At 73.4% G+C, this 55,941-nt stretch carries 54 protein-coding genes (2 of these 54 cut by a window edge); 21 read left to right on the forward strand and 33 right to left on the reverse strand.

Annotated features, from left to right (window positions below; all coding sequences use genetic code 11):
* Both MQP27_RS44765 and MQP27_RS44770 read left to right on the forward strand, forming a co-directional pair.
* Positions 1–154, forward strand: partial view of an MBL fold metallo-hydrolase RNA specificity domain-containing protein gene (locus MQP27_RS44765; RefSeq protein ID WP_242776610.1) — the end only. Its footprint begins 1,283 nt before the window's first position; 154 of the gene's 1,437 nt are visible here — the last part of the coding sequence; the start codon falls outside the window, past its left edge; it ends in the stop codon at positions 152–154.
* Positions 155–273: 119 nt separating this feature from the next.
* Positions 274–1,344: a zinc-dependent alcohol dehydrogenase family protein gene (locus MQP27_RS44770; protein WP_242776612.1), complete on the forward strand. Its 1,071-nt coding sequence runs from the start codon at positions 274–276 to the stop codon at positions 1,342–1,344.
* 54 nt (positions 1,345–1,398) lie between these two features.
* On the opposite strand, the gene MQP27_RS44775 is transcribed toward MQP27_RS44770, so the two are convergent.
* Positions 1,399–1,623, reverse strand: coding sequence for a hypothetical protein (locus MQP27_RS44775; RefSeq protein ID WP_242776614.1), 225 nt, complete (start codon positions 1,621–1,623; stop codon positions 1,399–1,401).
* 236 nt (positions 1,624–1,859) lie between these two features.
* Here MQP27_RS44775 and MQP27_RS44780 point away from each other — a divergent pair, with 236 nt between their 5' ends.
* The 4 genes from MQP27_RS44780 (at position 1,860) to MQP27_RS44795 (ending at position 6,572) form a co-directional block, all read left to right on the forward strand.
* Positions 1,860–2,735 (forward strand): universal stress protein, encoded by an 876-nt coding sequence (locus MQP27_RS44780; RefSeq protein ID WP_242776616.1) that lies wholly within the window; start codon positions 1,860–1,862, stop codon positions 2,733–2,735.
* Between the two features lie 49 nt (positions 2,736–2,784).
* Positions 2,785–5,154 (forward strand): glycoside hydrolase family 65 protein, encoded by a 2,370-nt coding sequence (locus MQP27_RS44785; protein WP_242776618.1) that lies wholly within the window; start codon positions 2,785–2,787, stop codon positions 5,152–5,154.
* 150 nt (positions 5,155–5,304) lie between these two features.
* Positions 5,305–5,577 (forward strand): SHOCT domain-containing protein, encoded by a 273-nt coding sequence (locus MQP27_RS44790; RefSeq protein ID WP_242776620.1) that lies wholly within the window; start codon positions 5,305–5,307, stop codon positions 5,575–5,577.
* A 17-nt stretch (positions 5,578–5,594) separates the two neighbouring features.
* On the forward strand, positions 5,595–6,572 hold the full coding sequence (locus MQP27_RS44795; RefSeq protein WP_242776622.1) for an Acg family FMN-binding oxidoreductase: 978 nt from the start codon (positions 5,595–5,597) through the stop codon (positions 6,570–6,572).
* A gap of 22 nt (positions 6,573–6,594) precedes the next feature.
* On the opposite strand, the gene MQP27_RS44800 is transcribed toward MQP27_RS44795, so the two are convergent.
* The 3 genes from MQP27_RS44800 to MQP27_RS44810 all read right to left on the reverse strand — a co-directional run bounded on the left by MQP27_RS44800 (position 6,595) and on the right by MQP27_RS44810 (position 8,579).
* Positions 6,595–7,296, reverse strand: coding sequence for a response regulator (locus MQP27_RS44800; RefSeq protein WP_242776624.1), 702 nt, complete (start codon positions 7,294–7,296; stop codon positions 6,595–6,597).
* Between the two features lie 135 nt (positions 7,297–7,431).
* Positions 7,432–8,091, reverse strand: coding sequence for a CBS domain-containing protein (locus MQP27_RS44805; protein WP_242776910.1), 660 nt, complete (start codon positions 8,089–8,091; stop codon positions 7,432–7,434).
* Positions 8,092–8,114: 23 nt separating this feature from the next.
* Positions 8,115–8,579, reverse strand: a complete 465-nt coding sequence (locus MQP27_RS44810) for a cyclic nucleotide-binding domain-containing protein (protein ID WP_242776626.1) — start codon at positions 8,577–8,579, stop codon at positions 8,115–8,117.
* A 199-nt stretch (positions 8,580–8,778) separates the two neighbouring features.
* Here MQP27_RS44810 and MQP27_RS44815 point away from each other — a divergent pair, with 199 nt between their 5' ends.
* Positions 8,779–8,994, forward strand: coding sequence for a hypothetical protein (locus MQP27_RS44815; protein ID WP_242776628.1), 216 nt, complete (start codon positions 8,779–8,781; stop codon positions 8,992–8,994).
* 5 nt (positions 8,995–8,999) lie between these two features.
* On the opposite strand, the gene MQP27_RS44820 is transcribed toward MQP27_RS44815, so the two are convergent.
* Complete coding sequence (locus tag MQP27_RS44820) at positions 9,000–10,694, reverse strand: SulP family inorganic anion transporter (protein WP_242776630.1); 1,695 nt, start codon at positions 10,692–10,694, stop codon at positions 9,000–9,002.
* A 332-nt stretch (positions 10,695–11,026) separates the two neighbouring features.
* Between MQP27_RS44820 and MQP27_RS44825 the strand changes: the two genes are divergently transcribed.
* Genes MQP27_RS44825 through MQP27_RS44835 form a run of 3 tightly spaced genes read left to right on the forward strand, consistent with a single transcriptional unit; the run spans position 11,027 to position 13,866 of the window.
* Positions 11,027–11,932: a universal stress protein gene (locus tag MQP27_RS44825; protein WP_242776632.1), complete on the forward strand. Its 906-nt coding sequence runs from the start codon at positions 11,027–11,029 to the stop codon at positions 11,930–11,932.
* 24 nt (positions 11,933–11,956) lie between these two features.
* Positions 11,957–12,979, forward strand: a complete 1,023-nt coding sequence (adhP, locus tag MQP27_RS44830; RefSeq protein WP_242776634.1) for an alcohol dehydrogenase AdhP — start codon at positions 11,957–11,959, stop codon at positions 12,977–12,979.
* A 5-nt stretch (positions 12,980–12,984) separates the two neighbouring features.
* Positions 12,985–13,866: a universal stress protein gene (locus tag MQP27_RS44835; protein ID WP_242776636.1), complete on the forward strand. Its 882-nt coding sequence runs from the start codon at positions 12,985–12,987 to the stop codon at positions 13,864–13,866.
* 5 nt (positions 13,867–13,871) lie between these two features.
* Here MQP27_RS44835 and ppk2 read toward each other — a convergent pair whose 3' ends face one another.
* Positions 13,872–14,675 carry a polyphosphate kinase 2 gene (gene ppk2, locus MQP27_RS44840; RefSeq protein ID WP_242776638.1) on the reverse strand — a complete coding sequence of 268 codons (804 nt, stop codon included), beginning with the start codon at positions 14,673–14,675 and terminating at the stop codon, positions 13,872–13,874.
* A gap of 51 nt (positions 14,676–14,726) precedes the next feature.
* Between ppk2 and MQP27_RS44845 the strand changes: the two genes are divergently transcribed.
* The 3 genes from MQP27_RS44845 (at position 14,727) to MQP27_RS44855 (ending at position 18,449) form a co-directional block, all read left to right on the forward strand.
* Positions 14,727–17,108: a phosphoketolase family protein gene (locus MQP27_RS44845; RefSeq protein WP_242776640.1), complete on the forward strand. Its 2,382-nt coding sequence runs from the start codon at positions 14,727–14,729 to the stop codon at positions 17,106–17,108.
* 168 nt (positions 17,109–17,276) lie between these two features.
* Positions 17,277–17,741, forward strand: coding sequence for a Crp/Fnr family transcriptional regulator (locus tag MQP27_RS44850; RefSeq protein ID WP_242776642.1), 465 nt, complete (start codon positions 17,277–17,279; stop codon positions 17,739–17,741).
* Positions 17,742–17,849: 108 nt separating this feature from the next.
* On the forward strand, positions 17,850–18,449 hold the full coding sequence (locus tag MQP27_RS44855; protein ID WP_242776644.1) for an Rv1733c family protein: 600 nt from the start codon (positions 17,850–17,852) through the stop codon (positions 18,447–18,449).
* Positions 18,450–18,468: 19 nt separating this feature from the next.
* Here MQP27_RS44855 and MQP27_RS44860 read toward each other — a convergent pair whose 3' ends face one another.
* The 14 genes from MQP27_RS44860 to MQP27_RS44925 form a co-directional block, all read right to left on the reverse strand.
* Complete coding sequence (locus MQP27_RS44860) at positions 18,469–19,125, reverse strand: potassium channel family protein (protein ID WP_242776645.1); 657 nt, start codon at positions 19,123–19,125, stop codon at positions 18,469–18,471.
* A complete protein-coding gene (locus MQP27_RS44865) occupies positions 19,122–19,781 on the reverse strand; it encodes a potassium channel family protein (protein ID WP_242776647.1) in 660 nt (219 codons plus the stop codon). The genes MQP27_RS44860 and MQP27_RS44865 overlap by 4 nt, the downstream gene beginning before the upstream one ends.
* Positions 19,778–22,639, reverse strand: a complete 2,862-nt coding sequence (locus MQP27_RS44870) for a cation-translocating P-type ATPase (RefSeq protein ID WP_242776649.1) — start codon at positions 22,637–22,639, stop codon at positions 19,778–19,780. Before MQP27_RS44870 ends, MQP27_RS44865 begins: the two co-directional genes overlap by 4 nt.
* Positions 22,636–23,097 carry an OsmC family protein gene (locus tag MQP27_RS44875; RefSeq protein WP_242776651.1) on the reverse strand — a complete coding sequence of 154 codons (462 nt, stop codon included), beginning with the start codon at positions 23,095–23,097 and terminating at the stop codon, positions 22,636–22,638. The genes MQP27_RS44870 and MQP27_RS44875 overlap by 4 nt, the downstream gene beginning before the upstream one ends.
* 83 nt (positions 23,098–23,180) lie before the next feature.
* Positions 23,181–24,050, reverse strand: coding sequence for a CBS domain-containing protein (locus MQP27_RS44880; protein ID WP_242776653.1), 870 nt, complete (start codon positions 24,048–24,050; stop codon positions 23,181–23,183).
* Positions 24,051–24,471: 421 nt separating this feature from the next.
* Positions 24,472–24,981, reverse strand: a complete 510-nt coding sequence (locus tag MQP27_RS44885) for a universal stress protein (protein WP_242776655.1) — start codon at positions 24,979–24,981, stop codon at positions 24,472–24,474.
* Between the two features lie 143 nt (positions 24,982–25,124).
* Positions 25,125–25,853 (reverse strand): CBS domain-containing protein, encoded by a 729-nt coding sequence (locus tag MQP27_RS44890; RefSeq protein WP_242776657.1) that lies wholly within the window; start codon positions 25,851–25,853, stop codon positions 25,125–25,127.
* Positions 25,854–26,050: 197 nt separating this feature from the next.
* Entirely contained in the window at positions 26,051–27,031 is a 981-nt protein-coding gene (locus MQP27_RS44895; protein ID WP_308290087.1) for a site-2 protease family protein, read from the reverse strand.
* 83 nt (positions 27,032–27,114) lie between these two features.
* Entirely contained in the window at positions 27,115–27,405 is a 291-nt protein-coding gene (locus tag MQP27_RS44900; protein WP_242776661.1) for a hypothetical protein, read from the reverse strand.
* A 254-nt stretch (positions 27,406–27,659) separates the two neighbouring features.
* Positions 27,660–28,835 carry an ABC transporter permease gene (locus MQP27_RS44905; RefSeq protein WP_242776663.1) on the reverse strand — a complete coding sequence of 392 codons (1,176 nt, stop codon included), beginning with the start codon at positions 28,833–28,835 and terminating at the stop codon, positions 27,660–27,662.
* Entirely contained in the window at positions 28,832–30,001 is a 1,170-nt protein-coding gene (locus MQP27_RS44910; protein ID WP_242776665.1) for an ABC transporter permease, read from the reverse strand. The genes MQP27_RS44905 and MQP27_RS44910 overlap by 4 nt, the downstream gene beginning before the upstream one ends.
* A gap of 6 nt (positions 30,002–30,007) precedes the next feature.
* Positions 30,008–30,985, reverse strand: coding sequence for an ABC transporter ATP-binding protein (locus MQP27_RS44915; protein ID WP_242776667.1), 978 nt, complete (start codon positions 30,983–30,985; stop codon positions 30,008–30,010).
* A 26-nt stretch (positions 30,986–31,011) separates the two neighbouring features.
* Positions 31,012–33,345 (reverse strand): heavy metal translocating P-type ATPase, encoded by a 2,334-nt coding sequence (locus MQP27_RS44920; protein ID WP_242776669.1) that lies wholly within the window; start codon positions 33,343–33,345, stop codon positions 31,012–31,014.
* A gap of 30 nt (positions 33,346–33,375) precedes the next feature.
* Complete coding sequence (locus MQP27_RS44925; protein WP_242776671.1) at positions 33,376–34,257, reverse strand: universal stress protein; 882 nt, start codon at positions 34,255–34,257, stop codon at positions 33,376–33,378.
* A 278-nt stretch (positions 34,258–34,535) separates the two neighbouring features.
* On the opposite strand from MQP27_RS44925, the gene MQP27_RS44930 reads away from it, so the two are divergent.
* Genes MQP27_RS44930 through MQP27_RS44955 form a run of 6 tightly spaced genes read left to right on the forward strand, consistent with a single transcriptional unit; the run spans position 34,536 to position 42,278 of the window.
* Complete coding sequence (locus MQP27_RS44930) at positions 34,536–35,285, forward strand: universal stress protein (protein WP_242776673.1); 750 nt, start codon at positions 34,536–34,538, stop codon at positions 35,283–35,285.
* A 2-nt stretch (positions 35,286–35,287) separates the two neighbouring features.
* On the forward strand, positions 35,288–38,083 hold the full coding sequence (locus MQP27_RS44935) for a cation-translocating P-type ATPase (protein WP_242776675.1): 2,796 nt from the start codon (positions 35,288–35,290) through the stop codon (positions 38,081–38,083).
* A complete protein-coding gene (locus tag MQP27_RS44940; RefSeq protein ID WP_242776677.1) occupies positions 38,080–40,770 on the forward strand; it encodes a bifunctional acetate--CoA ligase family protein/GNAT family N-acetyltransferase in 2,691 nt (896 codons plus the stop codon). The genes MQP27_RS44935 and MQP27_RS44940 overlap by 4 nt, the downstream gene beginning before the upstream one ends.
* Before the next feature lie 12 nt (positions 40,771–40,782).
* The gene (locus MQP27_RS44945; protein ID WP_242776679.1) at positions 40,783–41,514 is read left to right on the forward strand and encodes a CBS domain-containing protein; all 732 of its coding nucleotides are present in this window, start codon (positions 40,783–40,785) and stop codon (positions 41,512–41,514) included.
* A 16-nt stretch (positions 41,515–41,530) separates the two neighbouring features.
* Positions 41,531–42,040, forward strand: coding sequence for a flavodoxin domain-containing protein (locus tag MQP27_RS44950; RefSeq protein ID WP_242776681.1), 510 nt, complete (start codon positions 41,531–41,533; stop codon positions 42,038–42,040).
* Positions 42,041–42,074: 34 nt separating this feature from the next.
* On the forward strand, positions 42,075–42,278 hold the full coding sequence (locus MQP27_RS44955; RefSeq protein WP_242776683.1) for a hypothetical protein: 204 nt from the start codon (positions 42,075–42,077) through the stop codon (positions 42,276–42,278).
* 97 nt (positions 42,279–42,375) lie between these two features.
* Here MQP27_RS44955 and MQP27_RS44960 read toward each other — a convergent pair whose 3' ends face one another.
* Positions 42,376–43,140, reverse strand: coding sequence for a Gmad2 immunoglobulin-like domain-containing protein (locus MQP27_RS44960; protein ID WP_242776685.1), 765 nt, complete (start codon positions 43,138–43,140; stop codon positions 42,376–42,378).
* Positions 43,141–43,395: 255 nt separating this feature from the next.
* Here MQP27_RS44960 and MQP27_RS44965 point away from each other — a divergent pair, with 255 nt between their 5' ends.
* On the forward strand, positions 43,396–44,391 hold the full coding sequence (locus MQP27_RS44965; RefSeq protein ID WP_242776687.1) for an Acg family FMN-binding oxidoreductase: 996 nt from the start codon (positions 43,396–43,398) through the stop codon (positions 44,389–44,391).
* Positions 44,392–44,393: 2 nt separating this feature from the next.
* On the forward strand, positions 44,394–44,987 hold the full coding sequence (locus MQP27_RS44970) for an Rv1733c family protein (protein ID WP_242776688.1): 594 nt from the start codon (positions 44,394–44,396) through the stop codon (positions 44,985–44,987).
* Between the two features lie 3 nt (positions 44,988–44,990).
* Here the strand turns inward: MQP27_RS44970 and hypE are convergent, their stop codons facing one another.
* The 12 genes from hypE to MQP27_RS45030 all read right to left on the reverse strand — a co-directional run.
* On the reverse strand, positions 44,991–46,025 hold the full coding sequence (gene hypE / locus MQP27_RS44975; protein WP_242776690.1) for a hydrogenase expression/formation protein HypE: 1,035 nt from the start codon (positions 46,023–46,025) through the stop codon (positions 44,991–44,993).
* A complete protein-coding gene (gene hypD, locus MQP27_RS44980; protein ID WP_242776692.1) occupies positions 46,022–47,125 on the reverse strand; it encodes a hydrogenase formation protein HypD in 1,104 nt (367 codons plus the stop codon). The genes hypE and hypD overlap by 4 nt, the downstream gene beginning before the upstream one ends.
* On the reverse strand, positions 47,122–47,742 hold the full coding sequence (locus MQP27_RS44985; RefSeq protein ID WP_242776695.1) for a CBS domain-containing protein: 621 nt from the start codon (positions 47,740–47,742) through the stop codon (positions 47,122–47,124). The genes hypD and MQP27_RS44985 overlap by 4 nt, the downstream gene beginning before the upstream one ends.
* The gene (locus tag MQP27_RS44990) at positions 47,735–49,096 is read right to left on the reverse strand and encodes a Ni/Fe hydrogenase subunit alpha (RefSeq protein ID WP_242776697.1); all 1,362 of its coding nucleotides are present in this window, start codon (positions 49,094–49,096) and stop codon (positions 47,735–47,737) included. Before MQP27_RS44990 ends, MQP27_RS44985 begins: the two co-directional genes overlap by 8 nt.
* Positions 49,093–49,860 (reverse strand): NADH-quinone oxidoreductase subunit B family protein, encoded by a 768-nt coding sequence (locus MQP27_RS44995; protein WP_242776699.1) that lies wholly within the window; start codon positions 49,858–49,860, stop codon positions 49,093–49,095. Before MQP27_RS44995 ends, MQP27_RS44990 begins: the two co-directional genes overlap by 4 nt.
* A 1-nt stretch (position 49,861) precedes the next feature.
* Positions 49,862–50,668, reverse strand: a complete 807-nt coding sequence (locus tag MQP27_RS45000) for an FAD/NAD(P)-binding protein (protein WP_242776701.1) — start codon at positions 50,666–50,668, stop codon at positions 49,862–49,864.
* On the reverse strand, positions 50,665–51,129 hold the full coding sequence (locus MQP27_RS45005) for a Crp/Fnr family transcriptional regulator (RefSeq protein ID WP_242776703.1): 465 nt from the start codon (positions 51,127–51,129) through the stop codon (positions 50,665–50,667). Before MQP27_RS45005 ends, MQP27_RS45000 begins: the two co-directional genes overlap by 4 nt.
* Positions 51,129–52,259 carry a 4Fe-4S dicluster domain-containing protein gene (locus MQP27_RS45010; protein WP_242776704.1) on the reverse strand — a complete coding sequence of 377 codons (1,131 nt, stop codon included), beginning with the start codon at positions 52,257–52,259 and terminating at the stop codon, positions 51,129–51,131. Before MQP27_RS45010 ends, MQP27_RS45005 begins: the two co-directional genes overlap by 1 nt.
* A gap of 195 nt (positions 52,260–52,454) precedes the next feature.
* A complete protein-coding gene (locus MQP27_RS45015) occupies positions 52,455–52,712 on the reverse strand; it encodes a HypC/HybG/HupF family hydrogenase formation chaperone (protein ID WP_242776706.1) in 258 nt (85 codons plus the stop codon).
* 4 nt (positions 52,713–52,716) lie between these two features.
* The gene (gene hypF, locus MQP27_RS45020; RefSeq protein ID WP_242776708.1) at positions 52,717–55,005 is read right to left on the reverse strand and encodes a carbamoyltransferase HypF; all 2,289 of its coding nucleotides are present in this window, start codon (positions 55,003–55,005) and stop codon (positions 52,717–52,719) included.
* Positions 55,002–55,508: a hydrogenase maturation protease gene (locus tag MQP27_RS45025; RefSeq protein ID WP_242776710.1), complete on the reverse strand. Its 507-nt coding sequence runs from the start codon at positions 55,506–55,508 to the stop codon at positions 55,002–55,004. The genes hypF and MQP27_RS45025 overlap by 4 nt, the downstream gene beginning before the upstream one ends.
* 76 nt (positions 55,509–55,584) lie before the next feature.
* Positions 55,585–55,941: the end of a universal stress protein gene (locus tag MQP27_RS45030; RefSeq protein ID WP_242776712.1), read on the reverse strand. The gene runs 474 nt beyond the window's last position; 357 of the gene's 831 nt are visible here — the last part of the coding sequence; its start codon lies off the right edge, out of view; it ends in the stop codon at positions 55,585–55,587.

Genomic DNA, 55,941 nt, shown 5'->3' on the forward strand with positions numbered 1-55,941 from the left:
CATCGACTGGCTGCGCGGCGCCCCCGCGCCCCACGCCACCTACCTGGTGCACGGCGAGCCCGACGCGGCCGAGGCGCTGCGCGACCGCATCGACCGGACCCTCGGCTGGACCGCCGTGGTGCCGCGGTCCGGGGAGCGTGTGCTCGTGCGGTGACCGGTGCGCCCGACGTGCACACCGCTGCCCTCCTGGGGCCGACCGGCCCATGCGGATCCGCCGCGTCCCGGCCAAGCTGGACGTGCGGGAGCAATTCCGGCGAGAGGGTGAGGTCGGACATGAAAGGCTACGTGTTCCACGGTCCGGGACAGGCCGCCTGGGAAGAGGTCGCGGACCCGGGCATCCAGGAGGCCACCGACGCGATCGTCAGGGTCGACGCCGTCACCATCTGCGGAACGGACCTGCACATCCTCAAGGGCGACGTACCCGAGGTGCGCCCGGGCACGGTGCTCGGGCACGAGGCGGTCGGCGAGATCGTCGAGGTCGGCGGCGATGTGCGCACGGTGCGGCCCGGGGACCGCGTCCTGATCTCCTGCATCAGCGCCTGCGGACGCTGCCGCTACTGCCGGGAAGCCATGTACGGCCAGTGCCTGGGCGGGGGCGGCTGGATCCTCGGCCACCTGATCAACGGCACCCAGGCCGAGTACGTCCGGGTTCCGTACGCCGACCTCTCCGTGCACGTGCTGCCCGGCGCGGTCCGGAACGAGGAGGCCGTACTGCTCGCCGACATCTTCCCGACGGCCTACGAGGTGGGCGTGCTCAACGGCCATGTGCGCCCCGGAGACACCGTCGCCGTCGTCGGGGCCGGTCCCATCGGCCTCGCCGCGATCGCCACGGCCCAGCTGTTCGCCCCCGAACGTGTCGTCGCCGTGGACCTGGCCGCGTCTCGCCTGGAGGCGGCGAGGAAGCTGGGCGCGGAGGCGGTGGCCGACGCGAGCGAGGGGCCGGAGCAGCTGATCGCCGACCTCACCGACGGACTCGGGGCCGACGTGGTGATCGAGGCGGTCGGCGTGCCGGAGAGCTTCGAACTGTGCACGCGCATGGTGCGGCCCGGCGGACACGTGGCCAACGTCGGCGTGCACGGCAAGCCGGCCACGCTCCACCTCGAAGACCTGTGGATCAAGAACGTCACGATCACCACGGGCCTGGTCGACACACACTCCACGCCCACCCTGCTGCGGATGGCGGCGGCGGGCCGGCTGCCGACCTCGCAGCTGGTCACCCACGGCTTCCCGATCGACAGCATGGAGGAGGCGTACGAGGTCTTCGCCCACGCGGGCGAGACCGGCGCCCTCAAGGTCGTGCTCGGCGGGCCGCAGCGTGAGATCGTCCCGGTGTCCACGCCATGACGGGCGGCCGGCACCGGGCGGGGGCCCGCGGTGCGGGCCCCCGGATGGCGCGGCTCACGTCCGGTAGTGCCGGTGATCGTCGTGATCACCGATGAAGTGCCGTTCCTCGATGACGGTCTCGCGTTCGCCGGGCCGCCGTACCGTCCCGGGCGTGCTCATGAAGACGATCAGGCCCAGGATGCCGGCGCCCATGAGGACGAAGCCGACGACGAAGGAGCTGTATCCGAAGATCAGGCACGCGCCGACCACGGCCGCGCCGATCAGGATGAGAGGGACCATGACTGCCTTCCTTCTGTCGGTATTGCCTCGGCCCGGACATGCAGAAACGATCCGGTAACTCTCAGTGTCGACGTGGTGTACGCACCGGCCCAGAGACTGTCCGGGCACCGGCCCGGGCCGAGTGGCCCCGGGCCGAGGGTCGAATCACCCCTGCTGAAGCACGGCCACCGGTGTCACGGTGGAGTCGGAGCTCTGTGCCCAGTTCTCGCGCGGACCGATGAAAGGCGGTGGGGACGATGGAGCTGCCCCTGGTCGTGGGCGTCGACGGATCGGACGGGAGTCTCACGGCGGTCGACTGGGCCGTGGACGAAGCGGCCCGGCACGGGCTGCCGGTGCGGCTGGTGTACGCCTCGTTGTGGGAACGCTACGAGGGTGGCGTGCCGTCCGACGGCCCCGGGCGTCCCTCCGAACGCGTCATGGCGGAACATGTCGTCGCCTCCGCCGCGGAGCGCGCCCGGCGGCGCAATCCCGAGGTGAAGGTGTCCGCCGAGGTGGTTCCCGAGGACGCGGTGTCCGCGCTCCTGGACGAGGGGCGCAACGCCTCCTTCCTGGTGACCGGTTCCCGTGGCCGGGGCGAGCTGGCCGGACTGCTCCTCGGCTCGGTCGGACTGGCCGTGGCGTCCCGGGCGCACGGTCCGGTGGTGGTCGTCCGCGGCGACAAGGCCGCACTGGCGGGCACCCATGAGCGCATCCTGCTCGGCGCCGGCGAGCCGGCGACCGGCGGTGAGGCGGTGCGGTTCGCCTTCCGGGAGGCCGAGGCCCGCGGCTGCACCCTGGACGTGGTACGTGCCTGGCGCTGCCCGGCGCACGAGAGCGCGGACGACCCCCACCTGGCCCAGGATCCGGCGCACCGCCACGAGCAGCGCGCCTCCGAACTCCTCGACCGCCTGCTGGAGGAAGCCGTGCTGGACCACCCCGGTGTCCGGTTGCGCACCGTCACGGTCGAGGGCCCGGCGCGCAGGGTGCTGCTGAACCGCTCCGCCGCCGCGGACCTGCTGATCGTCGGAGCGCAGCGCCGCAAGGGCCACATCGGTCTCCAGCTCGGCCGGGTGGCGCACACGCTGCTGCATCACGCCGACTGCCCGGTGGCGATCGTGCCGCAACAGGCGTGACCGTGCGCGGCCACCTCGGAGAACCGGTCGGGCGGCAAGGAGGGCCGAAGTGACGAGCTGGACCTGGGAGTACGAGGGCTACGAGCCCGCCGACGTGCGCCTGCGGGAGGCGCTGTGCACGCTGGGCAACGGGTGCTTCGCCACGCGCGGAGCGCTGCCCGAGTGCGCCGCCGACGAGGTGCACTATCCGGGCACCTATGTGGCGGGCTGCTACAACCGCCTGACCTCCGACGTGGCGGGGCGACAAGTCGAGAACGAGGACATGGTCAACCTGCCGAACTGGCTGCCCCTTCGCTTCCGCCTCCCCGGCGAAGCCTGGCTCACCCCCGACACCGCGACCGTCGACGAGCACCGGGAGACCCTGCACCTGTCCTCGGGTCTCCTGGAGCGCCTGACGCGCTACGGCCTCGGCGAGGGACGGGCGCTGACGGTGCGCCAGCAGCGGCTGGTCCACATGGCCGACCCTCATCTGGCCGCGCTGCGCACCGAGTTCACGGCCGAGGGCTTCACGGGCCGCCTCGACGTCAAGGCGGCCCTCGACGGCTCGGTCACCAACGCCGGCGTACCCCGCTACCGGGACCTGGACGGCCGCCACCTCACCCATCTGCACACCGGTACGGCGGCCCCGGACACCGTCTGGCTGCGCTGCCGCACCCGCACCTCGGACATCCGCATCGGCATGGCGGCCCGCCTGGCCGCCCCCGTCCCCGCGACGATCAGCCACGAAAGCCCGCGCGCCGTACAGCGGTTGAGCCTGGAGCTGGAGGCCGGGCGGACCCTCACCGTCGACAAGACCGTCGCCCTGCACACCTCGCGCGACCCGGCGATCAGCGACCCGCTGTTCGCCGCGGTCGACCGGGTGACCCGGGCGCCGGGCTTCGAGGACCTCCTGGAGTCCCACCTCACCGCCTGGGACCAGCTGTGGCGCCGAGCCGACCTCGACGTCGACGGCAAGGCCGGCACCATCCTGCGGCTGCACCTCTTCCACGTCCTGCAGACCCTCTCCCCGCACACCGCCGACCTCGACGTCGGCGTGCCCGCGCGCGGGCTGCACGGCGAGGCGTACCGCGGACACGTCTTCTGGGACGAGCTGTTCGTGCTGCCGTATCTCAACCTGCACTTCCCCGAGGTCTCCCGCGCCCTGCTCCGCTACCGGCACCGCCGCCTCGAACAGGCCTGCACCGCCGCCCGCGAGGCGGGCCGACGGGGCGCGCTGTACCCCTGGCAGAGCGGCAGCGACGGCCGCGAGGAGACCCAGCAGCTGCACCTCAACCCGCGCTCCGGGCGCTGGCTGCCCGACCACTCCCGGCTCCAGCACCACGTCGGCTCGGCCATCGCGTACAACGTGTGGCAGTACTGCGAGGCCAGCGGCGACACCGAGTTCCGGCACACCAAGGGCGCCGAGATGCTGCTGCAGATCGCCCGCTTCTGGGCCGACTCCGCCGTCTACGACGAGACCCTGGGCCGCCACCGCATCAAGGGCGTCGTCGGCCCCGACGAGTACCACGACGCCTACCCCGGCGCCACGGAGCCCGGCCTCGACGACAACGCGTACACGAACGTCACGGCCGCCTGGGTGCTCGCCCGCGCCCTGGAGCTGCTGGAGTCGCTGCCCGAGCCGCGCCGCCGCGAACTCGTCGAGCGCACCGGCCTGGACGGCGGCGAGCTCGAACAGTGGCAGGACGTCTCCCGCACCCTCCACGTGCCTTTCCACGAGGGTGTCATCAGCCAGTTCGAGGGCTACGGCGACCTCGCCGAGCTCGACTGGGACGGCTATCGCGAGCGATACGGCGACATCCGCCGGCTGGACCGGATCCTGGAGGCCGAGGGGGACACCGTCAACCGCTACCGGGCGTCCAAGCAGGCGGACGTCCTGATGCTCGGCTACCTCTTCGGACCCGCCGAACTGCAGGGACTGTTCCGCCGGTTGGGGCTGCGGCTGGACGAGGACACCTGGCGGCGCACCGTCGACCACTACCTGCGGCGCACCAGCCACGGCTCCACGCTCAGCGGGCTGGTCCACGGCTGGGTGCTGGCCCGGGCCCGGCGGGCCGAGGCGTGGAAGTTCTGCCTGGAGGCCCTGCGCGGCGATGTCGCGGACGTCCAGGGCGGCACCACCGGCGAGGGCATCCACCTCGGCGCCATGGCCGGCACCCTCGACCTCGTCCAGCGCGGACTGACCGGCCTGGAGACACGAGGCGGGGCGCTGTGGCTCGACCCGGTGCCGCTGCCGGAACTGTCCTCGTACGGGTTCGCACTGCGCTACCAGGAGCACTGGGGCGTACGCCTGCGCCTGGAGCGCGGGCTGCTGGAGATCGCGGTGCCGTCGTCCGACGGCTCGCCGATCGACATCCGGCTGCCGGACCGCGCGGTCTGCCTGAAGCCGGGGGACACCGGCCGCCTCGTGCTCGGGGAGTGAGCGACGACGGGGCCGCATGGACCCCGGGCGAGACCGGACGGCCCATGCCCGCCGGTTTCCGCGGGTGTGACGCTGGCCGTGTGGAGGAGTCCGCACGTACGACCCGCCCAAGCGGCCCGTCGTACGCCCGAATGAAAGGAAGCGGCCCTGATGTACTGGAACGGACATGACATGAACGGCTGGGGCTGGTTCACGATGTCGGTCGGCACGGTCCTGCTGTGGGCCCTGCTCATCGGCGCCGGCGTCCTGCTCTTCCGCGCCCTGAACCGCACCCCGCCGCCCCCGCCCGGCCCCACCCCGACCCCCGCCACCCCGGAGCGACTGCTGTCCGAGCGCTTCGCCCGCGGGGAGATCGACGAGGAGCAGTACCGCCGGAGCCTGGCCGTGCTGCGCGAGAACGGCCCCACACTCACCAAGAACTGACCGCGGAGGTACGCCCCATGCCGACGCAACCGCTCGACACGTCGAAGCTGAGGGACCTGGTGAGCGCCGCCACGGCCGCGCCCTCGCTGCACAACGCGCAGCCGTGGCGCTTCTGCCACGATCGGGCGAGCGGCGCCCTCGAACTCCGTGCCGACCTGGGACGGGCCATGCCGCACACGGACCCCGACAACCGCGCCCTCCACCTCGGCTGCGGCGCTGCACTCCTCAACCTCCGGGTGGCCGCGGCCCACAGCGCCCTGCACACGGAGACAGCGCTTCTTCCCGACCCGGCCGACCGCGACCTGCTCGCCGTGGTGCACCTCACCGGCACCGGCCGCCCCGACGCGGACCTCGCGGTGCTGTTCCCGGCGATCGCCCGCCGGCACACCAGCCGCCATCCCTTCCAGGACCGGCCCGTGCCGCCCGCCGTTCAGGACGCGCTGAGCGACGCCGCCCGGCTGGAGGGGGCGCGGCTCGTCTTCCCGAGCAAGTGGCACGTGGAGGCCCTGCTGGAGCACGTCCGTGACGTCGAGGGACGCGACAGCGCGGAGCCCGAGCGGCTGGCGGACGTGCAGCGGTGGACCCGGACCGGGGCCGAGGCCGCCGACGGGATCCCCGAGCGGGCCTTCGGGCCCAGCAGGCGGGGCGGGCGGGCCCCGGTCCGCGACTTCGCCGGACGCCGAGCCGTGCCCGGCCGTGCGGCGGCCGTCTTCGAGACCACCCCGCAGCTGGCCCTGCTGGGCACCGGCCGGGACCGCCCGGACGACTGGCTGCGCGCCGGACAGGCACTGGAGCGGGTCCTGCTGCTGGCCACCCTCGACGGACTGGCCACCTCCCTCACCTCCCACTCCCTGGAACACCAGGACCTGCGCGAACTGGCCCGCGACCCCCGCTCGGCCCTGGGCTTCGTCCACATGGTCCTGCGCCTCGGCTACGGCCCCGCGGGAACCGCGACCCCACGCCGTCCCGTGGACGAGGTGCTGGAGGTCCGCTGAACGGTCGAAACGCCGGTGAACGTCAGCGGGCCGGGCGGGCCTCCGGCTCGGGCTGTTCCAGGTGCGTGGCCAGCACCGCGGCCTGTACGCGGCGCTGGACGCCCAGCTTGGCCAGCAGCCGGGAGATGTGGTTCTTGACGGTCTTCTCCGACAGATACAGCCGCTTGCCGATCTCGCGGTTGGTCAGGCCGTCCCCGATCAGCGCGAGGATCTCCCGTTCGCGCGGGGACAGGCCCGCGAGCTCCGGCGCGACTTCCGGCGCCTCGGTGGGCTCGGCGCGCAGCGAGCGCATCAGCCGGGCCGTCGTCGCCGGGTCCAGCATCGACTGGCCCGAGGCGACCGTGCGCACCGCCGAGACCAGGTCCGAGCCCCGGATCTGCTTGAGCACATAGCCGGAGGCCCCGGCCATGATCGCGTCGAGCAGCGCGTCCTCGTCGTCGAACGAGGTCAGCATCAGCACGGCCAGTTCGGGCATACGGTCGCGCAGCTCGCGGCAGACGGAGATGCCGTCGCCGTCGGGCAGGCGTACGTCCAGGACGGCCACGTGCGGCCGGACCGCGGGCGCGCGGACGAGGGCGTGCTCGACGTTCTCGGCGTCGCCGACGACGGAGATGTCCGTCTCGGCGTCCAGCAGGTCGGCAAGCCCCCGTCGGACCACCTCGTGGTCGTCGAGCAGGAAGACGCGGATGGGATCCTGCGCCGTGAAGGTGCGTGTCTCGGTCATGTCGGCCTCTTGTTCCCCGGGAGTGTGACGCACGGACTGCGGGCCGCCCGTCACGAGGATCATCACCCGGTGGGACCGGACGCACTAGGGCCGACCGGCCCCACTCCTGGTGACGGTACCCGGACCGGCCGCGGCTCAGTCGCCGGACCGCTCCGGTCCGTCGAGCGCGAACTGCACGTCCACGACGCCCTCGACCGCCCGGACCAACCGCGCGGCCACGGGCACGAGCGAGGTGTCGTGGACCCGGCCGCCGAGGGTCACCACGCCGTCCCGGACCTCGACCAGTACCGTCGACGCCGGGGCGGGGAACAGGTACGAGACGATCTCCCGCCGTACCTCCTCGGCGATGTCCTCGTCCTCCCGCAGGAACACCTTGAGCAGGTCCGCGCGGCTGACGATGCCCTCCAGCCGGCCGTCCGCGTCGACGACGGGCAGCCGCTTGACCCGCGCCCGCGCCATCTCACGTGCCGCCTGGGCGAGCGTGGCGTCCGCAGGGACGGTGAGGGCGGGGGAGGTCATCAGCTCGCCCGCGGTGACCGAGCCGGCCTTGGCGAGGTCGGACAGCCTGCGCAACTGGGTGTACCGGTCGGGGTCGCTGTCCCGGAACTCCTCCTTGGGCAGCAGGTCCGCCTCCGACACCACCCCCACGACCCGGTTCCCGCCGTCCACCACGGGCACCGCGCTGACCTTGCGGTCCTGCATGGTCCGCACGATGTCCTTGAAGGCGGCGCCACGGCCGACGGCGGCGACGGAACGGGTCATCACGTCGCTCACGATGTGCACGGACGCGTGCACGACGCGTCCTGGATCGCTCTGGTTCACCGCGCACTCCCGCTGCCGTAGGGGGCGTACAGGTCCAGCAGCCGGACCCGGGCCGCCTGCAGCCGGTGGGCGACGACCCTGCCGACCCACTCCGCCACGGTGCGGCCGAACGCCGGGTCCTCGTCGCAGACCGTCCGCACGGTGGTGGCGTCGAACTCGTACGCCCGCACCGGCGAGGACGCCTCGGCGCCGAGCTGCCAGGTGTGGGGGGCGTACAGCCAGGACCAGCCGACGAGTTCGTTGTGCCCGAGGGACTCGATGACGGCGGCCCGGCGGCCGGGCACCCGCATGTCGAGGTCGACCGTGCCGGTGCGGATGATCCAGAACCGGTCGGCGCGACCGCCCTCCTCGAAGAGCCGGGAGCCCTCGGGGAACGAAACCTCCCGGGCGAGTCGCATGAGCCGCTGCCGGTGCTCGGCGGGCAGCGCCCGCGGCAGGCTCGTGGTGGCGGGAGCGTTCATGGGGTGCCTCCAGTAAGGCGTACGGAGCTACCACTTCCAGCGTGGGCCCGGGTGGCGCCCGGTACCAGGGGCCACCCGGCCCTGGGAACGGGCCGCCCGGCAGGCCGCGCCACCCCAGTGGCACCCTGTGCCACCCGGCGTCCGGCGGTTCGATGGTGGTGAGAGAGCCACTCCGTGCAGCGGAAAGGGGAGGAACACCATGGGTACCAGCCTGACGCCGGAGTTCTGGCGGCAGTTCGCCGTTCTCCTGGTGATCGCCATGACGGTCACCTTCGTGCTCAGTGCGGCGCTCGACGCGCTGTACCTGCGGTCGCGGCAGCGCCGCGCCGTCCGGCGGGCATCGGGCACCGGGACGACCGGGACGACGATCCGTGGTCCTCAGCGTCCGTCCGGCCGCCCGCTCGTGAAGAGCTGACGCGGCTAGCCCCTGCGGCTCCACTTGCGGTACGCGGCCACGGCGGTCGGCAGGGTGGGAAAGATCAGGTCCCGGCCCACCGCCTCGGCCAGTCCGTACGCCTCCAGGTCGTCCAGGAGGTCCTGCTTCACCCGGGCGAGGGCGAACACGACGCCCCGGCCGGTGAGTTCCCGGCGCAGGTCGTCGACCGCGTCCAGGGCGGTGATGTCCACCTCCACGTTCGCCTCGGTGTTGAGGACGAACCAGCGGACCGGGCCGGTCTGTTCGTCCACCGCGGCCAGGGCCCGGCGGTGGAAGTCCTGGGCGTTGGCGAAGAACAGCGGTGAGTCGTAGCGGTAGACCAGCAGGCCGGGGACCGTGCGGGCCTGCGGGTAGTCGTCCACGTCGTGCATGCCGGCCACCCCGGGCACCAGCCCCTCGACGGCGTCGTGGGGCCGGGCCACCCGGCTCAGCAGCTCGGCCACGGACATGCCGACGGCGACCAGCACCCCGTACAGGATGTCCAGGGCGAGCACCCCGGCCAGACAGCCGAGCGCGAGCAGCAGTTCGCGTCTGCGGAAGGACGCCAGGCGGCGGAAACCCGCGAGGTCGATCATGCGGACGGCCGCGTACACGACGAGTGCGCCCAGTACGGCCGAGGGGGTTCGGGTCAGCAGAGGGCTGAGGAAGAGCAGTACGGCGAGCACCGCCGCACCCGCGACCAGGGAGTACACCTGGCTGCGCGCGCCGGCCGAGGAGGCCAGCGCGGTGCGGCTGGCGCTGCTGCTCACCGGGAAGCCGTGCAGACAGCCCGCCCCCAGGTTGGCCGCACCCAGTGCCAGGAACTCCTGGTTGGCGTCGAGCGGCGGGCCGTTCTCGCCGCCGGTGAAGGCGCGCGCGGTGAGGATGAAGTCCGTGTAGGCGACGAGCAGGATGCCCAGCGCGGGCAGCACCAGATGCGGCAGCTCGGTGAGGTCCGGCAGCGCGACGGCGGGCAGCCCGGCCGGGACCTCGCCGATCACCTTGATGCCGAACCTCTCGTCGAGGTCGAGGGCGGCCACCGCCGCGGTACTCAGGACGACCGCCAGCAGTGGGCCGGGGACCGCGCGGGTCAGCCGCGTCACCGTGAACAGCAGGGCGAGGACGACGGCGGAGAACAGCACCGTGGCTGGGTGCGCCTGGCTCAGATGCCGTACGAACGACCACAGTTGGGGGAAGAACTCCGAACCCGTCGTGTCCACGCCCGTCAGTTTCGGCAGCTGGTCCACGATCATGATCAGGGCGACGCCCGCCAGATAGCCGATCAGGACCGGGCGGGAGAGCAGGTCGGCGAGAAAGCCCAGGCGCAGCGCCCAGGCCGCCAGGCACAGCAGGCCGACGGTGAGCGCGAGGGCGGCGGCCAGGGCGGCGTAGTGCCCGGGATCGGCGCCGGCGAGCGGGCCCACCACGGTCGCCGTCATCAGTGCCGTGGTCGACTCGGGGCCGACGGAGAGCAGCCGCGAGGAGCCGAGCAGCGCGTACACCGCGAGGGCGGGCAGGATCGCCCACAGACCGGCGACCGGCGGCAGCCCGGCCACACCCGCGTACGCCATCACCTGCGGCACCAGATAGGCGGCCACCGTCAGACCGGCCAGCGCGTCGCCGCGCAGCCAGGACCGGCGGTAACCGGTCAGCACGGTGATCCCGGGCACCGTACGGCTCCACCACGACCCGTGGGACATGCAACTCCTCTCACCGGCTGCCTCAAGAATCCATCGCGGCCGCTGCCACCGCGAGAGATCCGCTCCCCGCAGTCCAACAGGACCAGCGGAAAGGGCCGTTCAGCCCCACCGGGACCGACCTTCGGCATCAGGCCGGGCACGGTGACGCGGAGCATCGTCGGGAGTGCGAGAGGCAGAGCCTGCCGACCGCGGGAGCGTGGCGGGCCCCCTGCACGGGGGCCCGCCACGCGGGTGTGTTGGGCCGGTCGGTCCCGGCCGGGGACATGCGGCCCCTGCAGCACGGCCGTTCGAGAGCCGACGCTGGAGACAGATCACGATCAGGAGGCGGAATCATGGTGCGCACCGTTGTCGCAGGTCTGGACGGCTCGGCCGAGAGCCGCGCCGCGGTGGAGTGGGCGGCCCGCGAGGCGCAGTTGCGGGACCTGCCGCTGAACATCGTCCACGTGTGGGAGCCCGTCCCGGAGCCCATGGCGCAGGCCCCCCTGGTCGGCGCGGAGACCCAGCAGCACTGGACCGAGCGGATTCCGCGCGAGACCGCCGAGGGCGTCCGGCTGCGTCACCCCGGCCTCGAAGTGACCATGGAGCAGCCGAGCGGCCGGCCCGCAGACGTGCTGGCCGAGACGGCACGGGACGCCGAACTGCTCGTGCTCGGCTCCCGCGGGCTGAGCGGCATCGGCGGATTCCTCGTCGGATCCGTCGGCCTGGGCACCATCGCGCACGCCGAACGCCCCGTGGTGCTGGTGCGGGCCGGGGAACAGGCCGCCGACGAGCACGAGCCGGACCCGGCGGGCATCCCGTCCGCCGCCACCGCGTACCGGCCCGTCGTCCTCGGCCTCGACCCCGCCGCCCCTGACGAGTCCGTGATCGAGTTCGCCTTCGACGCGGCCGCCCGGCGCAGCACCGTCCTGCGGGTCCTGTACGGCTGGAACCTGCCGCCGTACTACACCTACGGCCTGTCCGCCGACCCGGACTACCACGACGAGATCGCCCGGCAGCAGTCGGCCGCTCTGGCCGATGCCGTGCGCCCCTGGCGCCGGAAGTACCCGGACGTGGAAGTGGTGGAGGAGTCCCGGGCCGGCAGCGCGGCGAACTACCTGGTCGACGTCTCCTCGGGGGCCTCGCTGGTCGTCGTCGGCCGTCGCGTCCGCCGCAACCCGGTCGGTTTCCACATCGGCCCCATCACCCACGCCGTCCTGCACCACGCCACCGCACCCGTCGCGGTCGTCGCCCACAACTGACACCGAAACCCGAGGAGTTGAACCATGAAGGCAGCGGTCGTACGAGCGTTCGGCGAGCCCCTGGTCATCGAGGAGCACCCTGACCCCGAGCCCGGCCCCGGCCAGGTCCGCATCCGTGTCGAGGCCTCCGGGCTGTGCCACACCGACATCCACGCCGCCCACGGCGACTGGCCCGTCAAGCCGAACCCGCCGTTCGTCCCCGGCCACGAGGGCGTCGGCCTGGTCGAGAAGCTCGGCGCCGGCGTCACCCACCTGAGCGTGGGCGACCGGGTCGCCGTGCCGTGGCTCGGCAGGGCCTGCGGACGGTGCGAGCACTGCCTCTCCGGCTGGGAGACCCTGTGCGAGCAGCAGATCAACACCGGTTACGGCTGTGACGGCGGGTACGCCGAGAAGATGCTGGCCTGGGCCGACTTCGCCCAGCCCGTGCCCGAGGGCGTCAGCGCCGTCGAGGCCGCCCCGCTGACCTGCGCCGGCGTCACCACGTACAAGGCGCTCAAGGTCGCGGACGTCAGGCCGGCCCAGCTCGTGGCCGTCTCCGGCGTCGGCGGGCTCGGGCACCTGGCCGTGCAGTACGCGAAGATCGCCGGAGCCACCGTCGCCGCGATCGACGTCACCGACGAGAAGCTCGAACTGGCCCGGGAACTCGGCGCCGACATCACGATCGACGCCCGCAAGGAGGACGTCGGCGAGGTCCTCAAGGGGCACGGCGGCGCCCACGCCGCGATCGCCCTGGCCGTGAACGAGGCCGCGTTCGGCGCCGTCAACTCCGGCCTGCGGCGCGGCGGCAAGCTCGTCATGGTCGCCCTGCCGGCGCACGGCACCATACAGGTCCCGATCTTCGACACCGTCCTCAACGGGACGAGCGTGATCGGCTCCATCGTCGGCACCCGGCAGGACCTCGCCGAGGTCTTCCGGCTGCACGCGGCCGGCCGCACCAAGGTCATCTGCGAGACCCGTCCGCTGGCCTCCGTCAACGAGTCCATCGACGAGGTGCTGCGCGGCCAGGTCAAGGCCCGGATCGTGTTCGACCTCGGCGCGGGACGGTGAGGACGATGGACCTGCCCCTGGTCGTCGGCGTGGACGGCTCCGAGCCGAGCCTGCGGGCCGTGGACTGGGCGGCCGACGAGGCCGTGCTGCGCGGGATCGGGCTGCGGGTGGTGTACGCCTCGCTGTGGGAGCGCTACGAGGGCGGCTCGCTCTCGGAGGACCTCGGCAAGCCGTCCGAGGAGGTGCTCGCCGAGGACGTCGTCGAGAGCGCCGCCCGGCGGGCCCGGGAGCGCCACCCCGACCTGAAGGTGACGCCGGTGGTACTGCCGGAGGAGCCCGAGTACGCCCTGGTGCACGAGGGACGGCAGGCCTCCGCGGTGGTCGTGGGCAGCCGTGGCCGCAGCGGCGTCGCAGAGTTCCTGCTGGGCTCCGTCAGCCTCACCGTCGCAGCGCAGGCCGACTGCCCGGTGATCGTGCTGCGCGGCAATCAGGACAAGCAGGCGGTGCCCGGCACCCACGGCCGGGTCGTCCTGGGCGTGGGGGAGGACGGCGCCGAGTCGCCGGCCGTGCGCTTCGCCGTGGGCGAGGCCCAGCTGCGGGGGGTGCCTCTGGAGGCCGTACGGGCCTGGCGGTGCCCCGCGCACGAGACCACCGACCACCCGCTCATGGCCGGCGAACCCGCCCGGCTGCACGAGCAGCGGGCGGCGGAGGCCCTGGACGGGGCGCTGCACGACGTCCCGGCGGACGCCGATGTGCACCGGCGCACCGTCGAGGGTCACGCCCGCCGCGTGCTGGCCGACCTCTCGCACGACGCCGACCTGCTGGTCGTGGGCGCCAAGCGCCGGGAGGGGCACTTCGGGCTCCAGCTCGGCCGGGTCACCCACGCGGCACTGCACCACTCGGCCTGCCCGGTCGCGGTCGTACCGGGCCCGGTGCGACCGAAGTGACCCGGCTACAGGCTCGCCGCGTGATCGGGGACGTACGTCTGCAGATCACGCGGCGGGCGCTGGTAGCCGGTCGACGCCGGCCGCTCCGGCAACTCCAGCACCGGCGGTGGAACGTCGTGATAGGGCAGGGAGCCCAGCAGATGGGCGATCATGTTCAGCCGCGCCCGGCGCTTGTCGTCGCTCTCCACCACGAACCACGGCGCCTCACTGATGTCCGTGTGCACCAGCATCTCGTCCTTGGCCCGGGAGTACGCCTCCCAGCGCGTGATCGACTCCAGGTCCATCGGCGACAGCTTCCAGCGCCGTACCGGATCGTCCAGCCGGCGCCGGAAGCGCTCCTGCTGCTCGGTGTCGCTCACCGAGAACCAGTACTTGCGCAGCAGGATCCGGTCCTCCACCAGCATCCGCTCGAAAATCGGGCATTGCCGCAGGAAGAGTTGGTACTCCTCCTTGGTGCAGAAGCCCATCACATGCTCGACGCCGGCCCGGTTGTACCAGGACCGGTCGAACAGCACGATCTCCCCGGCGGCCGGCAGATGCTCCACGTACCGCTGGAAGTACCACTGGGTGCGCTCGCGCTCCGTCGGCTTGGGCAGCGCCGCGATGCGCGCCACCCGCGGGTTCAGATGCTCCGCCACCCGCTTGATGGTGCCTCCCTTGCCCGCCGCGTCCCTCCCCTCGAAGATGACGACAAGGCGGGCGCCCTCGGCGCGCACCCACTCCTGAAGCTTCACCAGCTCCGTCTGCAGCCGCAGCAGTTCCTTCTCGTACGTCTTGCGCGGCAGCGTCGCCGCCTTCTTGCCGGCCATGCCGCCTCCACCACCCGCTGAGCCACGTCGATGACTTCCGGAGTCAATCCCATGCCCAAGGTCGAACACCAGAACGCCACCGTACTTTCCGACGAGGAACTGCGCACCCTGGACATGCACTGGAGGGCCGCCAACTACCTGTCCGCCGGGCAGATCTACCTGATGGCCAACCCCCTGCTGCGCGAACCCCTGAAGCCGGAGCACATCAAGCCGCGGCTGCTGGGCCACTGGGGCACCTCGCCCGGCCTCAACCTCGTCTACACCCACCTCAACCGGGTCATCAAGGCCCGCGGCATCGACGCCCTGTGCATCTGGGGCCCCGGGCACGGCGGACCGTCGGTGGTGGCCAACTCCTGGCTGGAGGGCACCTACAGCCAGACCTATCCCGACGTCGGCCGGGACGAGGCCGGCATGGGACGCCTGTTCCGGCAGTTCTCCTTCCCCGGCGGAGTGCCGAGCCACGTGGCACCGGAGACCCCCGGCTCCATCCACGAGGGCGGCGAGCTGGGCTACTCGCTCTCGCACGCCTACGGCGCGGCCCTCGACAACCCGGACCTGCTGGTCGCCTGCGTGGTCGGCGACGGCGAGGCGGAGACCGGGCCGCTGGCCGCGTCCTGGCACTCCAACAAGTTCCTCGACCCCGTCCACGACGGGGCCGTCCTGCCGATCCTCCACCTCAACGGCTACAAGATCGCCAACCCGACCGTGCTCTCCCGCCTCCCCGAGCACGAACTCGACGAGCTGCTGCGCGGCTACGGACACTCGCCCATCCACGTCAGCGGCGACGACCCGGCCACCGTCCACCGGGCGATGGCCGAGGCCATGGACACCGCCCTGGACCGCATCGCCCTGCTCCAGCAGTCGGCCCGCGAGGACGGAGTGGCGGAGCGCGCGCACTGGCCCGTCATCGTCCTGCGCACCCCCAAGGGCTGGACCGGCCCCGCCGAGGTCGACGGCGTTCCGGTCGAGGGCACCTGGCGCGCCCATCAGGTCCCGCTGGCCGGTGTCCGCGAGAACCCGGACCACCTGCGGCAGCTGGAGCAGTGGCTGCTCTCCTACCGCCCCGAGGAGCTCTTCGACGCCGACGGCCGTCCCGTCGCCGACGCCCTCGCCTGCGTACCCGAGGGCACGCACCGCCTCGGTGCCACCCCGCACGCCAACGGCGGCCTGCTCGTACGGGATCTGCCCGTCCCGTCCCTCGACGACTTCGCCGTACCCGTCGACAAGCCGGGCAGCACGCTGCACGAGCCCACCCGCGTCCTCGGTGACCTCCTCGAAAAGGTCATGGAGGACACCTCGGCGCGCCGCGACTTCCGCGTCGTGGGCCCCGACGAGACCGCCTCCAACCGGCTCCAGGCCGTCTTCGACGCCAGCGGCAAGGCCTGGCAGGCCCAGCACCTCCCGGTCGACGAACACCTCGACCGGCACGGCCGCGTGATGGAGATCCTCTCCGAACACACCTGCCAGGGCTGGCTGGAGGGCTACCTCCTCACCGGCAGGCACGGACTGTTCTCCTGCTACGAGGCCTTCGTGCACATCGTCGACTCGATGGTCAACCAGCACATCAAGTGGCTGCGCACATCACGGCAGTTGCCGTGGCGCGCCCCGATCGCCTCCCTCAACTACCTGCTCACCTCGCATGTGTGGCGCCAGGACCACAACGGCTTCTCCCACCAGGACCCCGGCTTCGTCGACCACGTCCTCAACAAGAGCCCCGAGGTCGTACGGGTCTACCTGCCGCCGGACGCCAACACGCTGCTGTCGGTCGCCGACCACGCGCTGCGCAGCCGGGACTACGTGAACGTGATCGTGGCCGGGAAGCAGCCCTGCTTCGACTGGCTGTCGATGGACCAGGCCCGCGCCCACTGCGCGCGCGGAGCCGGCATCTGGGAGTGGGCCGGCACCGAGAACGGCGGCGAGCCCGATGTCGTCCTCGCCTGCGCGGGCGACGTCCCCACCCAGGAGATCCTCGCCGCCGCCCAGCTGCTCCGCCGCCACCTGCCCGAACTCGCGGTCCGCGTGGTCAACGTCGTCGACATGGCCCGGCTGATGCCGCGCGAGGAACACCCGCACGGCATGAGCGACTTCGAGTACGACGGCCTGTTCACCCAGGACAAGCCGGTGATCTTCGCCTACCACGGCTACCCCTGGCTGATCCACCGCCTCGCCTACCGGCGCACCGGCCACCGGAACCTGCACGTGCGCGGCTACAAGGAGTCCGGCACCACGACCACGCCGTTCGACATGGTCGTCCGCAACGACCTGGACCGCTACCGGCTGGTCATGGACGTGATCGACCGGGTGCCGGGTCTCGCGGTGCGCGCCGCGGCCGTACGCCAGCGCATGGAGGACGCGCGCCAGCGCCACCACGACTGGATCCGCGAGCACGGCACCGACCTGCCGGAGGTCGCGGACTGGACGTGGAACGGCTGAGCCGGCGCTGACGGGGCCGTCGGGGCGGGTCGCCGAACCTGCCCCGACGGCCCTTCGACGGGGACCGGTCGGCCCATGTGCGCCCCGCCGGCGTGACCGACGCTGAAGGCAGGCGATGTCCACCGGTGACGACCGCAGCGTCGGCCCGGCGCAGGAGGAGGCGCAGCCATGACCACCGCGACCACACCCCGCATGACCAGGAACCTCCCCGCCGTCTACCGGGGACGGCTGATGAGCCTGGCGCACGACGTGCGCTACCCGCCGGACACCCGCCTGTTCAACGAGGGCGGCCGGGCGGACCACTTCTGGATCGTCGACTCGGGCGCCGTCGCGCTCGACATGCGCGTACCCGGACGCCGCGCCGCCGTGATCGACAGCGTGGGCGCCGGTGAGCTCCTCGGCTGGTCCTGGCTGTACACCCCGCACTCGTGGCGGTTCGGCGCCCGCACGGTGGGGCCGGTGCGGGCCCACGAGTTCGACGCCGCGGCCGTCCGGCGGATGTGCGAGGACGACCCCGAGATGGGGCGCGCGATCGCCCTGTGGGTCGGCGAAGCCGTGGCCCGCAGGCTGAACGCGGCCCGGACCCGGCTGCTGGACCTGTACGCCCCCTACGGCAGCGGCGCCCGGGGCTGACCGGGTCCGTCGCACGGCCGTCCGGCCCCGGACCATGCCTGGTCGGCCTCTGCGCAGCCGCCCGCGCACGTGAGACATTCGAGGTGAGAGGCGAGGGGGTGTGACCCCATGACGCGGACGCGTGCCACCCGGGTGAAGAAGGTGCCGCTGTGGCGATGGCGGCACAATCCCCTGCGGCGCAGCAGCGACCGCGTGGAGGCCTGGATCGTGCTCGCCGCCTGGTTCGTGGCCCTGGTGGGCGGCCTGCTCGCCGGCGTGGCGGCGGACGCCGGGATGGCGGACAGCCTCGCCGCACGGCGCGCGTCCGTGCACACCGTGTCGGCCGTGCTCACCGGGAACGCGCCCAAGAGCGCGACCGTGACGACGGCCGGCGGCAGCGGTGACACGGTGTGGGCGAAGGTGCGCTGGAGTGGCGCCGACGGATCCACACACACCGGCATGGCGAGGGTCGCGACGGGCAGCACGGCGGGAACGTCGGTCAAGGTCTGGGTCGACACCCGCAACCGCCTGGTGACCAGCCCGCCCACCGCCCTGGAGGCGAGGCTGCAGTCGGCGCTCGCCGGTGTGCTGGTCGCGTTCGGCACCGGCGGCGCGGCGGCGGGCTGCGCCTGCTTGGCACGCTTCCGGCTGGACCGGCGGCGGATGCGGGCCTGGGAGGCGGAGTGGAAGCGGGTCGGCCCCCAGTGGCGCAAGAAGATGAACGGCTGACCCGGCCGGAAGAGGGGGCTCACTGGAAGATCGCGTGCACCTCGTCCTCCGTGGCGCTGTGCGAGACCACCAGGACCTCGTCGCCCTCCCGCAGCTCCAGCTCCGGCGTGGGGGCCAGCGGCTCGCCGGCACGGACGACCGTGGCGACGACCAGTCCCGGCGGCACGGCCACCTCGGCCAGCGCGTGACCGGCGGCCTGGGAATGCGCGCCGATGGTCGTCTCGATCACGTTGACACCCGCCTTGCTCAGCCGCAGCAGGGCCACCGTGTCGCTGGCGCTGGTCGCCTCCTCGATGAGGGAGACGAGCGGCGCGGCGGCCGGTACGGCGGCGTCGACGCCCCAGTGATGGGTGAACAGCCAGGCGTTCTCCTCGTCGTTGACGCGTGCGATGACCCGGGGGACCTTGAACTGGCGTTTGGCGAGCAGGCTGACGACCAGGTTGTCCTCGTCCTCGCCGGTGGCGGCCACCACCAGGTCGGCGGCGTGGGCGCCCGCGTCCTCCAGGACCGCGGGCTCGCAGGCGTCACCGATGCGCAGAACCGCGGGGACATTGCCCTGGAGCGCGGCGACCCGGTCGTCGTCCTGGTCCACGAGCGTGACCTGGTTGCGGGCGCCGCCGAGGACCTCGGCGATCTGGGTACCGAGGCGCCCGGCCCCGGCGACGATGACCTTCATGTGCCGAGCTCCTTGTCCAGGAAGCCGCGCAGCCGGCCGAGGGCGTCGGCGGCGACGGCGAACGTGATCAGGTCGTCCGCTTCCGCGGGCGTGTGGGCTGTGGGCAGGAACGACCGTCCGCCGCGGGTGACCTCGACGACCCGGATCTCGCCGTCGACCTCCAGATCGCCCATCCGCCGGCCGGTGAGGTAGGCGGGCAGCCGGGAGCGCAGCAGCATCGTCTCGCCGTTGCCGAAGTCCAGTTCCGGGGTGAGATGGCGGTGCAGCAGCATCTGGTGGAGCTGGTGCACCGTCCAGCGCACGCTGGCGATCGTCGGGATGCCGAGGTCGCGGTAGATGTCGGCGCGCCTCGGGTCGTAGATGCGGGCCAGCACGATCGGCACCCGGTACGTCTCCTTCGCCGTGCGGGCGCTGACGATGTTGGTGTTGTCGCCGGAGGTGACGGCGACGAAGGCGTCGGCGAGTCCGACGCCCGCGGATTCGAGCAGCGTGCGGCTGAAGCCGTTGCCGTGCAGCACCTGTCCGCGGAAGCCCTCCGGCAGCAGTCGCCGGGTCCTGGGGTCGCGGTCGATGACGCGTACGTCGTGGCCTTCGTTGACCAGCTGGACGGCGAGCGCGGAACCGACCCGGCCGCAGCCCACCACGATGACCCTCATGGCGCAGCCTCCTTCTCTTCCGGGGCGGGGACCGGGGCACGGCGCACCCACCACTTGCGGGCCTCCTCCGCGGCCAATAGCAGGACGCCGAAGCCGGTGAGGACGGCCCAGTCGACGGCGGACAGGGCCGCGGTGTTGAACACGTCCTGCAGCACGGGCACGTAGCTGATGGCCGCCATCAGTCCGATGCCGAAGCAACCGGCCGCGATCAGCCGGGGGTTGGAGAACAGTCCGAGGCCGAACACGCTCTGCCGGTCCGTGCGCACCGCCAGCGCGTTGAAGAACTGGCTCACCACGATCGCGGCCTGGGTGAGTGTGATGGCCTTGCGGTAGGCGGGGTCGGAGCTGGTGAAGTCGTCGTACGGGATCCCCGAGGCGTGGATCTGCCAGAAGAACACCGTGCACACGCCGATCGACTGCACGGTTCCCAGGAAGAGGAAGCGGCGGACGAGTTCGGCGGAGAAGAGCCGTTCGCGGCGGGAGCGGGGCGGGCGGTCCATGGTGTCCGGCTCGGGCGGTTCGGCGCCCAGCGCCAGCGCGGGCAGTACGTCGGAGCCGAGGTCGATGGCGAGGATCTGCACGGCGGTCAGGGGCACCAGCGGGAAGCCGGCGAACGCGGCCGCGAGGATCGGGGTGAGTTCGGCGATGTTGTGGCTGAACAGGTAGGCGAGGAACTTGCGGATGTTGCGGTAGACGGACCGGCCCAGTTCCACGGCCGCGGTGATGGAGGCGAACGAGTCGTCGAGGAGCACCATCTCGGACGCCTCGCGGGCGACGTCGGTGCCGGTGGCACCCATGGACACGCCGATGTCGGCATGTTTGAGCGCGGGCGCGTCGTTGGCGCCGTCACCGGTGACCGCCACCACCTCGCCGCGCGCCTGCAGCGCCGCCACGACCCGCATCTTGTGCTCGGGGCTGACCCGGCACAGCAGCAGCTGCCCGGGCCGGGCGAGCAGCCCGTCGAGCGCAGCATCGTCCAGAGAGTCCAGCCCGGGGCCGGTCACCACGGTGGGGGAGGGCCCGGTCACTATGCCGACGCGCCGGGCGATCGCCTCGGCCGTGAGCGGGTGGTCGCCGGTCAGCATCACGATCCGGATTCCGGCCCGGTGGCAGGCCCGCACCGCCTCGGCGACCTCGGGCCGGGGCGGGTCGAGCATGCCGATCAGACCGAGGAACGTCAGGTCCGACTCGGCCTGCTCCGCCGTGCCGGGACGTTCCCCGACGGGACGCACGGCGACGCCCAGCACGCGCAGCCCCCGGCCGGCCATGGTGTCGTCGGCCGCGACGACCGCGTCCCGGAGCCGGGGGCCGAGCTCCTGGTCGGTCCCGTCGAAGCGGATGCGGGTGCACCGCGCGAGGACCTCCTGCGGGGCGCCCTTGACGCACAGGACGTCGCCGTCGGCCGTCCGGTTGACGGTGCTCATCAGCTTGCGTACCGGGTCGAAGGGGAACTCGCCGACCCGTGGCGACGCCTCCTTCTCCGCGGCCGTGTGCAGTCCCGTCTTGGCCGCGGCGACGAGGATCGCGCCCTCCGTGGTGTCGCCGAGCACCCGCCAGCCGTCGGCCGCCGCCGGGGGCACCAGCCGGGCGTCCGTGCACAGCACCGCACTGAGCAGCAGGTCGCGCAGGTCCTGCGCGTCGGACACCTCGCCGACCGGGGCGTATCCCACGCCGGACACCTCGTGCCAGCCGCCGCCGCTCCAGATCCGGGTGACCGTCATCTCGGCCTGGGTGAGGGTGCCGGTCTTGTCGGTGCACACGACGGTGGTGGAGCCCAGGGCCTCGACCGCCAGCAGCTTCTTGACCAGGGCCCGACGGCGGGCCATCCGCCGTACGCCGATGGCCAGCGACACCGACAGGGTCGCCGGCAGTCCCTCGGGCACCAGCGCGACCATCACCCCGAGCGCGAACACGAAGGCCGACACCAGCGGCTGCCCCGTCTGCAGGCGCAGCGCGAACATGCCCGCGCCGATCGCCACGGCCAGGGCCGCGACGCGCCGCGCCATGACGGCGACCTCGCGCTGCAGCGGCGTCTTCTGGCGTGGGGCCTCGTCGGTGAGCCGGAAGATCCTGCCGAACTCCGTCGCCGCGCCGGTGGCGTACACGACGGCCTTGCCCGATCCGGACACCACGGTCGTGCCCATGAAGACGCAGTTGCGGGACTCCAGGGCGGTGTCCGTGGCGGTCGGCTCGGCGACCCGGGCGACGGCCGAACTCTCCCCGGTCAGCGGTGCGTTGTTCACGGACAGGCCGTGCGCCTCGACGACCCGGCAGTCCGCGGACACGGCGTCACCGGCCTCCAGGGCGACGAGATCTCCCGGTACCAGGTCACCGGACGGCAGCTCCAGACGTTCCCCGTCCCGCAGCACCCGGCAGGTGTGCGGCACCATGGCCTGCAGTGTCTGGGCGGTGCGCTCGGCCGAGTACTCCTGAACGAAGCCGATCACCGCGTTGAGCACGACCACGCCCAGGATCGCGAAGGCGAGCTGGAGGTTGCCGACGTCCCGCGGATCCTGCAGGGCGTAGGCGAGGAAGGTCAGCGCCGACGCCGCGATCAGGACGAGAGCGAAGAGGTCGGTGAACTGGGCCAGGAAGCGCCGCCACACTCCCTTGCGGCGCGGGCGGGGCAGCTCATTGGGGCCGTACGTCTCCTGCCGGGCACGCGCCTCGCCGGCGGACAGTCCGTGCGGCGAACCGCCGAACGCCGTGAACACCTCGTCGGCGCGCAGCCGCTGAACCGGCGGTGCCGGCTCGCCGGCGGACGGGACCGCTCCCGTGGCCTGTGCGGTACGGCCGTTCGGTGCTTCGTCACCTCGGCGGGCACCGCCATGGGCCGTCCGGCCCGCATCCGTGGTCACGGTTCCTGCGGCTCCAGTCCGATGTCGATCCGCGGTGGCAGGCGCAGTGTGTTGTGCACCGTGCAGTGCGAGGCGACGGCGAGCAGGGCGGCGTGGCGCTGGGCGGACAGGGCCGGCGGGGGAGTGATCGTCAAACGCAACGAGTCGACGCGGGCCGGCGGTTCGGCGGCCATCGTGAACTCCGTGTGCACCCGCAGCCCGTGCCGGGGCAGGCCGTGCCGCTTGAGGTAGCGGCCCGCGTAGAAGGCGACGCAGGTGGCCAGGGACGCGGCGAAGAGCTCGACGGGTGTGGGCGCGACGTCCGTGCCGCCCGCCTCCATGGGCTGGTCGACCAGCAGCCGGTGGCCGCGGATGTCGACGTCGTACGCGTCGCCGTGCACGTGGGTCACGTCGAGGCCGTGCACGTCCGGGGCGGATGTCCCGGGTGGGCTGACGATCTCCGGTGCCGTGTGGGTCATGACCCGGCCTCCCCTGGTCGGCGTCGACTGCGGTCGATGGGCGGTGGAAGGAAAGTGGCATGGGAAAAGGACGGGACCGGGCGTCAGACCGCCCTGAGGTGGTCCACCACGTCGAGGACGTCCGGAATACGCGCCACCGCCTCGGTCAGGCGTGGCACCAGGTCTGCGGCCAGAGGGCCGGTGAGGGTGACGACACCGTTGCGGACCTGTACGTGCACGCGCTCGGGGTCGATCGCCGGCTCGTCCCTCAGCACGTGGGAGACGATCTCCGCGCGGATGGCGCCGTCGTCCCGGACCAGGGCGTGCAGCAGTTCGCTGCGGCTGACGACGCCCACGAGCCGGTCCTTGTGATCGGTCACGTACACCTGCCTGATCCGGGACCGCGCGGCGGTACGGGCCGCCTCGACGACCGGCGTCCAGGGGTGAACGGTCAGCGCGGGTGCCGACATCAGTGAGGCGGCCGTACCCCCGGCGTCCCCGGTCGGCTGCCGGCGGCCGAGCAGCTTGCCCAGGGTGCCGGTGCGTTCCTCGGCGGAGGCGAGCGCGGCCGCCCGGGCCAGGAGGTCGGACTCCGCGACCACGCCGACGACCCGGTCGAAGGCGTCCACCACGGGAAGGGCACCGGTCTGCTCACGGGCCAGCCTGCGCGCGACGTCCACGAAAGGCATGTCGGGAGGAACACCGGCCGCGGACCGCTTGGTGATGTGGCTGACCTGAAGGTCGGCGACGGTCGCCGGACGGGCGTCGGCATGCCGGGTGCGACCGCTCGCAGGCCGTCCCACTGGGGGCGACTCGGTGGCGGCGGCCTGCGCGTCGTGCGAGGCCATGGCCTGCAGGTAGCGCACCATCATGTTCTGCCGGAAGTCCTCGGCCGGCTTCCTGGCGGTGGTGGGCACCGCATGGCGTGCCTCCACCGATGCGGCGGTGGCTTGCCGGGCCTCACGGTCAGTCATGGCAACCTCCCATGCTCCGCGCGGAACGCGCCTCCTACCCACACCATCCCGCCCGCTCCGCCGGCCGGGACAGGGCCGCCCGGCCCCTTCCGCAGGTCGACCGGCCCCGGTCGTGTGCGGGTGAGCAGGGGATCAGTAGGGGAGGGGTCGTCCCGACGGCGTGCGCAGGTCCTGGGGCTCCGGCCGGCGCGGAGGCCTGGGGCGGCGTTCTTCCTGTATCCGCTTCATGACCGCGCCTCCGCCCGGTGGTCCGCGGGGTGCCGGTGGTTCCGGCAGCGCCCGCACGGAGAAGCCTCGTCGGGGACGGCACGGTCGGCCATGGGACGAACGCCCCGGACCAGGGGTCGGTTCGGGACCGACATCGGGGTCGATCGACCCACCGGCAGCAGGGGGCCGGGCTTCCTTCCGGCCACGTCGGGCGCTAGGCGGCACCGCTTCGGATCCGGTCCGGCGCCTGCGCGGTCTCCGACGGCACCTCGCCCGGGTCGGAAGCGGGCACCATGACCACGGGCACCGCGGAGCGGCGCAGGCACTCGCGGCCCACCGGGCCCACCGCCGGCAGCTCCCACTGGCTGTGGGGCGCGCGGCCGAGGGCGAGCAGCAGCGCCCCGCGCGCCCGCTGCAGCAGAACCCGCACGGGCGGTCCCTCCACGAGCAGGGCACGTACGCGGGGATCGACGCGCGCGCCGAAGGCCGCGCGCACGGTCGTCGCAAGGAGCTCGGCGGCCCGTTCGCGCTGCTCCGCCGTGGTGGGCCGCTCGGACACCGGGGCGTAGGGGGCGAAGGCCGCGGCAGGTTCCCAGGCGTGCACGGCCACGACCTGCGTGTCCAGTACGTGTGCCTGCTCCACGGCCCAGCGCAGTGCGGCGCGTGACGCCTTGGAGCCGTCGACACCCACGACGATGACCCTGGAGCCGGTGTGTTCGGTCATGGTGGCCTCCCCGGACGGACTCTGGTTCCAGGGTTCCGCCGCCGGGCGCGGGGCGCGTGGGCCGAGTGGCACCCTGCTCGTGACCAACGGCCCCTGCCCGGTGCGGGACGGACGTCCGTCCCCATGGCGTCGGCCCCGCCTGTTCACAGCTTGCGCAGCCAGCTCTCGGACGTTGCCTGCAGGGCCCGTTCGGTGCGCCGCAGACGCGTGTCGTCGAACCGGTAGGTCAGCCGGTCGGCGACCGCGACGACGCCGTCGATCCGCTCCGTCATGCCGAGTGCGACGGACTTCTCGCTGCGCCGCTCCAGCCTGCCCGTGAGCGTGACGACGCCGTCCCGCACGGAGACCCGGACGATGTGCGGCGTCAGCAGCAGCGTCTTCACGAAGACCTCCTGCTGGACGTCGCGCCGGATCTGGTCGTCGGTGCGCAGGAAGGCACCCAGCAGGTCGTGGCGGGTGACGATGCCGACGAGCCCGTTCTCCTCGTCCACCACGGGCAACCGCTCGACTCCGTGGCGGAGCATGGTCCGGGCGGCCTCGGCAGACGTGGCATCGGTATGGACGGTCACCGCGGGCGTGGACATCAGTTCGCCCGCGGTGCGCGCACGGATCTTCGTGCCGACGTGCCTGACACCGAGGCTCATCCGGGCGAACCGGCCGCCGAGGAACCCGTCGCCCGCCGGCCGCCGGGACTGGTGCAGCATGAGATCCGTCTCGGAGACGACCCCGAGGACCCGGCCGTCCGCATCGGTCACCGGGAGCCCGCTGACGCGGTGCCTGCCGAGCAGCCGGGCGACCTCCTTGAACGGGGTGTCCGGGCGCACGGTGACGACGTCCCGGACCATGAGGGCGCCGATCTTCGTGGGCTTCATCGCTGTTCCTCCTTCGCCGCGGATGGTGAAGCCGGCGGTCGGCGGCACGCGTACCGGCGTCAGCCGGACACCGCGCAGCCCGCACCTTCCCTCCCGGCTCCAGCTCCAGCGTCCGCCCGGAGCGTGCCCCGTCACAGGTGCTGACCGGGCAGGACGCCGGGCCGGTCGGCCCTCGCGCCAAGCGGCCCGCGGGCGGGTCAGGTAGGCGGCCGGGTCGTCGCCGTGAGCCAGGACACGGCGCGGCTGATGTCGGCGAGCGTGACGATCCCGACGAGGCGCCCGGCGTCGAGCACGAGGGCCCGCCGCTCCGCGCTCGCCTCAAGGCGCGGGAGGAGGCCCACGACCGCTTCGTCGGGTGCCGCGGTCGTGACATCCACGAGCGGGCGCATCACGTCGGCGATCGTCGTCGACGCGCGGGCCTGCGGGGCGACCCGGTCGAGGAGCCTGACCGTGACCAGGCCGACCGGTGCACCGTCCGGTGCCAGCACGGGGAACGCCGAGTGGCGGTACGTGCCGAATGGGCCCTCGGCGAGGAAACCGGCGACGGTCTTCGTGGCCGCGACCGTGATCGGGCCGTGGGTCATCACCCGCCGCACGGGCAGCCCCGCCAGGAGAGCCGCCAGTTCGGCGTGCCGGGTCTCCTCGGTGGCGGCGGTGATCAGGAACCAGCCGACCAACGCCGGCCACAGCCCCGACACATCGGCTCCGAAGAGCACGGCCGCGAAGCCGGCGATCACCATGAACCAGCCCAGGGCCCGGCCCGCCGCGGAGGCGCTGCGTGTGGCCCGGACCGCATCGCCCGTGCGGTGCCACAGGAACGCCCGCAACAGGCGTCCGCCGTCCAGCGGAGCGGCGGGAACGGCGTTGAACACCGCCAGCACGATGTTGATCGCGGCCAGCCATCCGACCGCCTCCACGACCAGTCCTGAGGCGCCGAACACGTCCAGTCCCACGGCCAGGCCGGCGAACGCGGCGCCCAGCACGGCACTGGTCAGCGGCCCCACGCCGGCGATGCGCAGCTCCACTCCCGGGCTGGGCGCCTCACTGCGCAGCCGTGCGACGCCGCCGAGCATCCACAGGGTGATGCCGTCGACCCGGACGCCGTTGCGCTGGGCGACGACGGCATGCGCGAGTTCGTGGGCCGGCAGGGAGGCGAGGAAGACCAGTGCCGTGAGCAGTGCGAGGGATCAGTAGGCCCTGGAGGAACGGCCCACCGGCGATCCGCCCCAGCGGCAGGGTCTCCTTCACGGCAGCCCTCCGGTCAGTCGGGGGTGTCCAGACACTGCGCGGCGAGTTCCCTCATCCGCAGCTCCTTGGCCCGCAGCCGCCGGCCCTCCGCGTGCCATCGGGCGCGCGCCCAGGGACGCCAGTGGGACGGCTCACGGTGCGCCCAGTCGCGCAGGGCGATGACGGTGCACGCGTCCTCGACCACCAGCACCATCACAGTGGGCAGTCGCAGCGCCGCCTCCACGCCCACGGTGCGCCGGGCGCAGGACAGGTGCAGAACGGTCGAGGGGTACCTGGACGACCGTCGTGAGGGAACCGTGCTCATGGGCCACCTCCGCAACTCCTGGATGCCGCCGCCCTCCGCCCCCCCGGGCGTGGGTACACGGACATCCTGAGCACGCCTCGGCCGCACCCGGCATGGGCCGACCGGTCCTCCTGACGGCCGACAGGGCCCTGCCCCGTCAACCGTCGGCGCGGATACCGGAGATCAGCTGCGACTCCAATCGGACTGGATGCGTGGAACTCGGACCGCCCTCGCGGGCCGGCGCGGTGCTCGTCGCACTGGTCGGCATCGGTCGGTCACGCCCCGGGGCTGGTCGTCAGGCGGTGGCGCAGGGCCAGTGACGCGCAGGTCAGGAGCGCGACCGCGAAAGCCGTGAGGACGGTCAGTTCCCGTGCGACCGACGACAGGTCGCCGTCGCGGGACAGCAGCGTCGTCCACGCGTCGACCGCCCAGGCCTGCGGTACCGCGTGCCCCGCGGTGCGCAGCCAGCCCGGCACCAGGGCCAGCGGCCACATGCACCCGCCGAGCATGCCGAGCCCGATCCCGAGCGCGGGACCGATGGCGTGCACCTGTTCCGGCGTACGGAACAGCGCGCCCGCCAGCACCCCTGCCCCGGTGCCGACCAGCGCCCACACGGTGACCAGGACACCGGCGGCCAACGGATCGCCCCAGGCGACGTCGAAGGCCAGCGCGCCAATGCCCACGATCAGCAGGGACTGCAGCAGCGCGAGCAGGAGATACGCGATCGTCTCGCCGGCCACGAGGGCGCGGGCCGGGACCGGTGCCGCGAGCGCCCGCGCGTACACCCCGGTCCGCCGCGTCTGCACGATGGCGGCACCGCCCGCCAGGGCGTTGATGAACACGAACAGCACCAGCATGGTCGGGGTGCTGTAGCTGTAGCCCAACGGCAGGTAGTCGCTCTGTCCGTTGACGGTCTCGGCCCGCACGGCGACCGGGGAGGAAGCCCGTTCCGCGCCGCGGGCGAGAGCGAGGTTGCCGTCGAAGGTCCCGCCGCTCTGCCCGGTGGCGAAGCGGGCGGCCTGCAGACGCCCGGCGTGGTCGGCCACCACGGCGGACACCGAGGAAACGGCGGCGTGCCCCGCGCTGCCCGAGGGCTCCACCAGGACCCGGACCGTGACGGACCGCCCGGCCCGTACGCTCTCGTCGAGGCCGGCCGGCATCAGGATCACCGCGTCCAGTTCGGCGCGGCGCAGCGCGGTGCGCGCGTCGGCGGCGTCGGCGTACGAACGGGTGCGCAGCCCCGGCGCCTTCGCCAGATCCGCCGCCAGCTCCTGGGCCACCGGCCCGGACCGGGGATCCGGCACGAGACCCACCCGGAACTGGTCGAAGCCGCGCACGGTGACGCCGATGACGACGATGATCGCGACCGGGAGCAGCACCATGAAGAACAGGGCGGTCCGGTCGCGCAGGACACGGGTCAGGGTCGCGCGGGTGACGGCGAGAGCGGTCATGGTGTCCTCCTCAGCCGGAGCAGCACGGCCGTCACCGCGGCCACGACCGCCGAGAAGGCGGCGATGCCGAGCAGCGGCGCGCCCACCGCGTCCCAGCCGCGCACCCCGGTGCCCAGGTCGGTGAAGCCGCGCAGCGCCCAGCCGTTGGGCGTGAACTGCGCGAGCCGCCGGATCAGCGGTGTGGTGCCGGACGCGAACACGAAGTTGCCGCCGAGCAGGGCGAGCGCGAAGACCAGGATCGACGCCAGTCCCTGGGCCTGCTGTTCGGTTCGCACGAGTGCGATGACCAGCGCGGTCAGACACACCACGCACACCGCCATGGCCACGCTGAGCACGGCGACCCCGAGCGGATCGGCCCAGCGGGCACCGAAGGCGAGCCAGGACACGAGCGTGACCGTGGCGAGCCCCGCCAGGCTGTAGACGAATGTCGACACGGACTTCCCGATCAGCAGCGCACCCCGTCCGACGGGAGCGGCCGCGATCCGGTCGAGGGTGCCCTGCTGCTGCTCGACGAAGTAGCTGCGCGCGCCGAAGCCCACGGTGAACAGCACGAAGAACATGCCCATGCTGGGACCGAAGTAGCTGATGACCTTCAGCGGGTCGTCGGGCAGGCCTTGCGCCCGGACCTGTTCGGGCAGCCGCAGCAGGGCGGCCTTCGCCGCGAGGCGTGAGACGTCCCGCTCGGGGGTGCCCGCGGCCACGGCCGTGGTGACGGACAACCGGTCGGCGTTGACCTGGGCGACGTACGACTCGGTGACGGCGCGGGCGAGTTGGGCCTGCAGGCCGTAGTCGACGCTGTCCAGGACCTTCACCGGTGCGGCGGCGCCGCCGTGCAGCGAGGCGGTGAACCCCGCGGGCACGACGACGGCGGCGTGCACGTCGGCCGCGTCGACCGCCCGCCGGGCGGCGGCTTCGGTGCCGTACGACCGCACATGGACCGTGCCCCTGAGTTCGGGGCTCTTCAGAACCTGGGTGAGGCCTGCCGCGGCCGGGCCCCGGTCCAGGTCCACGACCGCGATGTCCGCGCGGAACTCGTCGTTGTTGTTGAAGGCGAGGGCCATCAGCGCGGAGATCAGCACGGGCGCCAGGAACACGATCACCCAGGCCGACCGGTCCCGCATCCGCTGCCTCAGGTCCTTGGCGGCGATGGCGAGTACGGCACCCACGGCGGCTCACTCCCTCAGGGCGGTGCCCGTCAGATGGAGGAACACCGCCTCCAGGTCGGGCTCGTCGATCTCCACACTGCGGATGTCGACGCCCTGCTCGTGCGCGAGGTCGAGCAGGTCCGGCAGCAGGCTCCGCGCGTCCTTGACGACCAGCTCGACCACGTCGCCGTGGTCGCCGCCGCGGGCCAGGCCCTCCACGCGTGGCAGGCGGCGGCAGGCCTCCGCGTAGCCGGACAGTCCACCGGCCGCCGTGAGCCGGATACGGTCGCGCTCGGCCACCAGCCGCACCAGCTCGCGCGGGCTGCCCTCGGCGACCAGCCGGCCGCGGTCGATGATGCCGACCCGGTCGCACAGCCGCTCGGCCTCCTCCATGTAGTGCGTGGTGTAGAGGACGGCCATGCCCTCTTCACCGAACCGGTTGACGCTCTCCAGGATCGCGTGCCGGCTCTGCGGATCGACGCCCACCGTCGGCTCGTCCAGCACCAGCAGGGTCGGCGAATGCACCAGTCCCGCACCGATGTTGAGGCGCCGGCGCATACCGCCGGACAGCGAGTCGACGCGGTCACCGGCCCGCGCGGTCAGGTCGATGAGGTCCAGTACCTCGTCCACGCGGCGGTCGAGCCGTCGGCGCGGGAGCCGGTAGAGCCGTCCGAAGAAGCGGAGGTTCTCCCGGACACTGAGGTCCGGGTAGAGCGCCACGTCCTGCGGGACGAAGCCGATCAGCTGCTTGGCGGGCCCGGCCGCGGTGCTCACCGGACGGTCCGCCACGCGGACGGTTCCGGCGTCGGGGCGCAGCAGCCCGCAGACCATCCGGATCGTCGTCGTCTTGCCCGCGCCGTTGGGGCCGAGCAGACCGTAGGTCTCGCCCGGCGCGATGCGCAGACTCACGTCGTCGACGGCGACGCGCTCGCCGAACCGCCGGGCGAGACGGGCGCAGTCGAGAACCGGCCGTACGGTGTCCGGGCTTCCCGGAGGATCGGTCATGGCGTCTCCTTGTCGGCGCGGTCCGCTCAGGGCACGAGGGAGAAGTAGCTCTCCTCCTCCTGCGTGAAGTGCAGCCGCAGCACGGTGTGCAGGCCGTAGAGACAGGCCCGCAGGTCGTCGAGCTGGTCCTGGGCCAGGGCCCCGTCACGGTCCGCGAGGGCCAGGTGGGTGGCGACGCGCCGGGCGAGCCGCTCGATCTCCGCGTGCGCGCGGCTCATGGTGACCGTTGCCTCGGGACCGCCGAGCGTCGGGGCGAGCGCGGGATACAACTGGTGCTCCTCCGCGTACTCGTGCGGCAGCAGGCGCTCGGTGAGCAGCCGGTGCACCTCGCGCACCGCGGCCAGCGACTGCGGCCCCACACCGTCGGCCAGTCGGTCGGCGGCGTCGCGTACGGCGTCCAGGACGTCCTGGAGGTCACCGTGTTCGGCGGCGAAGCGGCGGAGGAGAGCCTCCGTCGAGGGCGGCAGCGCGGGCCGGCCCTGCCCGTCGTCGTGCAGCACCCGCAGCGCGTTGAGGATCACCGCGACGTCGATCCCCTCCTGCAGCAGCGCGCCGGCGGCCGGCGGCAGCAGACCGAAGGCGGCCGCGACCATCGCGGCCAGCGACAGCACCATGCCGCCGAGCGCGCTCTGCACGGCGATGCGCCGGGCCCGTACGGCGATGGCGACCGCGTCGGCAAGCCGGTCCACGCGGTCGGTGGTCAGCACGATGTCGGCGGCCTCCGAGGAGGCCGTGGACCCCCGGGCGCCCATGGCCACGCCGATGTCCGCGGCCGCGAGCGCGGGAGCGTCGTTGACGCCGTCGCCCACCATCACGGTGACCGCGCGCTCGCGCTCGGCGCGCACCGCGGCGACCTTGTCGGCGGGGGTGAGACCGGCCCGCACGTCGTCGAGGCCGAGGACGGCGCCCACCTCGCGCGCGGGTTCGGCACGGTCGCCGGTGAGCATCACGAGCCGCTCGATACCCGCGCCGCGCAGGCGGCGCAGGGTGCGTGGCGCGTCCGGGCGCGGGGGATCCCACAGGAGCACGGCACCGACGGGGCTGCCGTCCACGCCGAGCCAGGCCACCGCCGCTCCGTCGAGGAGCGCCCGGTTGTCCACCGACCGCGCCCAGTCCGGGAGTCGTACGTCTTCCGGGAGGCGGCCGATCGTCATACGACGCCCGGCGACCGTGCCGGCCGCACCCCGGCCGGGCTCCTCCGACACGTCCGAGGGCACGGACAGGCGAAGCCCCCGCTCGTGGGCCGCGTCGACCACGGCGCGGGCCAGGACGTGCGGGGAGTACTGGTCGAGCGATGCCGCCAGCCGCAGCACCTGCGTCGGCTGCCAGCGCGGTGCGGCGATGACGTCGAGGACCCGGGGACGCCCGCCGGTGAGCGTGCCCGTCTTGTCCAGCAGCAGCGTCCGCGCCCGGCCCAGATTCTCCAGCGCCCCTCCGTCGCGGATCACCGCGCCGAGCCGGGAGGCCCGGGACAGACCCGAGACGACGGCCACCGGTGCCGCCAGCAGCAGCGGACACGGAGTGGCCACCACCAGGACCGCCACCGCACGTACCGCGGAACCGCTCGCGAGCCAGGCCAGAGCGGCGACCGCCAGGGACAGCGGCAGGAACCAGGCCGCGTACCGGTCGGCCAGCCGCACCACGGGCGCCGACTCGGCGCCCGCCTGCCGGGCCAGCCGTACGATCCCCGCGTACGTGCTGTCCTGCTCGGTCGCGGTGGCGCGCAGCTCGAAGGCGTCGCCCGCGTTGACCACTCCGCTGCGCACCGACTCGCCCCGCGCGCGGCGCACGGCGAGCGGCTCGCCCGTGAGCGCGGACTCGTCCAGCACCGCCGGTGTCCGGGCCACCCGGCCGTCGACGGGCACGACCTCGCCGGGCCCCACGACGAGCAGGTCGCCGGCGGCGACCTCGGACGCGGGGACCGTGGTCACCCGCGCGTCGGTGAGCAGCCGGGCGGTGCGGGGCGCGCGCTCCAGCAGGGCTCGCAGATCGCGGGAGGCGCGCCGCTGCGCCGCCGCCTCGAGGGTGCGGCCAGTGGCGAGCATCAGCGCGATGAGGGCGCCGGCCAGGTACTCGCGCACGGCCAGCGTGCCGCCGAGCGCCAGGACGGCGATCACGTCGACGCCCGCCCGGCCGCGCCGGAGGGCGTCGAGCACCCAGCCGACCGCCGGGACCACGGTGGCGACCGTGCCCAGACCCCAGCACAGGTCGGCCAGGTCCGGGGCGCCGGCGAGCCGGCAGGCGCCGCCCGCGACGAGCGCGGCGGTGGTCACGGACAGCAGCACGGATTCGGGCGTCGGCGGCACGAACAGCGCCCTGCACAGCCTGCGCAACTGCCCTGCCGCGGTGACATGATCCATGACGTGCCTCGCTCGGGTGGCCGGTAGGGCTCAGTCGTGGGGAACGACGGCGACGGGGCACGGGGCGTGGTGCAGCGCCGCGTGCGTGACGGGACCGAGCCTCCAGCTCAGCGGCGACGGGTGCCGCCTACGGCCGACGACGGTGAGCATGCTGTGGCTGGAAGCGGCGAGCAGTACCTGCGCCGCGGGACCCCGGGCCACATGGTCCACGACGTCGACGGCGGGGAACTTCTGCCGCCACGGCGCGAGGGCGGCCTCGAGCCTGCCGTGCTCGTCCGTCTCGTACCCCTCGTCGGAACGGTGGATGGGCGGATGCGTCACGAGCGAGCTCAGTGGCAGCGCCCGGACCGCGCGCACCCGGGCCCGGCGCAGCTCGGCGGCGGTGAACGCGAACTCCAGCAGCGGGTCGGTGGCCGGTCCGGCCTCCCGGACGCCGACGACGATCTCCTGGAGGTCGGCCGCGGCCGGGCGACCCCAGCCGGCCTCCACCGCGGGATCGTCCGCCCGGACGGTGACGGCCGGGCACCGGGCCAGGCCGAGGACGTGCAGACTGATCGAACCGAGCAGGAAGCCGGCCACCGAACCGTGGCCGCGGGAGCCCAGCACCAGGAGCGCGGCGTTGTCGCTCGCGTCCAGCAGGGACTGTGCGGCGGGGACCGAGACGAGCTCCGTGATGACGGAGAGGCCCTTGTAGCGGTGCAGCAGTTCGGCCTCCGTCCGCTGGAGCACCTGTCCTCCGTGGCGCTGCTTGCCGAGGGCTTCCTTGGCCATCGGCACGTCGAGCGGCTGGGTCGTCCAGGAGTGCAGCAGCAGGACGGGCACGTGCCGGGCCATGGCCTCGCGCGCCGCCCACCATGCGGCCGTCACGCTCGCGGCTGAGCCGTCGAGACCGACGACGACGGGTCCGGTCATGGCACACCTCCGGTGTCGGCGCGACGCATGCCGCGCAAGGTGCCTCCCACCTCCAGGCTCGCCGCCCCACGAGCGGCGAGGGAGGGCCGGACGGTGCCGCGTTGGGCCCGTACGGCCCACTGCGCAGGCATGTTCGCGGGGCGGACGCTGGGTGCCGTCAGGGGAGGCGGGGCCGTCCCCGCCGATGAGGGCGGGCACGGTCCCGCCGCGCGATGCCGCCCTGGCCCCCCTCGTGAGGAGGGGCCCGCCAGGAGCAGGCCGGAGACAGGAGGACCGCCGTGAACGGGCCGGTTGTGGTGGGAGTCGACGGATCGTGGGCGAGCCTGGCCGCGGTGCAGACCGCGGCACTGGAGGCCGAGCGACGAGGAACGGGGCTGCGCCTGGCGCACGCCCTCGCGTGGTCGTCGGCGCGCGTGCCGGCCGGGGTGCCGCCGTGGGACCCGGACGGCGCCGGACGACGCGACCTCGTCGGCCGCCCGCTGGACGAGGCCGAGCGGTGGGCCCGGAAGGTCGCCCCGGAGGTGACCGTCACCGGTGACGTGCTGATGGGCGATCCCGGCCGCGTGCTGGAGTCCGAGTCACGCACCGCGTCACTCGCCGTGGTGGCCGGCCGGCGGGCGACCGGGATCGCGGGCCGGCTGACCGGCCATGGCCGCTGCCCGCTGCTCGTGGTGCGGGGGCGGGCACAGCGGCACGGCTGCGTCGTACTGGCGGACGCCGCTTCGGAGGACGCCGCCGAGTTCGCCTTCGCGGAGGCGGCGGTGCGCAACGTGGACCTGGTGGTGCTGCACGCGCGTGCCCGCGGGGCACTGGCGGGGTTGCGGAAGAAGTACCCCGGCGTCACCGTCCACGACCGGCGTCTGCGGCGCCGTACCGGACGAGCGCTCGTCGAAGCCAGCGACGGTGCCCAGCTGGTCGTGATCGCGGCCCACCACCGGGCCGCGGAACTGCTGCCGGGCTGGGCCGGGCGCACGCTGATGAGCCGCGCCCACTGCCCCGTCGCCGTGGTCCCGGCCGGGAAGGCCTGACCGTGGACGGACCGTCGACGACAGCGGCCGGACCGGCGACGGCGTCGGAACGCCTGGAGTTCGACGGGCTGACACCCGCGCGGGCGGCCGACCGCCTCGGCGTCGATCCGGGTCGCGGACCGAGCGCCCGGCAGGTCGCCGAGCGCACGGCCGCCCACGGCCCGAACCGGCTGGCCGAGCCCGCCCGACGGCCCGAGTGGCTGAAGTTCCTCGACCAGTTCCGCAACTGGCTGATCGGCATCCTGCTGATCGCCGCCGTCGTCGCCGGAGCCATCGGAGACGTCAGGGACGCCGTGGTGATCACCGTCGTCCTGCAGATCAACGCGGTCCTCGGCTACCTCCAGGAGCGGCGCGCCGAACGCAGCCTGGAGGCGCTGCGCCGGATGCTCGTACCGACCGCCAGGGTCCGCCGCGACGGCACCGAACAGGTCGTCGAGGCGGACACGCTGGTCCCGGGGGACGTGGTCCTGCTGGAGGCGGGCGACCGCGTGCCCGCCGACGGGCGGCTGCTCGTGGCGGAGTCGGTCGAGGTCGCCGAGGCCGCTCTGACCGGCGAGTCGCAGCCCGTCGCCAAGTCCGCGGCAGCCCTGGAACCGGCCGGCACCGCTCCCGTGCCGCTCGCCGAGCGCACCGGCATGCTCTTCATGAACACCGCGCTGACCCGCGGCCGCGCCGAGATGATCGTCACGGCCACCGGCATGCACACCGAACTCGGCGCGATCGCCGAGGCCTTGCGCACCGGCGCCGAACCGCCCAGCCCGCTGCAGATCCAACTCGACAGCCTGGGGCGGCGGTTGGCGGTGGTGAGCGGCGTCGCCGTCGTGGCGTACGCCCTCGTCGCGCTGGCACGCGGCGAGTCGCTGTCCGCCATCGCGCTGCGCGCGGTGGCCCTGGCCGTCGCAGCCATCCCCGAAGGCCTGCCCGCCGTGATGGCGCTGACCCTGGCCCTCGGGGTGAACCGCATGGCCCGGCGCGGGGCGATCGTCAAACGCCTGGCCTCCGTGGAGTCCCTGGGCGCGGCGACGGTCGTGTGCAGCGACAAGACCGGCACGCTGACCCTCAACGAGATGACCGTACGGGCTCTGTGGAGTGCCGGCCGGCTCCATGACGTCACCGGCGAGGGCTATGGGACGGCCGGAGACATCGGCACCGGCACCGCCGCCGACCGCGACGGGCTGCGGAGCGCGGTGACGCCCTTCGCCCTGTGCAACGACGCCCGGCTGACCGGCGAGGGCTTCATCGGCGACCCCACGGAGGCCGCGCTGGTGGTACTGGCCGCGAAGGCGGGCGTCGACGCCGACCGGCTGCGGGCCGAGCGGCCCCGGCGCGGCGAACTGCCCTTCGACGCCGCCACCAAGTACATGGCCACCTTCCACACCGACCCCGACGGCCGCACCCGCGTCCACGTCAAGGGCGCGGTGGACGTCCTGCTGGAGCGGTGCGCCGACGCGCTCACCGTCGAGGGCGCACGCCCCCTCGACGACCGGCGCAGGAACGAGGTCATGGCCGTCGTCGGGATGCTCGGCGCCCGTGGCCTGCGGGTCCTGGGCGCCGCGACGGCCCGCACGGACGGCCGGGTGGACGCCTCCGCTCTCACCGGCCTGACCCTGGTGTCGATCGCCGGCATAGCCGATCCGCCGCGCCCGCAGGCACGCGACGCCATGGCGGTGTGCCGCAGCGCCGGAGTGGCCGTCAAGATGATCACCGGGGACCATGCCGGCACCGCGGCGGCCGTCGCACGCGAACTGGGCATCGACGGCGAGGTGGTGACCGGGGGCGACCTGGACCGGATGTCCGAGGACGAACTGGCCGCGCGCGTCGACGGCATCGGCGTCCTCGCCCGTGTCGCGCCCGAGCACAAGGTCGCCGTCGTGCGGGCGCTGTCCGGCCGCGGCCACATCGTCGCCATGACCGGCGACGGCGTGAACGACGCGGCGGCGCTGCGGGCCGCCCACATCGGCGTGGCCATGGGCCGCACCGGCACGGACGTGGCCAAGGAAGCCGCCGACATGGTCCTCACCGACGACGACTTCTCCACGATCGTGCGCGCGGTCCGCGAGGGCCGCGCCATCTACGCGAACATCGTCAAGTTCGTCCGCTTCCAGCTGGCGACCAACATCGGCGCCATCCTCACCCTGCTGGGCGCCTCGCTGGCCGGTCTGCCCGCACCGCTGACGGCGGCCCAGCTGCTGTGGATCAACATCATCATGGACGGTCCGCCCGCGATGGCCCTGGCCGTCGACCCGCCCCGCGACGACCTCATGCGGCACCCGCCGCGCGACCCGGACGAGCGCATCCTGGACGCCCGCCGGCTGTACGGCATCGGCCGGGCCGGCGCGGTCATGGCCGCCGGCACCGTCACCCTGCTGGCCCTGGCCCGGCCGCGCGTCGGCACGGACACCGCGCTGACAATGGCGTTCACCGCGTTCGTGCTGTACCAGCTGTTCAACTCCCTGGTCGCCCGCTCGGACGACGGCCCGCTGCTCGGCCGTCACCAGCTGCGCAACCGGACCCTGTGGCTGTGCCTCGCCGGGATGCTGGCCGTGCAGGTCGCCGCCGTGCACCTGCCCTGGGCGCGCAGCGTCTTCGGGACTGTCGCGCTCTACCCCGGCCAGTGGGCGGTGTGTCTGGCCACCGCGTCCACGGTGCTGCTCGCCGAACTGGCCGTGCGCGGGCTGCGGGCCCTCGCGCACCGAGGGCCGTCCGGCCCCCATGGCACCCCCGGTCAGCCCATGGGACCTCGCCCCGATCCGCTGGACGCTCGAAGCGTAGAGACTTCTGGAGGAGATCCGCGATGACGGACGACAAGCACGGTGGGCCCCCGGTCCACGCCCTGCTCGCGGACGGCACCACCGTGTGCATCCGTCCCGTGGCGCGGCACGACCACGAGCAACTGCGGGGACTGTACGAGGAGATGTCCCCGGAGAACCTGCGGCTGAGGTTCTTCGGCGCGAGCCGGCGCTCCGCCGAGATGGCCGCCGACCGCGCCTGCGCGGCACCGCACCCGGGATACCGGGCGCTGCTGGCCGAGCGGCAGGGACAGGTGATCGGCCTCGCCGAGTACGACACCAGCGGCGCCGGCACCGAGGCGGAGATCTCCATCGCGGTCGCCGACGGACTGCACCACCGGGGCGTCGGCACCCTCCTCGTCGAGCACCTCGTCTCCGCCGCGCGCGCGGAGGGCGTCACGGCCTTCGTCGCCGACGCGCTCAGCGAGAACCGCGAGGTGCTCCGGCTCTTCGCCGACCTCGGTCTGCGTACCACCCGGCGCTTCGAGGGGCCCGAGGTGCGCTGCACCATCGTGCTGGACGAGGACGACACCTACCTCTCCGCGGTGGAGGAACGCGGCCGGGCCGCCGACGTGGCCAGCCTCGAACCGCTGCTGCGGCCGAACGCCGTCGCCGTCGTCGGCGCCGGACGCAGGGCGGGCTCGGTCGGCCGGGCGATCCTGCACCAGCTGCACGCCGGCGGCTTCACCCGGCGCCTGTTCGCGGTGAACCCCGCGGCCACCGCCATCCTCGGCGTGCCGTGCCACCCGTCCGTCACGGCGCTGCCCATGACACCCGACCTCGCGGTGCTCGCGGTACCCGCCGCCACGGTCCCCGAGACCGCCGAGGAGTGCGGCAAGGCGGGCGTGCGCGCCCTCCTCGTCGTCACCGCGGGCCTCGACCCCGACCAGGTCCGGTCACTGCTGGCGACCTGCCGCACGTACGGCATGCGCCTCGTCGGCCCCAACTGCCTCGGCATCTCCAACACGGACCCGGCGCTGCGGCTCGACGCCACCTTCGCCGCCGGCCACCCGCGCCCCGGAACGGCGGGGGTGGCCGTGCAGTCCGGCGGCGTCGGGATCGCTCTGCTCGACGGGCTGTCCCGGCTCGGCATCGGCGTCTCCACCTTCGCCTCGCTCGGCGACAAGTACGACGTCAGCGGCAACGACATGCTCCAGTGGTGGGAGAGCGACAGCCGCACCGACCTCGCCCTGCTGCACCTGGAGTCCTTCGGCAACCCGCGGGCCTTCTCCCGCACCGCACGCCGCGTCACCCGCCGCATCCCGGTGCTCACCGTCGACGCGGGCCGCACCGACGCGGGCCGGCGCGCCGCCGCCTCGCACACCGCGGCCGCCGCCACCCGCACCATGACCCGCGGCGCCCTGTTCACCCAGGCGGGCATCACCGCCACCCGTTCGGTCGGCGAACTCCTGGAAGCCGCCGCCCTGTTGCACTCCCAGCCGCTGCCCGCCGAGGCGCGCGTCGCGATCGTCACCAACGCGGGCGGAGCGGGCGTGCTCGCGGCGGACGCCTGCGCCGAGGCCGGGCTGCGGCTGCCGGCGCCCACCCCGCAGCTGGTCGACGACCTGCTCGCCGTACTGCCCGAGGGCGCCGCCGTCGGCAACCCCGTCGACGCGACCGCCGCGGTCACCGAGGAGGAGCTCGCGAACTGCGTGGACCGCCTCATGCGGCACAGCGGCGTCGACGCGGTGCTGGTGGCCCTCGTCCCCACGGCCGTCGCCGCGGCCACCGGCGACGACCTGGTCCGCGCGCTGACCCGGGCCCCCGCGCGGCGGGTCAAGCCCGTCGCCGTGATCCGCCTCGAACAGGCGCTGCCCGTCGAACTGCTCCCGGCCGACGGCGGCACCGTGCCGTCGTACTCCGAACCCCAGGCCGCGGCGCGGGCACTGGCCCACGCGGTCGAGCGCTCCGCCTGGCTGGCCCGGCCCGCCGGGACCGTGCCCGCGCTCGAAGGCGTCGAGACGGAGCGCGCCCACGCCGTCGTCGAGAGGTACCTGGACAGGAACCTGGACGGTGGCTGGCTCGACCCGCGGAGCTGCGCCGAACTCCTCGACTGCTACGGCATCCCGCAGCTGTCCTGGGCCTGGGCCGAGACCGAGGACGACGCCGTCCTCGCCGCCGACCGGCTGCGCGGCGCCGACGGCCGGGTGGTCATGAAGGGCTACTGGCCGGGTCTGCTGCACAAGAGCGCCGAGCACGCCGTCCATCTCGACCTGCGCGGCGACTCCCAGGTCCGGGCCGCCTTCCGGGACCTGGAGACCCGGTTCGCCGGGCTGCTGACCGGCGTGGTGCTCCAGCCGCTCGCCGACCGCGGCACCGAACTGTTCGCCGGCGTCGTCCAGGACCAGGTCTTCGGACCGCTCGTGCTGTTCGGCCTCGGCGGCACCGCCACCGAGATCCTCGCCGACCACGCCGCCCGGCTCGCCCCGCTCACCGACCACGACGTGCACGACCTGATCACGGCGCCGCGCTGCGCCCCGCTCCTGTTCGGTGCGGACGGCGCGCGCCCCGTCGACCTCGAAGGCCTCGAACAACTGCTGCTGCGGCTGTCCCGGATGGCGAGCGACCTGCCGCAGCTGGCCGAGGCCGACTTCAACCCCGTTCTCGCGACACCGGGCGGAGTCAGTGTGCTCGATGCGCGTGTGCGCCTGCTTCCCCGCAGGCCCCAGGACCCGTATCTGCGCCGGCTCCGCTGAGGAGGAAGAGACATGAAGCACAACAAGGTCGGCTCCGTGATGGCCACGGAGGTCGTCCGCGCCGAATACGGCACCCCGTTCAAGGAGGTGGCGCGCCGGCTCGGCGAGAACCGCATCAGCGGACTGCCGGTGGTCGACGAGGACGACAAGGTCATCGGAGTCATCTCCGAGACCGATCTGATGATCCGCCAGGCGGACACTCCTGATCCCTACGAGCCGAGGAAGCGCTTCCGGCCGGCCCGCCTGACCTCCGGCGCCAGGAAGCAGGCTGCCAAGGCCAGGGCACGCACGGCGGGCCAGCTGATGACCGAACCGCCCGTCACGGTGCACGCCGACGACACGATCGTCGAGGCCGCCCGGACCATGGCCCAGCACCACGTGGAGCGGCTGCCGGTCCTCGACGAGGCGGACCGGCTCGTCGGCATCGTCACCCGCCGTGACCTGCTGACGGTCTTCCTGCGGCCCGACGCCGACATCCGCACCGAGGTCGTCGAGGAGGTGCTGGTGCACGCCCTGTGGCTGGCGCCGCGCAGCATCGACGTCTCCGTGACCGAGGGCGTGGTCACCCTCACCGGCCACATGGAACGCAAGAGCGAGAAGGAGATCGCCCTCTCCATGACCCGGCAGATCGACGGTGTCGTCGCCGTCGTCGACAAGCTCACCTTCCGGCTGGACGACGCGAGGATCCGGCCCGACGAACAGACCGTGCACGGCGTGGCCGACGACTGGCTGCGCAGGATATGAGAGGAGGCGGACCGTCATGCCCGGCAATGTGCTGGTCGCCTACGGGACGACGAACGGATCCACCGCGCAGATCGCCGAGGCCGTGGCCGCGGTCCTCGGCAAGGAGGGACTCACCGCCGAGGCACTGCCCGCCGGGTCCGTCACCGATGTGACGCGGTACGACGCCGTCGTCGTCGGCGGTGGTCTGTACGCCGGCCGCTGGCACCGGGACGCCCGCCGGTTCGTGCGCCGCAACCGCCGCGCGCTGGCCGAGCGCCCGCTGTGGTTCTTCAGCAGCGGCCCGCTCGACGCCTCGGCGTCCGAGAAGGACATCCCGCCCGTGTCGGGTGTGCGCCGCGCCATGATCCGGCTCGACGCCCGCGGACACGTCACCTTCGGCGGCTGTCTGCAGGAGGGCGCCAAGGGACGCATCGCCCGGATGATCGTCCGCAACGGCAAGGGCGGCGACTTCCGCGACTTCCCCGGGATCGAGGCGTGGGCGGCACGGGTCGCCGGCCAACTGCTCGACGAACAGGAGAAGAACTGACCGCACCGCACAACCTCCCGGAGGGAGGCGCGTCATGAACATCCGTCAGATCCCCACGATCACCGCCGAGGCGGTGCTCTACACGATCGCCGCGATCCTGGTGGTCCTCTGCCTCGGGCTGACCGCCTCGATCGTGGGCCTGCCGCTCGTCCCGCTGGTGGTCCCGGCCGTCGTGGCGCTGGTCCTGCTGGCCCGGCGCCTGGGCCGCGGCCACCACCCGCCCACCGCCAAGGTGTAGCGAGCGAGGCCGAGCGGGCCGTACGGGTCCTGCGTGTCCGCGATGGACGACCCCGGCGCGTCGTACGCGCCGGGGCTTGTCGTGCCGAGGACCGGTGTCAGCGGTTCACGGTCAGCGGCACGGTGTCGACGGTCACGGGCCGGCCGTCCTTCGGCGACAGGAAGTACGCCGTGAGCAGGCCCGGCCCCGTACGGGCGGCCTTGTAGGGGAACGTCACGTCGAAGGTGCCCCGGGTGCCGGTGCCCGACGTCGCCCTGACCCGGACGTCGGCGGCGGTGCGCCCCGTGGAGTCGGTGACCTTCAGCCGGAACACCGCCTCGAAGGTGTTGGCGCTGCCCCAGACCCGTACCGGCGTGCGCACGGTCCGGCCGATCAGCGGGGACTCGACCAGGACGGCCGGGGACAGATCCTCGAAGTCGGCCCGGCCGACGGGTCCGTTGAGCACCACGCCCTCGCCTCCGAAGGCCTGCACCGGCTTGCCGTCGAGTTCGAAGGCGTCCTTGTGCGGGCGCGACTGCAGCCGTGTCCCGGAGGGTACGGCCGTGGTCCGGCCATGGCGGCCCTCGTAGCCGCTGGGACCGGCGAGGAGGGCCCGGACCGCGGCGGTGGCGGTGGCGGGCGCGCTCACGGTGCGTGGAGCGGGGGAGACCTGCTCACCGTGCAGGAAGTAGACCGCCGTCTGGATCCGCTTGGCGGTGGTGCCGCCCGACCCGCCGGTCGCGGGCGCCGAAGGCGTGGCGGTGGAGGGTGCGGTGTCCGAGCCGCACGCGGTGAGGGTGAGTGCGGGAAGCGCCAGCGCCGTGGCGAGCAGGGCTCGACGGTGACGGCGGGCGCGTACGACGGACAGTGGCCGGCTGGACATGGCAACCTCCTCCGACACTTCCAGCCAACCGCGCGCCACCGGTCCCCTGAAGTGCCGCACGGCATGCGCGCCAGGGCCGAACGGCCGTACCGCGCAGGGCCGTTCGGCGCGCTGGGCGTCCGATGCCGACACCCTCGGCGGCCGGGGCCGAAGGAGGGCCGCTGAGGCCGGGCAGGCGGGACGGACGGCCCATGTCCCGGGGGCCGGAGGGCGCGGAGGCTGAAGGTGCACGCTTCGTGAAAGGCGGGACGCATCATGTCGGTCACCCACGAAAAGCCCGGCCGCGCCGCACTCCACCTGGCCCGCGCCGCCTCCCTCGCGCCCTCCGCGCACAACACCCAGCCCTGGCTGTTCGTCGAGGAGGGCCACGACCACGGCTTCGAGGTGCACCTGGACGGTGCGCGGCGGATGCTGCTGACCGACCCCGACGGCAGGGAGGCCGTGATCGCCTGCGGGGCGGCCCTGTTCAACGCCCGCCTCGCCGTACGGCACCTGGGCTTCCGGCCCGTGGTCGACCTGCTGCCGCAACCGGGCGACTCCGGCCACCTGGCCCGTGTCGGCTTCGCGGCACATACGCCGTGCACCCCCGAGGAGACCCTGCTGGCCGACGCCATGGTCCACCGGCACACCCACCGGGGCCGGTTCGGCGCCGAGCCGGTCGCACAGTCGCTCCTCGACGAGCTGCACGAGCAGGCCCGGGTCGAGGGGGCCACCTTCCAGGTCGTCGACGATCCGGATCAGCTGGAGCTGCTCGCCGACCTGGTGCGCACCGCGGAGGAGGCGCACCGCGCGGACTTCGGGCACACCGTCGAACTGGCGCGCCGCGTCGGCCCGTACGGCGTGCCCGTCGAGGCGTGCCGCTTTCACCCGGACACCACCGCGCTGGCCGGCCGCGACTACCTCGGCCTCGCCCGCCGCTATGTGGTTCCGTCCCGCAGCCGGGGCGGCGGGACCGGCACCGTCGCCGTACTGTCGACCCCCTACGACCGGCGTACGGACTGGCTGCGGGCCGGACAGGCGCTGCAGCGCATGCTGCTGTACGCCGCGGCCCACGGCGTCATGGCCGCCTTCCACACACAGCCCCTCGAACTGCCCGAGCCGCGCGCCCGGTTGCGCACGGGCCTGACCGCCGGCCGCCACCCCCAGCTGGTCCTGCGGCTCGGTCATGTGCCGCAGCCACGGACCTGGTACGTCCCCCGGCGTCCGCCCACGCAGGTGCTCGTCCACGCCGACGCCCGGGCACGGTGGTGACGATGCGGTGGACCAGGGGCGGAAGGCGGGGCCGGGTGAGCTGGTGGCGGATCCGGCGCAATCCGCTGCGGCGCCGCAGCTACCTCGTCGAGGCCTGGCTGCTCGCGGCGACCGGGATCCTCGCGGTGGCGGCGGCCGTCGTCGTGGGCGTGCTGACCGCCGTCGCGATCGAGCGCAACCTCGACGGCCTGCGGGCGGTGCGGTACGCCGTCCCGGCCGTGCTCACCGAGGACGCGGACCGGGCGACCTCCGGGTCCGACGGCACGGACGGCGACCACGCGTGGGCCACCGTGCGCTGGACCGCGGCGGACGGTACGACGCGGACGGGCCTCACCCGGGTCGACGCCACGAGCAAGGCCGGCAGCACCACCCGGGTGTGGCTGGACGCGAAGGGCCGTCTGGTGCCCGAGCCCGCGTCGGCCGACGAGGCCGAGCTGGAGGGTTCGGTGCTCGGTACGGCGGCCGCGGTGAGCGCGGGTGCGTCGGTGATCCTCGTCGGCTGCTGGGCGTACACGCGCCTGGAACGGCGGCGGCTGGAGCAGTGGGACACGGAGTGGGCCCTGATCGGTCCGCAGTGGGGCCGCAGGACCGGCTGAGCGTCAGCAGATACGGGGGAGTTGCTCACCCAGCGGCATGTCGACGATCCGCCGCGCGCCCACCAGCGTCCGCAGGGTGACCCGCCCCCGCGGGTCCCGCTCCAGTACCTCGCCGATCCGCACCGCCCGCGCCCCCTCGGGCAGCGAGCGCAGGGCGTCCAGCGCCTCCTCGGCCGACCCGGCGTCGACGAAGGCCACCAGACAGCCCTCGTTGGCGACGACCAGCGGATCCAGGCCGAGCAGGTCGCAGGCGGACGCCACCGCCTCCGGAACGGGGACGGCGCTCTCCTCGATCTCCACGGCGACGGACGAGTCCCGGGCGATCTCGTTGAGCGCGGCGGCCAGACCGCCCCGGGTCGGATCGCGCAGCACGTGCACCGCCTCGCCGAGCGGCGCCAGGGCGTGCACCAGCCGGTGCAGTGGCCGACTGTCCGAGGCGATGTCGCTCTCGAACCCGAGCCTTTCCCGGGTGCTGAGCACGGTTGTGCCGTGCAGCCCGATCGGCCCCGACAGCAGCACGGCATCCCCCGGGCGCGCCAACGCGGCCGACGGGCACAGCAGTTCGTGCCGCTGGCCGACGCCGGTGGTGTTGATGAACAGCCGGTCGGCGGCGCCGCGACCGACGACCTTGGTGTCGCCGGTGATCACGGGCACGCCCACGTCCTGGGCCGCCTTGCCCAACGAGGCCATCACGGACCGCAGTTCGGCCAGCGGCAGCCCCTCCTCGACGATCAGGGACACCGACAGCGCGAGCGGCCGGGCCCCGCGCATCGCGAGGTCGTTGACGGTGCCGTGCACAGCCAGGGCCCCGATGTCCCCGCCGGGGAAGAACAGCGGGCTGACGACGAAGCTGTCGGTGCTCATCACCAGGCCGGGATGGCCGGGCAGCAGCGCGGCGTCCTCCAGCGGTCCCGTGCCGCCGCCCACGGCGGGCAGCACCAACTGGTCGAGCAGCTCCGCGGTGAGGCGTCCGCCGGCGCCGTGGCCGAGCAGCACGACCTCGTCCTCGTGGGTGGGGGTGGGGCATTGGATGTTCATGCCGTGCTCCTCGTCGGCGTGCGTCCGGCCGCGTGGAAGGCGGCGCAGGTGCCCTCGGACGACACCATCGGTGCGCCCAGGGGGTGGCGGGGGGTGCAGCGGGTGCCGTACGCGGCGCAGTCCGTGGGCAGCTTCGCCCCGGTGAGGATGGCGCCCGCGATGCACTCGGGGTCCTCGACGGGACACAGGCCGCCGACGTCGAAGCGGCGCGCGGCGTCGAACCGCTCGTACTCCTCGGCCAGTTCGAGTCCGCTGTCCGGCAGCGCCCCGATGCCGCGCCAGGCCCGGTCGGTGACCCGGAAGACCCGGCGGACGGCGTCCTGGGCGGCGGTGTTGCCGGAGCGGCGCACGGCCCGTACGTACTGGTTCTCCACCTCGGCCCGACCCTCCTCCAGCTGCCGCACCGCCATCAGAATGCCCTCCAGCAGGTCCAGCGGCTCGAAGCCGGTGACCACGACGGGGACCTCGTAGCGGGCGGCGATCGGCTCGTACTCGGTCCAGCCCATCACCGCGCACACGTGCCCGGCGGCCAGGAAGGCCTGCACCTCGCAGTCGGGGTCGTCGAGCAGTGCCGTCATGGCGGGCGGTACGAGGACGTGGCTGACCAGCATCGAGAAGTTGGCCAGGCCCAGGCGGGCCGCGTGCAGTACGGCCATCGCGTTGGCCGGCGCGGTCGTCTCGAAGCCGACGGCGAGGAAGACCACCTCGCGGTCGGGGTGCGCGGCGGCCAGGCGTACGGCGTCCATCGGGGCGTACACGACCCGGACGTCCGCGCCGCGGGCCCGCAGCGACAACAGGTCGGTGTCCGTGCCGGGGACGCGCAGCATGTCGCCGAAGCTGGTGAGGATCACGCCGGGGCGGGCCGCTATGGCCATGGCGCGGTCCAGGGTCTCCAGCGGGGTGACGCAGACCGGGCAGCCGGGGCCGTGGATCATCCGCATCCGGGCGGGCAGCAGTTCGTCGATGCCCTGGCGGACCAGGGTGTGGGTCTGACCGCCGCACACCTCCATGATCCGCCAGGGCCGGGTGGCCGTCCGTCGCAGCTCGTCCAGCAGCCGCCGGGCGAGGACGGGATCGCGGTACTCGTCGAGGTACTTCATCGGTGCGTGAGGTCGAGCCGGATGTCCACGACCCCCTCCACCGCCCGGATCGCCCGCGCCACCACGGGCACCAGCATCCGGTCGGGCAGGGAGCCGCCCAAAGTGACCACGCCCTCCTCCACACTGACCGTCAGGGGAGTGGTCACCGGGAGCTGGCCGAGCACGCTGTGCCGGATTTCCCCGGCGATCTCCTCGTCGTCCCGCAGGAACACCTTCAGCAGGTCACTGCGGCTCACCACGCCCTGCAGCAGGCCCACCGTGTCCACGACGGGCAGTCGCTTGACGTGCCGGCGGGCCATGATCCGGGCGGCCTCGGCCAGCGAGGCGTCGGCGTGCACGGTCACGGCGGGCGCGCTCATCAGTTCGCCCGCGGTCACCGCTCCCGCCTTCTTCCGCTCGGCCGGATCACCCTCGTCGGTGTCCCGGAACTCCTCCTTGGCCAGCAGATCCGCCTCGGAGACCACCCCCACGACCCGGCCCTCGCCCGCCAGGACCGGCAGGGCGCTGACCTTCCACTGGTCGAGCAGTTCGACGATCTCCTTGAAGGGCGCCTCGCTGCCGACGGCGACGACGGTGTGCGTCATCACATCGCTCACGGTGTACGGAGATTCAGGCATCGCAGCCTCCCGTGGTCGGACCCGAGGTACGGACGACCGTCAGGTCGAGGAAGTGGGTGGAGCACGAGATGCACGGGTCGTGGTTGCGGATCGCCCGCTCGCACAGGGCCGTCAACTCGTCGTCGTCCGGGTCGTGTTCACCGATCGCGTGCTGGGCCAGCCGGCGCAGGTCGTCCTCGATCGCGCCCTGGTTCTGCGCCGTCGGCGGGACCATCAGGGCATCGGTGACGATGCCGTCGGCGTCCAGCTCGTAGCGGTGGTAGAGCATCCCGCGCGGTGCCTCGGTGGCGCCGTGGCCGACGCCCGCGACCGGGGGCACCTCGGTGTACGGCCGGGCGGGCTGCTCGTACGCGTCGATGATCCGCAGCGCCTCGGAGACGGCGTACACACTCTCCACGGCCCGGACCAGGATCGACCGGAACGGGTTGCGGCACACCGCGCCCTCGCGCGGATCGCCCAGCCCGGCCGCCACGGCCGCCTCCAGTGCGACCGGCGACAGCTTGGCGCCGCCGATCGCGAACCGGGCCAGGGAGCCGGTGAGATGCAGTCGGCCGTCCAGCCGGGAGTGCAGCGCGGTGGAGTGCTCCACATGGGTCTCGGTGACGTGCTCGGTGAACTCCCGCACCGGGAAGGAGGCGGTGGAGCCGTCCGTGCGCAGCACCGTCGGGGTCCCGCCCTCGATGGCGTACGTGTCCGGCTCGGCCAGCGCCAGCAGATCGGCCTCGACCCGGGCGTCCGGGAACTCGAACCCGGCCACCCAGCGCACGGTCTCCCACGCGTCGTCCAGCGCCTGCTTCAACTCCTCGTGCAGCGGGCGCAGTTCCGCACGCGTCGGCACCCGGTGGAAGCCGCCGAGCCGCACGTTCACGGGATGGACCGCCCGGCCGCCGATCACCTCCATCAAGGAGTTGCCGACCTTCTTCAGCCTCAACCCCCGCTCCACCTCGGCCCGATGGGTGCGGGCCAGGTCGATCGCGCTGGTCCGGCCCAGGAAGTCCGGGGCGTGCAGCAGATAGATGTGCAGGACCTGGCTCTCGATCCACTCCCCGCAGTACAGCAGCCGGCGCAGGTCCCGGATCACCGGATCGACGCTCACCCCGCACGCGTCCTCGATCGCCGCGCACGCGCTCATCTGGTACGCCACCGGACAGATCCCGCACACCCGCGCCGTGATGTCCGGCGGCTCGGTGTACGAGCGGCCGCGCAGGAACGCCTCGAAGAACCGCGGCGGTTCGTAGATCTCCAGCCGCGCGTCGGTGACCGTGCCGTCGTGCACATGCAGGCTCAGCGCGCCCTCGCCCTCGACCCGGGACAGCGAGCCGACGTGCAGGACACGGGATCCGCGGTGCGTCACTTGCCCAACTCCTCGTCGAAAGCGGCGGTGTTGAAGGTGTGCAGGAAGCGCCCCACGGCGTCCTCGTCGAGGCCGTCGCGGCGCAGCAGCGGGATCAGCGCGGGCAGGTTCACCGACCCGGACGGGCCGAAGCAGCCGAAGCACCCGCGGTGGTACGCCGGGCACAGCGCCCCGCACCCGGCGTGCGTGACCGGGCCCAGGCAGGGCGTGCCGTGCGCGACCGTGACACAGACCGTGCCACGGCGCTTGCACTCGAAGCACACGCTGTGGTCCGGCACGTCCGGCTTGCGCCCGGCAAGGAAGGCGGTGATCACCTCGATGAGCTGCCGGCGGTCGATCGGGCAGCCGCGCAGCTCGAAGTCGACGTCCACATGGGCGGACACGGGCGTGGAGGTGGCGAGCGTGGAGATGTACTCGGGGTGCGCGTAGACGGTGCGCCGGAACTCGTCGACGTCCGCGAAGTTCCGGAGGGCCTGGATGCCGCCGGCGGTCGCGCACGCCCCGATGGTCACCAGGTGTCGCGAGGCCGCGCGGATGGCCTGGATCCGCTCGGCGTCCGCGGCCGTGGTGATCGAGCCCTCGACCAGCGAGAGGTCGTAGGGGCCGGGCGCCACCGCGCTGGACGCCTCCAGGAAGTGCGAGATGTCCACCTCGCCCGCGAGCGCCAGGAGTTCGTCCTCGCAGTCCAGCAGGGTGAGCTGGCAGCCGTCGCAGGAGGCCAGCTTGAACACGGCGAGCCGGGGCCTGGTCTTCACATCGGCCATCTCACAACTCCCTTACTGAGAGCAGGGGTTCGGCGCGCTCCCAGTCCACGACGGGACCCACCTGGCACACCAGGAGCGGGCCGAGCTGGCAGTGCCCGCAGTGCCCGGTCGCGCAGCGCATGTTCCGCTCCAGCGAGACCTGCACCTGGTCACGGGGCACACCGAGGTGCGCGAGCTCCCGCGAGGTGGCCCGGATCATCGGCTCCGGACCGCACACGAAGGCCGTCGTCTCCTCGGGTTCGAAGTGCGCCCGCCCCAGCAGCTGGGTGACGACTCCGACGTCCCCGCGCCAGTCCACCTCGGGCTGGTCCACCGTGATCCCGGTGTACGCGGTGGCCCAACTGGCCACCTCCGCGCGGGCGATGAGGTCGCCCGGGGTGCGTGCCCCGATCAGGATGTTGACGCGCCGGTACGCGGCCGGCTCGGCCAGCACGGCGAGGATCAGCGGCCGCAGCGGGGCGAACCCGATGCCGCCCGCCACGACGACCACGTCCCGGCCGCGCGCCCGCTCCGGCTCCCACGGGGTGCCGTAGGGCCCGCGGATGCCGACGACGTCCCCGACCCTGGCCGAGCACAGCCCGTCGGAGACCGCGCCCACGGATCGGACCGTGTGCGCGAGCCCTCCGGTGGCCTGCACGGAACTCACGGAGACCGGGATCTCGCCGCGGCCGAAGGAGTGCACCATCGCGAACTGCCCCGGCAGGAACTCGGGGAGCGCCGCGGCGACCGGCTCGAAGCGCAGCGTGACCGTGTCCGCGGTCTCCGCCCGCCGGGCGACCACGCGATGGGGGACCGGTACGGCCGTCATCGCTCGTCCTTCGTCTCGTAGATCCCGTACAGGTCCACCAGCCGGGCGCGGGCCGCGTTCAGCCGGTGCGCGAGCACCCGGCCGACCCAGTGCTCCACGGCCCGCCCGAACTCGGGGTCGTCGAGGCACATCAGCCGGACGGCCACCGCGTCGAACTCGTAGGCCTGCAGGGGCGTCACGGCCACTGCGCCGAGCTGCCAGACGAACGGCTCGTACAGCCAGGACCAGCCGAGCAGGTCGCCGATGCCGATCGTCTCGACGACCGGCGGGCGGCGGCCGGGCACGTGCATGTCCAGGGCCGCGGTGCCGCCGCGCAGGATCCAGAACCTGTTCGCGTTCCCGCCCTCCTCGAAGAGACGGGTGCCCTGCCGGAACTCGGCCTCGCGGCCGACGCGCAGCAGCCGCTCACGGTGCTCGGGCGGCAGGGCGTGGTTCATGCGCAGGGCGATCGAGGGGGGCATCAGTGCGCCTCCGTTCCGCGTTCGGCGTCCAGCGCGGCCACTTCCTCGGTGATGTCGATGCCGGCCGGGCACCAGGCGATGCACCGCCCGCAGCCGACGCATCCGGAGGTGTCGAACTGGTCGTGCCAGGTGGAGAGTTTGTGGGTCAGCCACTGCCGGTAGCGACTGCGCGGCGAACGGCGCACCGAGCCGCCGTGCAGATACGAGAAGTCCAGGTCGAAGCAGGAGTCCCAGCGCTGCCAGCGCTCGGTGTGGTCACCGGTCAGGTCGGTGACCTCCTCCGTGGTGGTGCAGAAGCAGGTCGGACAGACCATGGTGCAGTTGCCGCAGGTCAGACAGCGCTCGGCGACATCGTTCCAGCGTTCGGCGTCCAGGCTCGCGCCCATCAGCTCCCGCAGGCCGACCGGGGGCATCGAGCGGCCCATCCGGTCCCGGGCGGCGTCCACCGAGGAGCGGGCGGTGCTTTCCATGACCGTGTCGGCGTCCCGGTGCGGGACCTGCTCCAGCAGCCGGGCGCCTTCCTCGCTGCCCGCCCGCACCAGGAACCGGTGCCCCTCCTCGTCCACCACCTCGGTCAGCGCCAGGTCGTAGCCGGGATCGGCGGACGGCCCGCCGCCCATGGAGACGCAGAAGCAGGTCGCGCCCGGCTCGGTGCAATCGGCGGCGATCAGCAGCGCACCCCGGCGCCGCCTCCCGTACCCGTCGTCCGCGTATCGCCCACCGGTCAGCACCCGGTCCTGGACGGCGATGGCCCGCAGGTCGCAGGGCCGGACACCGAGAAAGGCGTACGAAGGCGCCACGGGCTCGTGCGCGGTGAACGACACCTCGCCCTCCGCCGTCCGGTCGGCGCTCCACAGCCGCTCCCGCGAGGGATGCAGGAAGTTCTTCCAGGACTGCGGCCCCGCGCTGTGCGCGAAGGCGGCCCCGTCCTCCCGGGCCACCAGCCGATACCGCCCGGCCTCCAGCTCGACACCCCACCCATAGGGCAGCGCGTCGCCCGAGGTCAGCTCGGCCAGCACGATCGCCCCGTCACGCACGGTGGGCCCGACAACGGTCCGCCCGTCCGCGACAAGCACCTTCACCAGGGCACTGAGCCCGTCCCGATCGAGCACGGCCGGGGCAGAGTTCATGTCGCTCCTCCTCGTCACTCGCTCCGCTTCCAGCCTCGAACGGGGCGTCGCGACATGGCAGGGGCCAACCGGCCCAGCCACCAAGCCAACCGGACCCCCAACGCCCCAAGGGGCGCGGGGAACTGCGCGACAAGCCACGAACAACCCGCAGCCGACACACGACGCGCAGCCCCCAAAAGGGCTCCCCACCCCGCCTCAAGGAAGGGGCTCCCCCAACTCCCCCTCCACGGCCCCCGCCATCGCCCGCAACACATCGAGCGTCCGCAGAGCCTCGCCCTCGTCAACAAGCGTGATCGCAAACCCGACATGCACGATCACGTACGACCCCACATCAGCCTCGGGCGTACACGAAAGACACACCTCACGCCGGACCCCGCCGAAATCCACGGTCGCCATCCGCAGCCCCGCGTCGTCGTACACCTCCACGACCCGTCCCGGGATACCGAGGCACATACGCTCACTCCTCCCCGGCCAGCCGCGCCGCCGCGACCGCCGCCTGCCCGTAACTGATGCCGCCGTCCCCGACCGGGACCTCCCCGCCGACCAGCACCCGCAGCCCCTGCGCGTGCAGCCGCCGTTTCACCTCCGTGAGCAGCCGCCGGTTCACGAAGCAGCCCCCGCCGAGACACACCGTGTGCGGCGCCCCCTCGGCCACGGCCCGCGCCACCAGTTCCGCCGTCACGATCCCGAGCGTCAGATGGAAGGCCGCGGCCAGCCGCTCCACCGGTTCGCCGTCCAGCCGCCGCGTCAGCAGGTCCGCCAGCGTCGGCGCGGAGTCGTACACCCACAGCCCCTGCGCCCGCACCACCCGGTGGGCGAGCGCCGCCGCGTGCTCGTCGCCGGCCGCCGCTTCCAGCAGCACCGCCGCCTCACCCTCGTAACCGGCCCGGTCGCACAGGCCCAGCAGTGCCGCGACCGTGTCGAAGAGCCGGCCGGCGCTCGACGCCCGCGGGCAGTTGACGCCGCGTGCGACCATGGCCCGCACGGTGGCGACCTCGGCCGGATCCAGCCGGTCCGTGAACGGGCGGATGAGCCACGCGTACGGATGCGGGGAGCCCAGTGTCTCGCCGCCGAACAGCTGGCCCAGGGCCGTGCGGTACGGACGGCGCACCGCCGCGTCGCCGCCGGGCAGGGGCGCGGTCGCGAACCTGCCGACGCGGCGGTATCCGCGCAGGTCGGCGACGAGGATGTCGCCGCCCCACATGGTGCCGTCGTCGCCCAGGCCCAGTCCGTCGTACGCCACCCCCAGGAACGGCCCCTGCATCCCGTGCTCGGCCGCGCAGGCGGCCACGTGCGCGTGATGGTGCTGCACCGGGATCCGCCGCAGCGGCTGCTCCTGGGCCCACTGCGTGGACAGGTAGCCGGGGTGCAGGTCGTGGGCGAGGACCGTCGGCTCGATGCCGGTGAGGTGCTTGAGATGCTCGTACGACCCCAGGAACGCCTCGTGGGTCGTGAGGTCGGCCAGGTCCCCGGTGTGCGGTCCGAGGTGGGCCCGGCCGTCGGCGGCCAGGGTGAACGTGTGCTTCAGCTGGGCACCGGCCCCCGCGACCGGTTCGTCCACGGCGAGCGGCAGCGGGGCGGGGGCGAGTCCGCGGGCCCGGCGCACGGTGATGCGGGTCCGTCCGGCGAACTGCACCACCGAGTCGTCGTAGCGCGACCGGATGGGCCGGTCATGGGTGAGGAAGCCGTCCGCGACGCCGGTCAGCGAGCGCCGGGCCTCGGCGTCGTCGACGGCGATGGGTTCGTCGGCGCGGTTGCCGCTGGTCACCACGAGGGGGCGGGCCAGCTCGTCGAGCAGGAGGTGGTGCAGGCCGGTGGTGGGCAGGAACAGGCCCACCCGGGTCAGGCCGGGGTGCACCTCGGGGGCGAGCGGGTCGGCGCCGTGCCGACGGGGTCGGCCCAGGAGGACGACCGGGCGTTCCGGGGAGGTCAGGGCCCGCTCCTCGGCGGCACCGATCCGGGCCAGGCGGGCGGCCGTGTCCAGGTCACGGACCATCACGGCGAATGGTTTCGTCGGCCGGTTCTTGCGGCGCCGCAGTTCTGCCACCGCCGCCGGGTCACCGGCGTCGCACACCAGTTGGAAGCCGCCGATTCCCTTCAGCGCGACGATCCCGCCGCCTTCGACGGCCTTGACCGCGGCCCGCAAGGCCTCCTCGCCGCGCAGCTCCTCCCAGGCCAGCCGGGGGCCGCAGCGGGGACAGGCGACGGGTTCGGCGTGGAAGCGGCGGTCCGCCGGATCGGCGTACTCGGCCGCGCACTGCGGGCAGAGCGGGAAGCCGCGCATGGTGGTGCGGACACGGTCGTAGGGCAGGTCCTCGATGATCGTGGCGCGTGGGCCGCAGTCGGTGCAGTTGATGAACGGGTAGCGGTGGCGGCGGTCGCCGGGGTCGTGCAGCTCGGCCAGGCAGGCGTCGCAGATCGCCGCGTCGGGCGGGATCTCCCGGGACGTGGCGGCAGGGGCGGTGGGGACACTGTGCCGGACCCGGAAGCCCGCGCCGTACGCCGGCCGGGGCGGTCCGGCCGTCAGCCGGACGTGCCGCACGCGGGCGAGGGCCGGTGCGTCGGTGCGCAGCCGGACGGCGAACTCGTCGATGGTGCGGGACGGCCCGGCGACCTCGCCCTCCACGTGCCCGTTGACGTTGGCCACCCAGCCGGCCAGGCCGAGCGCGGACGCGGTGCGGTACACGAACGGCCGGAAGCCGACGCCCTGGACGATGCCCTCCACCTGGAAGCGCCGCACGGTCATGCCGGCCTCCCCGCCGTGGTCCCCTGGTGGCGGGCGAGCTCGAACTCGACGGCGGTGACGAGCGGTTCGACGGCGTCCTCGACGGCGGGGGACAGGCCGGTGCCCAGCGCGCCGTCGGCGCCCTCCACGGCGTACACGATCAGACGCTCCGGCAACCGGCCCAGCGCCCGGGCCAGTTCGACCGCCTCGCCGAGGCCGAGGCCGTGCGAGCTGGTCGTCGGCGGGTGCGCGAGGCAGCCGGCGTCGAGTTCCAGGCGGTGCACCCTGCCGGGGGTGCCCGGGTGGGCGTGGGCCGCGTCCACGACCACAGCCAGGTCCGTGCCCTCCCACAAGCCGATCAGCCGGCCGGGATCCCCGTCGCAGGTGGCGAGGACCGTGCCCGGCGGCAGCGGCCTGCGTGCGGCACGCTCGCGCAGCCGGGCGAGCACGGCCCAGCCCACGCCGTCGTCCCGCCGGAACTCGTTGCCGACCCCGATGACGGCGATCCGTGTACGCGTCCTCATGGTCCTCACGGTGCGCCGCCGGCGCCCCGCCCGGCATGGGCCGAACGACCCCACGACGGGGACCGACCCTCCCCGACTACGACGGCACGACGGCCACCGGGCAACGGGTGTGCTCCAACAACTCCGCAAGCGCGGTGCCGGAGGCGGACCGTCGTCCGACGACCAGGAGTTCGGCGCCCTCCGAGGCGTGCACGAGAGCCTCCGCCGGGGTGAACAGCACGACGTCCTCCAGCACTTCGACGTCCGGGTACTTGGCGCGCCACGGCCGCAGCGCGTCGGACAGCCGCTGCACCTCCTGGTCCTCCCAGGTGGCGCGATTCTCCTCCAGGACGGGGAAGGGCGAGTCGGCGGCCTGCGCGGGCAGCTTCCAGGCGTACACGGCGTGCAGCCGTGCGCCGCGCAGCCGGGCCGCCTCGAAGGCGAAGTCCAGCGC

This window comes from Streptomyces cylindrosporus (assembly GCF_022698165.1).
In the GTDB taxonomy this organism is placed as follows: Bacteria; Actinomycetota; Actinomycetes; order Streptomycetales; family Streptomycetaceae; genus Streptomyces; species Streptomyces cylindrosporus.

Excerpts from the sequence above, each read along its gene's own strand:
- MQP27_RS44770 (WP_242776612.1), top strand. The coding sequence starts at position 274 with ATGAAAGGCTACGTGTTCCACGGTCCGGGACAGGCCGCCTGGGAAGAG.
- MQP27_RS44775 (WP_242776614.1), bottom strand. The coding sequence starts at position 1,623 with ATGGTCCCTCTCATCCTGATCGGCGCGGCCGTGGTCGGCGCGTGCCTG.
- MQP27_RS44780 (WP_242776616.1), top strand. The coding sequence starts at position 1,860 with ATGGAGCTGCCCCTGGTCGTGGGCGTCGACGGATCGGACGGGAGTCTC.
- MQP27_RS44790 (WP_242776620.1), top strand. The coding sequence starts at position 5,305 with ATGTACTGGAACGGACATGACATGAACGGCTGGGGCTGGTTCACGATG.
- MQP27_RS44795 (WP_242776622.1), top strand. The coding sequence starts at position 5,595 with ATGCCGACGCAACCGCTCGACACGTCGAAGCTGAGGGACCTGGTGAGC.
- MQP27_RS44800 (WP_242776624.1), bottom strand. The coding sequence starts at position 7,296 with ATGACCGAGACACGCACCTTCACGGCGCAGGATCCCATCCGCGTCTTC.
- MQP27_RS44810 (WP_242776626.1), bottom strand. The coding sequence starts at position 8,579 with ATGAACGCTCCCGCCACCACGAGCCTGCCGCGGGCGCTGCCCGCCGAG.
- MQP27_RS44815 (WP_242776628.1), top strand. The coding sequence starts at position 8,779 with ATGGGTACCAGCCTGACGCCGGAGTTCTGGCGGCAGTTCGCCGTTCTC.
- MQP27_RS44820 (WP_242776630.1), bottom strand. The coding sequence starts at position 10,694 with ATGTCCCACGGGTCGTGGTGGAGCCGTACGGTGCCCGGGATCACCGTG.
- MQP27_RS44825 (WP_242776632.1), top strand. The coding sequence starts at position 11,027 with ATGGTGCGCACCGTTGTCGCAGGTCTGGACGGCTCGGCCGAGAGCCGC.
- adhP (WP_242776634.1), top strand. The coding sequence starts at position 11,957 with ATGAAGGCAGCGGTCGTACGAGCGTTCGGCGAGCCCCTGGTCATCGAG.
- MQP27_RS44835 (WP_242776636.1), top strand. The coding sequence starts at position 12,985 with ATGGACCTGCCCCTGGTCGTCGGCGTGGACGGCTCCGAGCCGAGCCTG.
- ppk2 (WP_242776638.1), bottom strand. The coding sequence starts at position 14,675 with ATGGCCGGCAAGAAGGCGGCGACGCTGCCGCGCAAGACGTACGAGAAG.
- MQP27_RS44845 (WP_242776640.1), top strand. The coding sequence starts at position 14,727 with ATGCCCAAGGTCGAACACCAGAACGCCACCGTACTTTCCGACGAGGAA.
- MQP27_RS44850 (WP_242776642.1), top strand. The coding sequence starts at position 17,277 with ATGACCACCGCGACCACACCCCGCATGACCAGGAACCTCCCCGCCGTC.
- MQP27_RS44855 (WP_242776644.1), top strand. The coding sequence starts at position 17,850 with ATGACGCGGACGCGTGCCACCCGGGTGAAGAAGGTGCCGCTGTGGCGA.
- MQP27_RS44860 (WP_242776645.1), bottom strand. The coding sequence starts at position 19,125 with ATGAAGGTCATCGTCGCCGGGGCCGGGCGCCTCGGTACCCAGATCGCC.
- MQP27_RS44865 (WP_242776647.1), bottom strand. The coding sequence starts at position 19,781 with ATGAGGGTCATCGTGGTGGGCTGCGGCCGGGTCGGTTCCGCGCTCGCC.
- MQP27_RS44875 (WP_242776651.1), bottom strand. The coding sequence starts at position 23,097 with ATGACCCACACGGCACCGGAGATCGTCAGCCCACCCGGGACATCCGCC.
- MQP27_RS44880 (WP_242776653.1), bottom strand. The coding sequence starts at position 24,050 with ATGACTGACCGTGAGGCCCGGCAAGCCACCGCCGCATCGGTGGAGGCA.
- MQP27_RS44885 (WP_242776655.1), bottom strand. The coding sequence starts at position 24,981 with ATGACCGAACACACCGGCTCCAGGGTCATCGTCGTGGGTGTCGACGGC.
- MQP27_RS44890 (WP_242776657.1), bottom strand. The coding sequence starts at position 25,853 with ATGAAGCCCACGAAGATCGGCGCCCTCATGGTCCGGGACGTCGTCACC.
- MQP27_RS44900 (WP_242776661.1), bottom strand. The coding sequence starts at position 27,405 with ATGAGCACGGTTCCCTCACGACGGTCGTCCAGGTACCCCTCGACCGTT.
- MQP27_RS44905 (WP_242776663.1), bottom strand. The coding sequence starts at position 28,835 with ATGACCGCTCTCGCCGTCACCCGCGCGACCCTGACCCGTGTCCTGCGC.
- MQP27_RS44915 (WP_242776667.1), bottom strand. The coding sequence starts at position 30,985 with ATGACCGATCCTCCGGGAAGCCCGGACACCGTACGGCCGGTTCTCGAC.
- MQP27_RS44920 (WP_242776669.1), bottom strand. The coding sequence starts at position 33,345 with ATGGATCATGTCACCGCGGCAGGGCAGTTGCGCAGGCTGTGCAGGGCG.
- MQP27_RS44925 (WP_242776671.1), bottom strand. The coding sequence starts at position 34,257 with ATGACCGGACCCGTCGTCGTCGGTCTCGACGGCTCAGCCGCGAGCGTG.
- MQP27_RS44940 (WP_242776677.1), top strand. The coding sequence starts at position 38,080 with ATGACGGACGACAAGCACGGTGGGCCCCCGGTCCACGCCCTGCTCGCG.
- MQP27_RS44945 (WP_242776679.1), top strand. The coding sequence starts at position 40,783 with ATGAAGCACAACAAGGTCGGCTCCGTGATGGCCACGGAGGTCGTCCGC.
- MQP27_RS44950 (WP_242776681.1), top strand. The coding sequence starts at position 41,531 with ATGCCCGGCAATGTGCTGGTCGCCTACGGGACGACGAACGGATCCACC.
- MQP27_RS44955 (WP_242776683.1), top strand. The coding sequence starts at position 42,075 with ATGAACATCCGTCAGATCCCCACGATCACCGCCGAGGCGGTGCTCTAC.
- MQP27_RS44960 (WP_242776685.1), bottom strand. The coding sequence starts at position 43,140 with ATGTCCAGCCGGCCACTGTCCGTCGTACGCGCCCGCCGTCACCGTCGA.
- MQP27_RS44965 (WP_242776687.1), top strand. The coding sequence starts at position 43,396 with ATGTCGGTCACCCACGAAAAGCCCGGCCGCGCCGCACTCCACCTGGCC.
- MQP27_RS44970 (WP_242776688.1), top strand. The coding sequence starts at position 44,394 with ATGCGGTGGACCAGGGGCGGAAGGCGGGGCCGGGTGAGCTGGTGGCGG.
- hypE (WP_242776690.1), bottom strand. The coding sequence starts at position 46,025 with ATGAACATCCAATGCCCCACCCCCACCCACGAGGACGAGGTCGTGCTG.
- hypD (WP_242776692.1), bottom strand. The coding sequence starts at position 47,125 with ATGAAGTACCTCGACGAGTACCGCGATCCCGTCCTCGCCCGGCGGCTG.
- MQP27_RS44985 (WP_242776695.1), bottom strand. The coding sequence starts at position 47,742 with ATGCCTGAATCTCCGTACACCGTGAGCGATGTGATGACGCACACCGTC.
- MQP27_RS44995 (WP_242776699.1), bottom strand. The coding sequence starts at position 49,860 with ATGGCCGATGTGAAGACCAGGCCCCGGCTCGCCGTGTTCAAGCTGGCC.
- MQP27_RS45000 (WP_242776701.1), bottom strand. The coding sequence starts at position 50,668 with ATGACGGCCGTACCGGTCCCCCATCGCGTGGTCGCCCGGCGGGCGGAG.
- MQP27_RS45005 (WP_242776703.1), bottom strand. The coding sequence starts at position 51,129 with ATGCCCCCCTCGATCGCCCTGCGCATGAACCACGCCCTGCCGCCCGAG.
- MQP27_RS45010 (WP_242776704.1), bottom strand. The coding sequence starts at position 52,259 with ATGAACTCTGCCCCGGCCGTGCTCGATCGGGACGGGCTCAGTGCCCTG.
- MQP27_RS45015 (WP_242776706.1), bottom strand. The coding sequence starts at position 52,712 with ATGTGCCTCGGTATCCCGGGACGGGTCGTGGAGGTGTACGACGACGCG.
- hypF (WP_242776708.1), bottom strand. The coding sequence starts at position 55,005 with ATGACCGTGCGGCGCTTCCAGGTGGAGGGCATCGTCCAGGGCGTCGGC.
- MQP27_RS45025 (WP_242776710.1), bottom strand. The coding sequence starts at position 55,508 with ATGAGGACGCGTACACGGATCGCCGTCATCGGGGTCGGCAACGAGTTC.